At 65.5% G+C, this 56,685-nt stretch carries 51 protein-coding genes, 1 other RNA gene and 1 pseudogene (1 of these 53 only partly in view); 12 read left to right on the forward strand and 41 right to left on the reverse strand.

The window, feature by feature from the left end; translation table 11 throughout:
* The 20 genes and pseudogenes from KHY18_RS03175 to KHY18_RS03270 form a co-directional block, all read right to left on the reverse strand.
* Positions 1 to 727 (reverse strand): annotated as a pseudogene (locus KHY18_RS03175) (UDP-N-acetylmuramoyl-L-alanine--D-glutamate ligase); the annotation flags it as partial.
* The gene (mraY, locus tag KHY18_RS03180; protein ID WP_213294266.1) at positions 724 to 1,902 is read right to left on the reverse strand and encodes a phospho-N-acetylmuramoyl-pentapeptide-transferase; all 1,179 of its coding nucleotides are present in this window, start codon (positions 1,900 to 1,902) and stop codon (positions 724 to 726) included. The pseudogene KHY18_RS03175 and the gene mraY, both read right to left, overlap by 4 nt.
* On the reverse strand, positions 1,893 to 3,311 hold the full coding sequence (locus KHY18_RS03185) for a UDP-N-acetylmuramoyl-tripeptide--D-alanyl-D-alanine ligase (protein ID WP_213294267.1): 1,419 nt from the start codon (positions 3,309 to 3,311) through the stop codon (positions 1,893 to 1,895). The genes mraY and KHY18_RS03185 overlap by 10 nt, the downstream gene beginning before the upstream one ends.
* Entirely contained in the window at positions 3,308 to 4,810 is a 1,503-nt protein-coding gene (locus KHY18_RS03190; protein WP_213294268.1) for a UDP-N-acetylmuramoyl-L-alanyl-D-glutamate--2,6-diaminopimelate ligase, read from the reverse strand. Before KHY18_RS03190 ends, KHY18_RS03185 begins: the two co-directional genes overlap by 4 nt.
* On the reverse strand, positions 4,807 to 6,552 hold the full coding sequence (locus KHY18_RS03195; RefSeq protein WP_213294269.1) for a peptidoglycan D,D-transpeptidase FtsI family protein: 1,746 nt from the start codon (positions 6,550 to 6,552) through the stop codon (positions 4,807 to 4,809). The genes KHY18_RS03190 and KHY18_RS03195 overlap by 4 nt, the downstream gene beginning before the upstream one ends.
* Complete coding sequence (gene ftsL / locus KHY18_RS03200; protein ID WP_213294270.1) at positions 6,549 to 6,833, reverse strand: cell division protein FtsL; 285 nt, start codon at positions 6,831 to 6,833, stop codon at positions 6,549 to 6,551. Before ftsL ends, KHY18_RS03195 begins: the two co-directional genes overlap by 4 nt.
* Before the next feature lie 70 nt (positions 6,834 to 6,903).
* A complete protein-coding gene (gene rsmH, locus KHY18_RS03205) occupies positions 6,904 to 7,833 on the reverse strand; it encodes a 16S rRNA (cytosine(1402)-N(4))-methyltransferase RsmH (protein WP_213294272.1) in 930 nt (309 codons plus the stop codon).
* 14 nt (positions 7,834 to 7,847) lie between these two features.
* A complete protein-coding gene (mraZ, locus tag KHY18_RS03210) occupies positions 7,848 to 8,276 on the reverse strand; it encodes a division/cell wall cluster transcriptional repressor MraZ (protein WP_119558796.1) in 429 nt (142 codons plus the stop codon).
* 320 nt (positions 8,277 to 8,596) lie between these two features.
* Positions 8,597 to 9,910, reverse strand: coding sequence for an ATP-dependent protease ATPase subunit HslU (gene hslU, locus KHY18_RS03215; protein ID WP_249728882.1), 1,314 nt, complete (start codon positions 9,908 to 9,910; stop codon positions 8,597 to 8,599).
* A 58-nt stretch (positions 9,911 to 9,968) separates the two neighbouring features.
* Positions 9,969 to 10,514, reverse strand: coding sequence for an ATP-dependent protease subunit HslV (hslV, locus tag KHY18_RS03220; protein WP_213294274.1), 546 nt, complete (start codon positions 10,512 to 10,514; stop codon positions 9,969 to 9,971).
* A 58-nt stretch (positions 10,515 to 10,572) separates the two neighbouring features.
* Positions 10,573 to 12,291 (reverse strand): STAS domain-containing protein, encoded by a 1,719-nt coding sequence (locus KHY18_RS03225; RefSeq protein ID WP_213294278.1) that lies wholly within the window; start codon positions 12,289 to 12,291, stop codon positions 10,573 to 10,575.
* A gap of 49 nt (positions 12,292 to 12,340) precedes the next feature.
* A complete protein-coding gene (gene dksA, locus KHY18_RS03230) occupies positions 12,341 to 13,108 on the reverse strand; it encodes an RNA polymerase-binding protein DksA (RefSeq protein WP_349630239.1) in 768 nt (255 codons plus the stop codon).
* Positions 13,109 to 13,353: 245 nt separating this feature from the next.
* Entirely contained in the window at positions 13,354 to 14,478 is a 1,125-nt protein-coding gene (locus KHY18_RS03235; protein WP_213294281.1) for a CobW family GTP-binding protein, read from the reverse strand.
* 198 nt (positions 14,479 to 14,676) lie between these two features.
* Positions 14,677 to 15,699, reverse strand: coding sequence for an alpha/beta fold hydrolase (locus KHY18_RS03240; protein ID WP_213294282.1), 1,023 nt, complete (start codon positions 15,697 to 15,699; stop codon positions 14,677 to 14,679).
* 17 nt (positions 15,700 to 15,716) lie between these two features.
* Positions 15,717 to 16,697 carry a Bug family tripartite tricarboxylate transporter substrate binding protein gene (locus KHY18_RS03245; protein WP_213294283.1) on the reverse strand — a complete coding sequence of 327 codons (981 nt, stop codon included), beginning with the start codon at positions 16,695 to 16,697 and terminating at the stop codon, positions 15,717 to 15,719.
* A 78-nt stretch (positions 16,698 to 16,775) separates the two neighbouring features.
* Positions 16,776 to 17,813, reverse strand: coding sequence for a LacI family DNA-binding transcriptional regulator (locus tag KHY18_RS03250; protein WP_213294284.1), 1,038 nt, complete (start codon positions 17,811 to 17,813; stop codon positions 16,776 to 16,778).
* A 28-nt stretch (positions 17,814 to 17,841) separates the two neighbouring features.
* Positions 17,842 to 18,903, reverse strand: coding sequence for a tyrosine recombinase XerC (locus tag KHY18_RS03255; RefSeq protein WP_213294285.1), 1,062 nt, complete (start codon positions 18,901 to 18,903; stop codon positions 17,842 to 17,844).
* Positions 18,904 to 18,906: 3 nt separating this feature from the next.
* The gene (locus tag KHY18_RS03260; RefSeq protein ID WP_213294286.1) at positions 18,907 to 19,632 is read right to left on the reverse strand and encodes a DUF484 family protein; all 726 of its coding nucleotides are present in this window, start codon (positions 19,630 to 19,632) and stop codon (positions 18,907 to 18,909) included.
* Positions 19,629 to 20,501: a diaminopimelate epimerase gene (dapF, locus tag KHY18_RS03265; protein ID WP_213294288.1), complete on the reverse strand. Its 873-nt coding sequence runs from the start codon at positions 20,499 to 20,501 to the stop codon at positions 19,629 to 19,631. Before dapF ends, KHY18_RS03260 begins: the two co-directional genes overlap by 4 nt.
* Before the next feature lie 240 nt (positions 20,502 to 20,741).
* Positions 20,742 to 21,329 (reverse strand): BPSL1445 family SYLF domain-containing lipoprotein, encoded by a 588-nt coding sequence (locus tag KHY18_RS03270; protein ID WP_213294290.1) that lies wholly within the window; start codon positions 21,327 to 21,329, stop codon positions 20,742 to 20,744.
* Between the two features lie 340 nt (positions 21,330 to 21,669).
* On the opposite strand from KHY18_RS03270, the gene KHY18_RS03275 reads away from it, so the two are divergent.
* The 3 genes from KHY18_RS03275 to KHY18_RS03285 are packed head-to-tail and all read left to right on the forward strand — an operon-like array spanning position 21,670 to position 24,509.
* Positions 21,670 to 22,059 carry a DoxX family protein gene (locus KHY18_RS03275; RefSeq protein WP_213294293.1) on the forward strand — a complete coding sequence of 130 codons (390 nt, stop codon included), beginning with the start codon at positions 21,670 to 21,672 and terminating at the stop codon, positions 22,057 to 22,059.
* Between the two features lie 46 nt (positions 22,060 to 22,105).
* Positions 22,106 to 23,779 carry an MBL fold metallo-hydrolase gene (locus KHY18_RS03280; protein WP_213294295.1) on the forward strand — a complete coding sequence of 558 codons (1,674 nt, stop codon included), beginning with the start codon at positions 22,106 to 22,108 and terminating at the stop codon, positions 23,777 to 23,779.
* Positions 23,766 to 24,509, forward strand: coding sequence for an RNA pseudouridine synthase (locus KHY18_RS03285; protein ID WP_213294297.1), 744 nt, complete (start codon positions 23,766 to 23,768; stop codon positions 24,507 to 24,509). The genes KHY18_RS03280 and KHY18_RS03285 overlap by 14 nt, the downstream gene beginning before the upstream one ends.
* A 175-nt stretch (positions 24,510 to 24,684) precedes the next feature.
* On the opposite strand, the gene rnpB is transcribed toward KHY18_RS03285, so the two are convergent.
* An RNA gene (rnpB, locus tag KHY18_RS03290) (RNase P RNA component class A) lies at positions 24,685 to 25,015 on the reverse strand.
* Between the two features lie 131 nt (positions 25,016 to 25,146).
* Between rnpB and cysK the strand changes: the two genes are divergently transcribed.
* From cysK to KHY18_RS03310, 4 genes are all read left to right on the forward strand, one after another.
* Entirely contained in the window at positions 25,147 to 26,064 is a 918-nt protein-coding gene (gene cysK / locus KHY18_RS03295) for a cysteine synthase A (RefSeq protein WP_213294300.1), read from the forward strand.
* A gap of 166 nt (positions 26,065 to 26,230) precedes the next feature.
* Positions 26,231 to 28,072: an ABC transporter ATP-binding protein gene (locus KHY18_RS03300; RefSeq protein WP_213294303.1), complete on the forward strand. Its 1,842-nt coding sequence runs from the start codon at positions 26,231 to 26,233 to the stop codon at positions 28,070 to 28,072.
* Positions 28,073 to 28,184: 112 nt separating this feature from the next.
* Positions 28,185 to 29,972, forward strand: a complete 1,788-nt coding sequence (locus KHY18_RS03305) for an NAD(P)/FAD-dependent oxidoreductase (RefSeq protein ID WP_213294305.1) — start codon at positions 28,185 to 28,187, stop codon at positions 29,970 to 29,972.
* Positions 29,972 to 30,526, forward strand: coding sequence for a VUT family protein (locus tag KHY18_RS03310; RefSeq protein WP_213294307.1), 555 nt, complete (start codon positions 29,972 to 29,974; stop codon positions 30,524 to 30,526). Before KHY18_RS03305 ends, KHY18_RS03310 begins: the two co-directional genes overlap by 1 nt.
* A gap of 66 nt (positions 30,527 to 30,592) precedes the next feature.
* Here KHY18_RS03310 and htpX read toward each other — a convergent pair whose 3' ends face one another.
* From htpX to KHY18_RS03355, 9 genes are all read right to left on the reverse strand, one after another.
* Positions 30,593 to 31,462 carry a protease HtpX gene (gene htpX, locus KHY18_RS03315; RefSeq protein ID WP_213294309.1) on the reverse strand — a complete coding sequence of 290 codons (870 nt, stop codon included), beginning with the start codon at positions 31,460 to 31,462 and terminating at the stop codon, positions 30,593 to 30,595.
* Between the two features lie 5 nt (positions 31,463 to 31,467).
* Complete coding sequence (locus KHY18_RS03320; RefSeq protein ID WP_213294311.1) at positions 31,468 to 32,364, reverse strand: DUF3025 domain-containing protein; 897 nt, start codon at positions 32,362 to 32,364, stop codon at positions 31,468 to 31,470.
* Positions 32,361 to 33,188 (reverse strand): NYN domain-containing protein, encoded by an 828-nt coding sequence (locus tag KHY18_RS03325; RefSeq protein ID WP_213294314.1) that lies wholly within the window; start codon positions 33,186 to 33,188, stop codon positions 32,361 to 32,363. The genes KHY18_RS03320 and KHY18_RS03325 overlap by 4 nt, the downstream gene beginning before the upstream one ends.
* Before the next feature lie 429 nt (positions 33,189 to 33,617).
* Positions 33,618 to 34,661: a dihydroorotase gene (gene pyrC / locus KHY18_RS03330; protein ID WP_213294316.1), complete on the reverse strand. Its 1,044-nt coding sequence runs from the start codon at positions 34,659 to 34,661 to the stop codon at positions 33,618 to 33,620.
* Between the two features lie 57 nt (positions 34,662 to 34,718).
* Positions 34,719 to 35,456: an amino acid ABC transporter ATP-binding protein gene (locus KHY18_RS03335; protein WP_213294319.1), complete on the reverse strand. Its 738-nt coding sequence runs from the start codon at positions 35,454 to 35,456 to the stop codon at positions 34,719 to 34,721.
* Positions 35,457 to 35,561: 105 nt separating this feature from the next.
* Entirely contained in the window at positions 35,562 to 36,233 is a 672-nt protein-coding gene (locus tag KHY18_RS03340; RefSeq protein WP_213294321.1) for an amino acid ABC transporter permease, read from the reverse strand.
* 2 nt (positions 36,234 to 36,235) lie between these two features.
* Positions 36,236 to 36,991 (reverse strand): amino acid ABC transporter permease, encoded by a 756-nt coding sequence (locus KHY18_RS03345; protein ID WP_213294323.1) that lies wholly within the window; start codon positions 36,989 to 36,991, stop codon positions 36,236 to 36,238.
* Positions 36,992 to 37,115: 124 nt separating this feature from the next.
* On the reverse strand, positions 37,116 to 38,015 hold the full coding sequence (locus KHY18_RS03350) for an amino acid ABC transporter substrate-binding protein (RefSeq protein ID WP_213294325.1): 900 nt from the start codon (positions 38,013 to 38,015) through the stop codon (positions 37,116 to 37,118).
* A 230-nt stretch (positions 38,016 to 38,245) separates the two neighbouring features.
* On the reverse strand, positions 38,246 to 39,187 hold the full coding sequence (locus KHY18_RS03355) for a LysR substrate-binding domain-containing protein (protein ID WP_213294327.1): 942 nt from the start codon (positions 39,185 to 39,187) through the stop codon (positions 38,246 to 38,248).
* A gap of 188 nt (positions 39,188 to 39,375) precedes the next feature.
* On the opposite strand from KHY18_RS03355, the gene KHY18_RS03360 reads away from it, so the two are divergent.
* The 3 genes from KHY18_RS03360 to KHY18_RS03370 are packed head-to-tail and all read left to right on the forward strand — an operon-like array spanning position 39,376 to position 42,276.
* Positions 39,376 to 39,915 carry a TRAP transporter small permease gene (locus KHY18_RS03360; protein WP_213294328.1) on the forward strand — a complete coding sequence of 180 codons (540 nt, stop codon included), beginning with the start codon at positions 39,376 to 39,378 and terminating at the stop codon, positions 39,913 to 39,915.
* Positions 39,912 to 41,210: a TRAP transporter large permease gene (locus KHY18_RS03365; RefSeq protein ID WP_213294329.1), complete on the forward strand. Its 1,299-nt coding sequence runs from the start codon at positions 39,912 to 39,914 to the stop codon at positions 41,208 to 41,210. Before KHY18_RS03360 ends, KHY18_RS03365 begins: the two co-directional genes overlap by 4 nt.
* 31 nt (positions 41,211 to 41,241) lie before the next feature.
* Positions 41,242 to 42,276 (forward strand): DctP family TRAP transporter solute-binding subunit, encoded by a 1,035-nt coding sequence (locus tag KHY18_RS03370; RefSeq protein ID WP_213294330.1) that lies wholly within the window; start codon positions 41,242 to 41,244, stop codon positions 42,274 to 42,276.
* A 45-nt stretch (positions 42,277 to 42,321) separates the two neighbouring features.
* Here the strand turns inward: KHY18_RS03370 and KHY18_RS03375 are convergent, their stop codons facing one another.
* The gene (locus KHY18_RS03375) at positions 42,322 to 43,263 is read right to left on the reverse strand and encodes a 2-hydroxyacid dehydrogenase (RefSeq protein WP_213294332.1); all 942 of its coding nucleotides are present in this window, start codon (positions 43,261 to 43,263) and stop codon (positions 42,322 to 42,324) included.
* A 64-nt stretch (positions 43,264 to 43,327) separates the two neighbouring features.
* Positions 43,328 to 45,169, reverse strand: coding sequence for an ABCB family ABC transporter ATP-binding protein/permease (locus KHY18_RS03380; protein WP_213294333.1), 1,842 nt, complete (start codon positions 45,167 to 45,169; stop codon positions 43,328 to 43,330).
* A 38-nt stretch (positions 45,170 to 45,207) separates the two neighbouring features.
* Here KHY18_RS03380 and KHY18_RS03385 point away from each other — a divergent pair, with 38 nt between their 5' ends.
* Positions 45,208 to 45,681, forward strand: coding sequence for an acyl-CoA thioesterase (locus KHY18_RS03385; protein WP_213294334.1), 474 nt, complete (start codon positions 45,208 to 45,210; stop codon positions 45,679 to 45,681).
* A gap of 76 nt (positions 45,682 to 45,757) precedes the next feature.
* Here the strand turns inward: KHY18_RS03385 and galE are convergent, their stop codons facing one another.
* The 9 genes from galE to KHY18_RS03430 form a co-directional block, all read right to left on the reverse strand.
* Positions 45,758 to 46,765 (reverse strand): UDP-glucose 4-epimerase GalE, encoded by a 1,008-nt coding sequence (galE, locus tag KHY18_RS03390; protein WP_213294335.1) that lies wholly within the window; start codon positions 46,763 to 46,765, stop codon positions 45,758 to 45,760.
* Between the two features lie 468 nt (positions 46,766 to 47,233).
* Positions 47,234 to 47,812: a bactofilin family protein gene (locus KHY18_RS03395; RefSeq protein WP_213294447.1), complete on the reverse strand. Its 579-nt coding sequence runs from the start codon at positions 47,810 to 47,812 to the stop codon at positions 47,234 to 47,236.
* A 174-nt stretch (positions 47,813 to 47,986) separates the two neighbouring features.
* Complete coding sequence (locus tag KHY18_RS03400; RefSeq protein WP_213294337.1) at positions 47,987 to 48,772, reverse strand: enoyl-CoA hydratase; 786 nt, start codon at positions 48,770 to 48,772, stop codon at positions 47,987 to 47,989.
* A gap of 8 nt (positions 48,773 to 48,780) precedes the next feature.
* Positions 48,781 to 49,599: an acyl-CoA thioesterase gene (locus KHY18_RS03405; RefSeq protein WP_502768190.1), complete on the reverse strand. Its 819-nt coding sequence runs from the start codon at positions 49,597 to 49,599 to the stop codon at positions 48,781 to 48,783.
* A gap of 97 nt (positions 49,600 to 49,696) precedes the next feature.
* A complete protein-coding gene (locus KHY18_RS03410; protein WP_213294343.1) occupies positions 49,697 to 50,893 on the reverse strand; it encodes an acetyl-CoA C-acyltransferase in 1,197 nt (398 codons plus the stop codon).
* Between the two features lie 11 nt (positions 50,894 to 50,904).
* The gene (locus tag KHY18_RS03415) at positions 50,905 to 53,319 is read right to left on the reverse strand and encodes a 3-hydroxyacyl-CoA dehydrogenase/enoyl-CoA hydratase family protein (RefSeq protein WP_213294346.1); all 2,415 of its coding nucleotides are present in this window, start codon (positions 53,317 to 53,319) and stop codon (positions 50,905 to 50,907) included.
* A gap of 57 nt (positions 53,320 to 53,376) precedes the next feature.
* Positions 53,377 to 53,811 (reverse strand): DUF2147 domain-containing protein, encoded by a 435-nt coding sequence (locus KHY18_RS03420; protein ID WP_213294347.1) that lies wholly within the window; start codon positions 53,809 to 53,811, stop codon positions 53,377 to 53,379.
* A 43-nt stretch (positions 53,812 to 53,854) separates the two neighbouring features.
* Complete coding sequence (locus KHY18_RS03425) at positions 53,855 to 55,651, reverse strand: acyl-CoA dehydrogenase C-terminal domain-containing protein (protein ID WP_213294348.1); 1,797 nt, start codon at positions 55,649 to 55,651, stop codon at positions 53,855 to 53,857.
* A 50-nt stretch (positions 55,652 to 55,701) separates the two neighbouring features.
* A complete protein-coding gene (locus KHY18_RS03430) occupies positions 55,702 to 56,349 on the reverse strand; it encodes a TetR/AcrR family transcriptional regulator (RefSeq protein WP_213294349.1) in 648 nt (215 codons plus the stop codon).
* Positions 56,350 to 56,585: 236 nt separating this feature from the next.
* On the opposite strand from KHY18_RS03430, the gene KHY18_RS03435 reads away from it, so the two are divergent.
* A protein-coding gene (locus KHY18_RS03435) for a hypothetical protein (protein WP_213294350.1) crosses the window boundary here: on the forward strand, positions 56,586 to 56,685 show its 5' end (the start). 1,328 nt of this gene lie beyond the right edge of the window; only the first 100 of its 1,428 coding nucleotides appear in the window; the start codon lies at positions 56,586 to 56,588; the stop codon falls past the right edge of the window.

Genomic DNA, 56,685 nt, shown 5'->3' on the forward strand with positions numbered 1-56,685 from the left:
GGGACTGCAGCGCGAGCGCGAACAGATCGAGTTCACCGCCCTGGCGCAGGCCCTGGGCCGTGGCCGCGGCGAGCACGGGCGCGAGCTGCTCGGGGCTCAGGCCCGGAGAACGGTAGACGGCGGCGAAATTCTGGCCGTCGAGCAGCGATGCGTCGAACGCGCCGGCGACGAAACGCACCTGCGGCAGTTCCTGCGCGAGCACCGCCAGCTGCGGCGGCGCCTGGCGCGTATCGGCCACGGTCACTTGCGCGCCCAGGCGTGCGCACCAGCGCGCCATCGCCAGGCCCGAAGCGCCCAGGCCCAGCACCAGCAGTTGCTGGCCGGAAAGCGGCAATTCGTGTGCCTCCGAAGCCTCGGGCATCTGCGGCCAGGCCGCGGGCACGGGCGGCAATTCGGGTGCTGCTTCGGGCGCGGCCACGGCAAGCGCTTGGGCGTCGGCATCGGGTGCGGGCGCGGCCACCTGGGCAAAGATCTGCGCGACAAAGGCCGCGGCGTCTTCGGCCGCATGCAGGCTCGACAGCGGCGGCACGGGCGCGGGCGGGGCCAGCACCTCGGTGGCGGGCAGCGGCTGCGCCGATGCATCTGCCGCAGCCGCTTCGGTCAGCTCTGCTGGCTCGGCCAGCGCGTGGTCTTCCTGCACCAGCGGCAGCGCCTCTTCAGGCACGGCCACGGGCTCGACCGGCGCCAGGGCGTCGGTGGTCACAGGAGTGGAAGCGGGCGTATTCATCGCAGTTTCAGCGTCGACAGGCCGACCAGGCACAGCAGCATGGTGATGATCCAGAAACGCGTCACGACCTGCGTTTCCTTCCAGCCGCTCTTCTCGAAATGGTGGTGCAGCGGCGCCATCTTCAGCAGGCGCCGGCCCTGGCCGTAGCGTTTCTTGGTGTACTTGAACCAGACCACCTGCAGCATCACCGACACCGCTTCGGCGACGAAGATGCCGCCCATGATGGCCAGCACGATTTCCTGGCGCACGATCACCGCGATGGTGCCCAGCGCGCCGCCCAGCGCGAGCGCGCCCACGTCGCCCATGAACACCTGGGCCGGGTGGGCGTTGAACCACAGGAAAGCCAGGCCCGCGCCGGCCATGGCCGCGCAGAAGATCAGCAGTTCGCCCGAGCCCGGAATGTGCGGGAACAACAGGTACTTGGCGAAATTGACGCTGCCCGTGACATAGGCGAAAACGCCCAGCGCCGAGCCGACCATGATCACCGGCATGATCGCCAGGCCGTCGAGGCCGTCGGTCAGGTTGACCGCATTGCTCGCGCCGACGATCACCAGATAGGTCATGATCACGAAGCCCAGCACGCCCAGCGGGTAGCTGACTTCCTTGAAGAACGGCACGAGCAGGCCGGCCTTGGACGGCAGGTCCATGGAGAAGCCCGACTGCACCCAGCGGATGAACAGCTCGAACACCTGCACATTGCTGTTTTCGGAAATGCTGAACACCAGGTACAGCGCGGCCAGCAGGCCGATCACCGATTGCCAGAAATACTTCTCGCCCGAACGCATGCCTTCGGGGTCCTTGTTGACGACCTTGCGCCAGTCATCGACCCAGCCGATCGCGCCGAAACCCAGCGTCACCAGCAGCACGATCCAGACAAAGCGGTTCGACAGTTCGAACCACAGCAGCGTCGAAATGGCGATCGACAGCAGGATCAGCACGCCGCCCATGGTGGGCGTGCCGCTCTTGGCCAGATGGGTTTCCATGCCGTAGCCACGGATGGGCTGGCCGATCTTCAGCGAAGCCAGCAAGCGGATCACGCGCGGGCCGGCCGCCAGGCCGATGACCAGCGCGGTCAGCGCGGCCATCACGGCGCGCAGCGTCAGGTATTGAAAAACGCGCAGGAAACCGAACTCCGGCGACAGACCTTGCAACCATTGAAAAAGCATCAGCAGCATGCGGCCTCCGATGCTGCGCTGGGGTTTTTGTCCGCGCACGCCTGAACGGCCTGCACCACCTGTTCCATCTTCATGAACCGAGATCCCTTGATCAATAAACTGCCCACCGCGGGCAGCCCTTCGCGCACCGCTGCGAGCAGCGCTGCCATGTCTTCAAAATGTTGTGCCGCGCTGCCGCAGGCAGCGGCCGCGTGCGTGCTTTGCGCGCCCAGCGTCAACAAGCGTTCGATGCCGCGTTCGCGCGCATAGGCACCGGCTTCGGCGTGGAACTGCGGCCCCTGGTCGCCGACTTCGCCCATGTCGCCCATCACCAGCCAGCGCGGCGCGGGCAGTTCGGCGAGCACGTCGATCGCGGCGCGCATGGAATCGGGGTTGGCGTTGTAGCTGTCATCGATCACGGTGATGTCGCGGCCTGCAAGCTGCACGCTGAACGCGCGCGAACGGCCGGTCACGGGAACGAAGGCGCTCAGGCCCGCGGCGATCGCCGCCAGCGGCACGCCAGCAGCCAGCGCGCAGGCCGTGGCCGCGAGCGCATTGCGCACGTTGTGCCGGCCCGCGATCTGCAGCCGCGCGGCGAACGCGCCCGCGGGCGTGGCGATGCGCACCTGCCAGGCGCCCTGCTCCCAGGCGGCCTCCAGGGCATGAACCTGGGCGCCATGTTCCTGATCGCCGAACAGCAGGCATTGGCGCGACTGCGCCAGGCCTTGCCACACAGGCGTGAATTCTTCGCCGGCCGGGAACACCGCAATGCCGCCTTCAGGCAGCGCCGCGAGCACGCTGCCGTTCTCTTCGGCCACGGCCTGCACGGTGTGCATGAATTCGAGGTGCTCGCGCTGGGCGTTGTTGACCAGCGCCACGGTAGGCTGCGCGATCTTGGCGAGCCTGGCGATTTCGCCGGGATGGTTCATGCCCAGCTCGACCACGGCCAGACTGTGCTTGCCGTTCAGGCGCAGCAGCGTCAGCGGCACGCCGATCTCATTATTGAGATTTCCGCGCGTGGCCAGCGCGGCTTCGCCCGCCTGGGCCGACAGGATGGCCGCGATCATCTGCGTGACCGTGGTCTTGCCGTTGCTGCCGGTGACGGCGATCAGCGGCAGGGTGAATTGCGCGCGCCATTCGGCAGCGAGCACGCCCAGCGCGGCCAGGCTGTCATCGACTTCGATGCCGCACAGGCCGGCCTCGGCCAGACCGCGATGCGCCAGCGCCGCGGCCGCGCCGCCGGCCTGGGCCTGGGCCAGGAAATCATTGGCGTCGAAACGCTCGCCCTTGAGGGCCACGAACAGATCGCCGGGCTGCAGGCTGCGCGTATCGGTATGCACGCGCGCGAGCAAAGTCTGGCCGTCGCCGACGAGGCGGGCCTGGGGGATCTGGGACTGGATCAGGGCCAGCGCTTGGTTCAGGGTCATCATGACCGTTTCATTCCTTCTCGGGCCGCGAGCGCCGCACGCGCCTGGGCCATGTCGGAGAACGCGCGCTTGACGCCCGCGGTCTCCTGGTATTCCTCGTGTCCTTTGCCGGCGATCAGCACCACGTCCTTGGCGCCGGCTTGCGCCAGCACGTAGGCAATGGCCGACGCACGATCGGCTTCCGAATGCAGATTGGCCGACGGCGCCATGCCGCCCAGGATCTGGGCAATGATCGCGTCGGGGTCTTCGCCGCGCGGATTGTCGCTGGTCACGACCACGCCGTCGGCGTGGCGCTGCGCCATTTCACCCATCAGCGGGCGCTTGCCCGCATCGCGGTTGCCGCCGCAGCCGAACACGCACCACAGCCGGCCGCCGCGCTGGCGCGCCGCGGGCCGCAAGGCCTTGAGCGCCTGTTCGAGCGCGTCGGGCGTGTGCGCGTAGTCGACCGCGACCAGCGGCTGGCCGCTCTTGGCGATCTGCTGCATGCGCCCGGGCACGGGCTCGAGCTGGTCGCAGGCGACGACCGCCTGGTCCAGGCTCAGGCCCAGCGCGCGCAGCGCGGCGAGCACGCCCAGCAGATTGGCGACGTTGTACTGGCCGACCAGGCGCGTCTGCAGCACATGGCTGTGCGCGTCGTCCTCGATCACCGTGAACTGCAGGCCGTCGCGGCCCAGGCTGATGTCCTTGGCCTGCAAACGCGCCGGGCCCTGCGTGGAAACGCTCCACACATCGAGATCGCGCGCCTGCAGGCTCGCCCACAGGCGCGCGCCATGCACGTCGTCGACGTTGATGACCGCGGCCTCCAGACCCGGCCAGTCGAACAACGCCTTCTTGGCCTGCCAGTAGGCATCCATGTTCAGGTGGTAGTCGAGGTGGTCCTGGGTGAAATTGGTGAAGATCGCCACGCGGATGCGCGTGCCCGCGAGCCGGTGCTCGGCCAGGCCTATCGACGAAGCTTCCATCGCGCAGGCGGCAACGCCTGCGTCCACATACTCGCGCAGCACGCGCTGCAGGCGCACGGGGTCGGGCGTGGTCAAGCCGGTGTCTTCGAGCCGCGGCGGAACGCCCACGCCCAACGTGCCGACCATGGCGCAGCCCTGGCGGCCGTCGAACGCGCGCTGGGCCAGTGCATGCGCGAGCCACCAGGCGGTCGTGGTCTTGCCGTTGGTACCGGTCACGGCCAGCACCTGCAACTGCTCGCTGGGACGGTCGTACCAGAGCGCGGCAATCTCGCCGCTCGCGGCCTTGAGGCCGGGCAGCGCGGCGATGCGCGCATCGTCGAATGCAAAGGCTTCGACGCCTTGCGCCTCGACCAGGCAGGCCGCGGCGCCGCGCGTGAGCGCCTGCGCCACATGCGCGCGGCCGTCGGTGGCCGCGCCGGGCCAGGCGATGAAGGCATCGCCCTTGGCCACCTGGCGGCTGTCGGTCTGCAGCCGGCCCGTGATTTGGCCGCGCAGCCATTGCACAGCCTCGGGCGCCGAAGTCAGGTGCACCATGCTCATAGCGACTCCTCCACGGGATTGGCGACGATCTGCGGCACCACAGCCACATCGGGCTGCACGCCCATCAGCCGCAGCGTCTGCTGCACGACTTCACTGAACACGGGCGCGGCGACCGTGCCGCCGTAGAAGCTGCCGGCGCTGGGTTCGTCGACCATCACCGCGACGATCACGCGCGGCTTGTCGACAGGCGCCAGGCCCGTGAACCAGGCGCGGTACTTGCCCGCGGCATAGTTCTTGCCGATCTGCTTGCGCGCCGTGCCCGACTTGCCGCCCACGGAATAGCCCACGGTCTGGGCCTTCTGGCCGGTACCGCCGGGGCCGGCCGCGAGCGCGAGCATCTGGCGCACCTGGTTGGCCGTGCGCTCGGAAAAGATGGGCACGCCCACAGGCGGTTCGTCGCGCTTGAGCATGGTCGCGGGAATCACGCGGCCGTCGTTGGCGAACACCGTGTACGAGCGCGTCATCTGCAGCAGGCTCGCCGACAGGCCGTAGCCGTACGACATCGTTGCCTGCTCCACGGGCCGCCAGGTCTTGTACGGGCGCAGGCGCCCGCTGGCCGCGCCGGGGAAGGAGATCTGCGGCTTCTGGCCGAAGCCCACGGCCGAGAAGCCTTCCCACATCTGCTGGGCGGTGAGGCTCTGCGAAATCTTGGTCGTGCCGACGTTGCTCGACTTCTGGATCACACCGGCGACCGTCAGCAGGCCGTAGTTGTGCGTGTCGGAAATCGTCGAGCCGGTCACATTGATGCGACCGGGCGTGGTATCGATGGGCGTTTCGGGCTTGAACTTGCCGGTCTCGAGCGCAATGCCGATGGTGATCGGCTTCATCGTCGAGCCGGGCTCGAACACGTCGGTGATCGCGCGGTTGCGCAGCTGCTCGCCGGTCAGGTTCTTGCGCTTGTCGGGTACATAGCTCGGGTAGTTGGCCAGCGCCAGCAGCTCGCCGGTGCGCGCGTCCATGACCACCACGCTGCCGGCCTTGGCCTTGAACTTCTCGACCTGATCACGCAGCTTCTGGTAGGCAAAATACTGCACCTTGCTGTCGATCGACAGCTGGATGTCCTGGCCGTCCATGGGCGGCACTTCCTCGCCCACGCCTTCGACGACCCGGCCCATGCGGTCCTTGATCACGCGGCGCGAACCGGCCTTGCCGCCGAGTTCCTTGTTGAACGCCAGCTCCATGCCTTCCTGGCCCTGGTCCTCGACGTTGGTGAAGCCGACGACGTGGGCCGCGGGTTCGCCTTCGGGATACTGGCGCTTGTATTCCTTGCGCTGGTAGATGCCCTTGATGGCCAGCGCCTTGATCTGCTCGCCTATGTCCCAGTCGAGCTGGCGCTGTATCCAGACAAAGGTCTTGTCCTCGTCGGCGAGCTTGGCATCGAGCGCGGCCGGCGTCATCTCCAGCAGCTTGGCGAGCTGCTTGAGCTTGCCCTGGACTTCGGGATCTTCCTTCTCGACGTCTTCGGGAATCGCCCAGATGCTGGCCGCGGGCACGCTGGACGCGAGGATCAGGCCGTTGCGGTCGAGAATGCGGCCGCGGTTGGCCGGCAGCTCCAGCGTGCGCGCGAAGCGCACTTCACCCTGGCGCTGGAAAAAAGCGTTGCCGAACACCTGCACATAGGCGGCGCGCGCGCCCAGACCGACAAAGCCCAGCGCCAGCATGGCGACAATCATCTTGCTGCGCCACAGCGGCGTCTTGCTCGCGAGCAAGGGGCTGGAGGTATAGAGCACGCTGCGCGTCATGGCGCGGTCCCCGAACGGGCGTTGTCCTGCACGTACTGCGTGATCGCAGGCGTGGCGGAATGCATCTTCAACTGGTCGCGCGCCAGCACTTCGATGCGCTGGGGCGTGGCCTGCGCGCGCTTTTCGACTTCCAGGCGCTGATTTTCGGTCACGAGCCGGCGCGACTCATTGATCGAGCGGTCGAGCTCGGTGAACAGCCGGCGCGACTCGTACTGCGAGTGCACCAGGAAGATCGCGCTGGCCATGACGCTCAGCAAAAGCACCAGGTTCAGGCGCAGCATGGCCGGCCTTTCTGCGCGCGCGCGGCCCGGCGGCCCGGCGCACCGGTATGGCCAAGACGCAGGATCGATGTCACGCTGCTACCTCAGTGCGTTGGGCGACGCGCATCACGGCCGAGCGCGAGCGCGGATTGCCCGCGACTTCGGCGGCGCTGGGCTTGATGCGGTCCAGGCCGACCAGGCGCATGGGCGTCGGCGGCGCGAACGGCGCGCGGCGATCGAAGACTTCCTTCGAATGCTTGGCGATGAACTGCTTGACGATGCGGTCTTCGAGCGAATGGAAGCTGATCACCACCAGCCGGCCGCCAGGCGCGAGCACGCGCAGGCTGGCCTCTAGCGCTTGTTCAAGTTCCTGCAGCTCAGCATTGATGAAAATCCGAAGAGCCTGAAATGTGCGGGTGGCGGGGTTCTGGCCCGCCTCACGCGTGCGGACGGCGCCAGCCACGAGCTCGGTAAGCTCGCCGGTGGTTGCGATAGGGCCTTTTTCCTCGCGCCGCGCAACAATCGCCTTTGCAATAGGCCCAGCAAACCGTTCTTCGCCATAGTCACGTATCACCTCCGCAATCTGCTGCATTTCCGCGTCCGCGAGCCATTCGGCCACGCTCTGGCCACGTGTGGTGTCCATGCGCATGTCGAGCGGCGCGTCGAAGCGGAAGCTGAAGCCGCGCTCGGGCGTGTCGATCTGGGGCGAGCTCACGCCCAGGTCCATCAGCACGCCTTGCACGCTGGCGGTGGGCAGATCAGCCAGATGGCTGAAGCCCTCATGTTGAATGGAAAAACGCGCATCGGTGATGCGCGCAGCTTCCTGGATGGCCTCGGGGTCCTTGTCGAAGGCCCTGAGTCTGCCGTCCGGCCCCAGGCGCTCAAGAATGCGCCGCGAGTGGCCGCCTCGGCCAAAAGTGCCATCGACAAACTCGCCCGCGGGCGCCTCGCCTGCCGCGCCCAGCAGGGCATCTACCGCTTCATCGAGCAGTACCGTAATGTGTTGGAGGGGCTGGTTCAATCGCACGCCCTTTTTTAGAAAGCAAAATCCTGGAAAACGTCGGGCATCTGGGCCTGCATGGCCTGTGCCTCCTGGGCGTCATAAGTGGCTTTGTCCCAAAGCTCGAAGTGGTTGCCCATTCCCAACAGCACGGCGTCCCGCGTCAGGCCGACGGCCTGGCGCAGTTCGGGCGAGATCAGCACGCGGCCGGTCCCATCCATGTCGACGTCCATGGCGTTGCCCAGGAAGATCCGCTTCCACCATTGCGCGGACATCGGCAACTGGGCGATGCGGTCGCGAAACAGCAGCCATTGCGGCCGGGGGAACAGCATGAGACAGCCATGCGGGTGTTTGGTGATCGTGACCTGTCCTTCGGCCATCTCGTTCAAGGCGTCACGATGCCGGGTCGGCACGGAAAGCCGACCCTTCGCGTCGAGACTGAGCGAAGAGGCCCCTTGAAACATGAATTGCCCTTGGACTGGCGATTGCCATTCACCGCTGAAAACTGCCAGGAACGGCAAGTTTCACCACTTAATTGCACTTTTTTCCACTGTAGCAGCAAATCATGAACAGGCCACAGGGGGTGTGACAATTATTTGCAATGAAATCAAGGACTTAGAACGCAATCCAAAGCCGCTTTTAGGCAAAAACTCCTTGCCCCATAAGCACTTACTCAATTCACTGCATGTGAAACCTGAGCCGACCCCGGCGTGCAGATGCACACACGAAGTGCGGTCAGGCGTATACAAGCGTTAACGCGACGGCGCTTTTCGCGCAGCAAACGTCACAAAATGAAACGAGACAGATCTTCGTCCTGGCTCAGGGTCTGCAGGCGCGCATCGACATAGGCGGCGTCGATGGTGATGGTCTTGCCCGTGAGCTGGGCCGCGTCGAAACTGATCTCGTCGAGCAGCCGCTCCATGACCGTGGACAGCCGGCGCGCGCCGATGTTCTCGGTGCTCTCGTTGACATGGAACGCGGTGTGCGCGAGCCGCGTGATGCCGTCGGGCGTGAACTCCAGCGTCACGCCTTCGGTGGCCAGCAGCGCCTGGTACTGCTTGACCAGCGACGCATGGGTCTGCGTCAGAATGGCCTCGAAATCCTGCACCGACAGCGATTCGAGCTCGACGCGAATGGGGAAACGCCCCTGCAGCTCGGGGATCAGGTCGCTGGGCTTGGACAGGTGGAACGCGCCAGAAGCGATGAACAGGATGTGGTCGGTCTTGACCATGCCGTACTTGGTCGACACGGTCGTGCCTTCGACCAGCGGCAGCAGATCGCGCTGCACGCCCTGGCGCGAAACGTCCGAGCCGCTGGTTTCCTGGCGCGTCGCGACCTTGTCGATCTCGTCGATGAAGACAATGCCGTTCTGCTCGGCGTTGGCGATCGCCCGGGTCTTGATGTCTTCCTCGTTGACCATCTTGCCGGCCTCTTCGTCGATCAGCAGCTTGAGGGCTTCGCCGATCTTGATCTTGCGTGTGTGGCGCCGCTCCTGGCCCATCTGGCTGAACATGCCGCGCAGCTGCTCGGCCATCTCTTCCATGCCCTGCGGGCCCATGATCTCGAACTGCGGACGCGACTCGGCGAGGTCGATCTCGATTTCCTTGTCGTCGAGCTGGCCTTCGCGCAGCTTCTTGCGAAACACCTGGCGCGCGGTGCTGTCGGTCGGCGCATCGTTGGTGCGCGCCTGGGGCAGCAGCACATCGAGGATGCGGTCTTCGGCCGCGTCTTCGGCACGCGCGCGCAGCTTGCGGATTTCCCATTCACGCGTCTGCTTCACGGCGATTTCGGCGAGGTCGCGAATGATCGCGTCCACGTCCTTGCCGACATAGCCGACTTCGGTGAACTTGGTCGCTTCGACCTTGATGAACGGCGCATCGGCCAGGCGCGCCAGGCGGCGCGCGATTTCGGTCTTGCCGACGCCGGTCGGGCCGATCATCAGAATGTTCTTGGGCGTGATTTCCTGGCGCAGGTCGCCTTCGACCTGCTGGCGGCGCCAGCGGTTGCGCAGCGCGATCGCCACGGCGCGCTTGGCGCCCTGCTGACCGACGATGTGGTTGTCGAGTTCGGAAACGATTTCCTGGGGGGTCATTGACATGGTGTTCTCGGTTCAATCGGCCTGCGGCGCGACATTGCCAGCGCGGCAGGCAAGCAGATCAAAGGGTTTCAATCGTGTGGTGCATGTTCGTGTAGATGCACAGCTCACCCGCGATCTCGAGCGACTTCTTGACGATCTCGGCCGCGCCCAGGTCGGTATTGGTCAGCAGCGCCTTGGCTGCCGAATGCGCATAGGCGCCGCCCGATCCGATCGCCACAATGCCTTGCTCGGGCTCGAGCACGTCGCCATTGCCGGTGATGATCAGCGAGGCGTTCTTGTCGGCCACGGCCAGCATGGCTTCGAGGCGGCGCAGCACGCGGTCGGTGCGCCAGTCCTTGGTGAGTTCGATGGCCGCGCGCGTCAGGTTGCCCTGGTGCTTCTCGAGCTTGGCCTCGAAACGCTCGAACAGCGTGAAGGCATCGGCCGTAGCGCCCGCAAAGCCCGCAAGCACCGTGCCGTGGTAAAGCCGGCGCACTTTGCGCGCCGTGCCCTTGACAACGATATTGCCCAGGGTGACCTGGCCGTCGCCGCCGATGGCGACCTGAATGCCGTCCGCCGTCTGGCGACGGACGCTGATGATGGTGGTGCCGTGATACTGTTCCATAGCGTTGCCAGTTGGGGGTGGATGCGCGGATTGCAAGCCCGGCCGGGCGCCGCGGCGCTCAATCGGTACGCGTATGCAGCTGGGCGTGGTCGCTGACGCCAATCATTCCGAAGAACACCGCCACCAATTGGTGCATGCGTTCGAAATGCAGTTCAATTCCCTGCGCCTGCATACGGGCCGACCAGTTGAGCACCGAGCCCGCCGCCGCGAAGTCGAGGCGTATCAGCTCGGAGCAATCGACCACCAGCGGGCGATCCGGCCGCGCCTGATCCTCGAGCGCCACCAGCCAGGGCGTGGCATCGCTTTCGATGCAGCCCACCAGTCCGCCGCTGATCGGGCCCTGGACGACAGGCTCGGCGGCCTCGGGGACTTCCTCGGGCGCGTCGAGGTAGCTGCTGCGCGGCTGGGTCCAGGACGGCGGCGAGACTTCGTAGGTGACGCAGTAGTCGAGCGCGACCTGCTCGAAGCTGTCGTGCTCGTCCATCAGCCGCAGCGCGGCCATGCGCAGGCGCCAGCCATCTTCGCAAGCGGTGCGCTCGCCAGTCACGGTCAAGGCCTGCAGGCGCTGGGCCAGCACCGGCGCATCGAGAAAGATGATTTGCCCCGGCGTCTGCGCCCACTCGTTGATCAGGCGCTCGAACGGCGCCAGCGCATCGGCATCGATGCGCTCGAGCGCGTTCCAGACGAGGGTCCAGGGTGCGGCCGCCGCGGCCTTGGCGCGTTGCAGCGCCGCGACCGATTGCCGGGTGAGTTGCGCGGGCGCGGTCCAGCGCCAGGCGCGCGCACCCGACTCGGCGGCGGCCGCCGCGGCGCCGGGCTCCACCCAGCCGCGCTGCGCCGACAGCGCAAACCACAGCGGCGCCGAGCGCCCGAAGCGCGCGGCGAAATCGATGGCCAGCACTTCGAAGCGGTCGGCCATTCCGGCAGCGCGGTAGAGATCGAACAGCGCCTGCCACACGGGCATCTGCAGTTCGGGCTGCGGCGCGCGCTGCGCCAGCAAGGCCAGCAGCGCGGCTTCGGCGCCCGTGGCATCGCCATTGGCAAACGCAATCGCCGCTTCTTCGAAGCCGGGATCATGCACAAACACCGGCATCGGTTCGCTGGCGGCGGGCCGCAAGGCGCGCGCCTGGGCGCTCCAATCGGGGGCGTCGCGCGGTTCGGTCACGGGAAAATTCGTCGTGAACACCGGCCGCTCGGACTCCGCGGCCGCGGCCACGGGACGCGCGGGCTCCTGCGCCGGCCAATCCAGTGGCGCGGTCAGCGCGAACCCTGGCTGTGCGTTGGCGCCCGCATCGAAAATGCCCGTGTCGGACGCATCGGCGGACGTGGACACATGCACGGAATCGGGTTGGGGGAAAGACGAAAGCAGATACATGGGCATCGTCGATGCATCGGCCGGCTGCTTGTTGCGCCACCACTGCTGGGACATCTGCTCCTCGATGGCATCGATCTTTCGGAGCATGCCCGCACGCGTGTCGGGCAAAGCCGCGCTGCTATGCACGCCGGTCGACGCGCCCGCGCTGTCGCCCAGGACGTCGACGTCGCTCGCGGACTGCGCCTCCTGCTGGCGCAATTTGCGCAGCTGATCGAACTCACGCTGGCGCACGAAATCATTGCGACGCTTGCGTTCCAGCGTCTGCCGCAGCGCCTGCTTGTCGGCCTGGGCCAGCGGCACATCGGCCTGCGCATCCAGCTCCGACCAATGGACAGAGGGATTGCGCACAAAGCGCACTACCTTGGAAAAAAGGCCACCTGGCTTGCTGTCGTCCGTACTCATAGAGGGTCAGCGTAGCGCAAGTGGCCTGGAATGGGGAAACGAAAGTCCCTCAGTCCCCGAACATTTTCTGTTTCAGCTCGCGACGCTGTTGCGCTTCGAGCGACAGCGTGGCCGTGGGACGGGCCAGCAGGCGGCCGACGCCGATGGGCTCGCCGGTCTCGTCGCAGTAGCCGTAATCGCCGGCATCGATGCGGGTGATCGATTGTTCGATCTTCTTGAGCAGCTTGCGTTCGCGGTCACGCGTGCGCAGTTCGAGCGCATGCTCTTCCTCGATCGTCGCGCGGTCGGCTGGATCGGGGACGACGACGGTGTCTTCACGCAGGTTTTCCGCGGTCTCACCGGCGTTGTTGTGCATGTCCTGCTTGAGCAACACCAGCTTATGGCGGAAAAACGCCATCTGCTTGTCGTTCATGTACTCGTCTTCGGGCATGGCCAGGACTTCGGCGTCGGTCAGCTCTTCCGCAGATTTGGTCTTCCAGTTGTTTGCCAATTGAGGATCTTTCTTTGCAGCAATCAATGAAGGCGCTTGCATGGTTGTGGGCATGGTGTTGATGTAGCTGGCTTTGGCGGCATCGAAAGCTGCGGCCGGGGCCATCGAGGGTACGGTCAATTGGGTCAACCGAGCGGATGGGCGGGTGCTGCGGGCGAGGCCGCCGCCGCCAGCTGCAACAGGGGCAGCGGGCGCGGAATGGGCCACGACTTTGGGCTCGGGCACCTTCACGACCTGGGTAGCGGTCTTGGCAGATACTTTCGCTGCAGCTTTTTTGGCGGCAGCGGGTTTGGCTACTGCGTTCACTTTGCGGGTTTCAGCATTCACTTCCAGTCTCCTCTCGGTACGCCCAGCCCCTGGCAGGGGAACAAGTCCCAGGGGGGACTCGCCATCCGGGTTCTCTTTAGGGGCGCGATTGTATCGACCACAAGCGAAAGCCAACGCAGCGTTGCGAATATCCCACATACGGGTATTCCACAGAACGCATGCATTTGCTCTCAAATCCCGTCAAAAAAAGGCATTTTCCTACAAGATAATTACTTCAGGCAAGCCAAAAACAAGCGTTTTTTGCGTCAGACCAGGCACTGATCCAGGCCCGAACGCAGGATGTCTTGCGGCAGGTCAATGCCGATGAAAACCATCTTGCTCTGGCGCTTTTCGGCATCGTCCCAGGCCGGGCCCAGGTCGCTGCCCATCAGCTGGTGCACGCCCTGGAAAATCACCTTGCGCTCCGTGCCCTGCATGTTCAGCACGCCCTTGTAGCGCAGCATCTTGGGGCCGTAGATGTTGACGATGGCGCCGAGGAAATCCTCGAGCTTGGCCGGATCGAACGCGCGGTCCGCACGGTAGACGAAGCTCTTCACGTCGTCATCGTGGTGATGGTGGTGCACGTGGTTGCAGGCTTCGCCCGGCGCATGGTCGTGGCCCGCGTGGGCGTCATGGCCGTGGTCGTCGTGCGCGCAATGGCCGTGGTCGTGGTCGCAGTCGTCGTGACCCGCATGCGCGTGGTCGTGCCCATGATCGTGCGCGTGGCCCTCGTCTTCCTTGAGGAAGTCGGGGTCGATGTCGAGCTTGGCATTGAGGTTGAAGCCGCGCAGGTCGAGCACCTGGCTCAGCGGCACGGCGCCGAAATGCACGGCCTGGATGGGCGCACGCGGGTTCATGTGCTTGAGGCGGTGGATCAGCGCCTGCTGCTCTTCGTCGCTGACCAGGTCGGTCTTGGACAGGAAGATTTGGTCGGCAAAGCCCACCTGGCGGCGCGCCTCCTGGCGCGTGTCGAGCTGCTGGCCCGCATGCTTGGCGTCGACCAGCGTGATGATGGAATCGATCAGGTACGACTCGGCGACTTCGTCGTCCATGAAGAAAGTCTGCGCCACGGGACCGGGGTCGGCGACGCCCGTGGTCTCGATGATGATGCGGTCGAACTCGACCAGGCCCTTGCGGCGCTTGGCGGCCAGCAGTTGCAGTGTTTCGCGCAGGTCTTCACGGATGGTGCAGCAGATGCAGCCGTTGCTCATCTGCACGATCTGTTCCTTGGACTCCGTCTTGAGGATGTCGGAATCGATGTTTTCTTCACCGAATTCGTTTTCGATCACGGCGATCTTCTGGCCATGGGCTTCGCTGAGCACGCGCTTGAGCAGCGTGGTCTTGCCCGAGCCCAGGAAGCCCGTGAGGATGGTGACAGGAATGAGAGACATGGAATCGCCTAGAAAGTAAATGCTCAACGCGCGCCGGACACAGGCGCCTGCGCACCCCAGCGGGCCGCAGGCCCTGCCTGAAACAGGGAATGTGGGGAGTTTAGCGGCGGATTCAAGAGGCATTGATGCCCCGCTGCGCGCGAGCGCATGCCGGAGGCGGCCGCGACCGCGCCCGACAAGACTTCCTGGCGACAGGTTCTAAGTCCTGTGATCCAGCAACTCGCGCAGTGCATCGCTCCAAAGCGCATGCGCGGGCCCGGTGGCGGTGTGCCCATACGGCGTGTCCATCTCCACATAGCGCAGCTTAGCGCCCGGCACGACCAGGTCGGAGGCATGCTCCTCGTTGGGCGGGAACAGCGTGTCCGTCGAGGCAATGACGTGCAGCACATCGGCCCGGATTTCGTGCAGGCGCGCGCGCACGTCGAAAGCCAGCCCCGCCTTGAGCAACACCACCAGCGAGCCCGGATCGAAGTCGCGCGCCCAGCCATCGGCCATCGCGGCGATGCGCTGGGCGCGCGCCGCCGCATCCAGCCCCTGGTCCTGGAGCACCGCGTCCATTCCGTAGGTCATCAGCGTCTTCACGCGCAGCGCATGCAGCGTGGCACGCATCTGTCCGCGCCCGGGATAGGCAGCGGCGCGCCAGGCGGGGTCGGCGCCCAGCTGCGCCTGCAGCACGCCGAGGTCGGTGTACTCGTTGCGCGGAAAAAATGGCGCCGAGGCGATGACGCCGATGGCGTCGACCATGTCGGCATGGTCCACCGCCCACTGCAGCGCCTGAAAGCCGCCATACGAAGGCCCTACGACGGCGCGCAGGTGCCGCACTCCCAGGCGCTCGAGCAGCCGGCGTTGCACGCCCACGATGTCGGTGAAGGTGATGTCGGGAAAATCGTGGCCGTACGGCCTGCCGCTGCGCGGGTCCGTGCTGGCCGGGCCCGTGGTTCCGTAGCTGGAGCCCAGGATGTTCGAGCAGACAATGAAGAAGCGCTCGGTATCGAGCGGTTTTCCCGGACCGATCAACGGCGCCCACGACCCTTCGGCCACGCCCGCGCCGTGCGCGAGCATCTGATGGCTGGCGGTATAGCCATGCGTGACGAGAATGGCATTGCGCCCGTCTGCGGCCAGCCGGCCATGCGTCGCGTAGGCCACCGTGACCTCTGGAAGTAGGTATCCACTGCCCAGCGCAAAGGGGCCAATGGAGATGCGCGCGTCGGATTCATTCACAGGATGGATCATTGTTGTTATTCAGCGCTGACGTTGGAGTCGCGAATGATGCGCAGCATTCTTGCCGTGTCGTTGCGCACAAAGGCATCGAATTCGGCCGGCGCCATGCTTGCCACCACCCAGCCGTCGGCTTCCAGCGCGGCGCGGATCTCGGGGCGCTGCAGCGCAGTCTGGACCACGGCGCGCAGTTTCTCCACCACCGGCGCCGGCGTTCCCCTGGGAACCGCGACCCCGCCCCAGGACATTGCCACCACATCGCTGTAGCCCGCCTCGACGAACGTCGGAACGTTCGGATAAGCGGGATTCCTTTGCGCGCTGGACACGGCCAGGGCCTTGAGCTTGCCGGTCTTGATGTAGGGCAAGGCGGCATCCTGATTGATCGCCATCAGCGGCGTCACGCCGGCCAGAACGTCCTGCAAGGCCGGCGCGCCGCCCTTGTAGGCGACATGCGTGAAACGGATATTGGCGGCGTGCTGGAACATCTCCATCGTGAGATGGCCCGAAGTGCCCACGCCACCGCTGGCGAAGTTGATGGCCCCCGGCTCGGCCTTGGCACGTGCGACCAGCTGCGCGAGACTGTCCGCAGGAAACTCGGGGCGCGCGACCAGCACGTTGGGCCCGAAAGCCAAAGGCGCCACCTGGATGAAGTCTTTCAGGAAATCATATTTGAGCTTGTAGAGGCCGGCGCCTATCGAGTTGAAGACGCCGCTGAGCAGCAGCGTGTAGCCGTCGGGCGCGGCGCTCGCCACCACGCTCGTGCCCAGCGTGCTGCCCGCGCCGGCGCGGTTTTCGACCACCAGGGGCTGGCCCAGGGCCTTGAGAAAGTCGGGCGCCAGCATGCGGCCCAGGCGGTCCGAGGCCCCACCCGCGGCAGCCGGCACGATGAGTTTCACGGGCCTTGCGGGCCAGGCGGCGGGCTGACTGTGGCCCAGCGTTGGCAAGGCGGCCAGGCCGGCGCCCAGCGCGGCCATGAAGGCGCGGCGATCTTGAGGCTGCATGTTTGTCTCCTGTTTTAATGAATGGTACCGGTACCATACTGGAAGCAAACAAAAAATCCCGTAGGGGTTTTTACGGGATCAGGTCGTGCCCCGGGTGATGATGGAAAAGCCGGTGTTCTCGACCACGGCCGCGCGGGGCTGGCCGTCGAGGCGCGCCAAAACGCACTGCGCGGCGCGCTGCCCCATCGCGGCGCCATGCAGCCGTACCGAGGAAAGCGCGGGTTCCAGATCGGCAGCGAACGGCAGGTCGCCCACGCCCAATATCGCCAGATCGTGCGGCACGCTGAGCCGGCGCTGCTGCGCTTCGATCAGCACGCCCATGGCCAGCATGTCGGAACTGCAAAACACGCTGTCGACGCCCCCGCCCGCAGCCAGGAACTGCGCCAGCCCCTCGCGCCCGCTGCGCAAGGTGGCGGGCGCCTTGACCATGTGCACCTTGGGCGCGGGCAGGCCCAGCTCCTGCGCCGCGGCAAGAAAGCCCTGCCGGCGCTGCAGCGAGCGCGTGTCGTCGGCGCTCAACAACGCAATATGGCGGCGCCCGCGTTCGTGGAAATAGCGCGCCGCAGCGCGCGCCATGTCCTCATGCGAAAAGCCGACAAGCATATCCACGGGATCGGGCGCGAAGTCCCAGGTTTCGACCACCGGCACGCCGCTGGCGCGCAGCCTTTGCCTGCGGTCTTCGCCCGTCAGCAGACCGGTCAACACAAATGCCGCGGGTCGCCGGCCGAGAAAAGTCTCGAGCACCGAATCGAGGCGCTCATTGTTGTAGCCGGTCTGGCCCAGCAGCATCTGGTAGCCATGCGCATCCAGCGTCTCTTCGAGCGCCTGCAGCAGTGGATGCAGCGTCAATGTCGAAATGGCCGGGACCAGCGCCGCGACCAGACGGCTGTTGCCCGAGGAAAGGGCGCCGGCGATCAGATTGGGCACATAGCCGCTGGCCTGCACCGCCTGCTGCACGCGTTCGCGCACCGACTCGGACACCAGTCCGGGATTGCTGAGCGCGCGCGAGACGGTGATGGCCGCGACGCCCGCGAGCTGCGCGACATCCCTGATGGTGACCTGTCCGGTGCTGCGGCGGCGGGATCGCAGGGAAGAGCCGGAGTCGTCGGAAACCATGGGCGAATTCTAGTACGGCGGCGCGCCTTCAGCGCTTGCGGCGCGCGCGCGGATGGGCGTTCTCGTAGGCCTGGGCAAGGTGCTGGAAGTCGAGCCGCGTATAGATCTGCGTGGTCGCGATGCTCGCATGGCCCAGCAGTTCCTGCACGGCGCGCAGATCGCCGCTCGACTGCAGCAGATGGCTCGCGAACGAATGCCGCAGCACATGCGGATGCACCGACGTGGTCAGGCCCGCCTGGCGCGCGCGTTCACGCAGCCGCACCCAGACCGACTGCGCGGTGAGCCGCGCGCCGCGCCGGCCTATGAACAACGCGGGCTCCGGCGTCGCCGGCGCAGCGAAGGGCTGGGCGCGCAGCGCGAGCCAGGCCTGCAGCGCCTGCAAGGCCGCGCTGCCCACGGGAACGATACGCCGCTTGCTGCCCTTGCCGAGCACATGCGCTTCGCCGGCCGCGAAGTCTATCCAGCCGCGCGCCAGCCGTTCGGTGTCAGGGCCGGGGGCAACGTCGAGGCCTACGAGTTCCGCGACGCGCAGGCCGCTGCTGTAAAGTAGCTCGGCCATAGCGGCATCACGCGCTTCGATCCAGGGATCGAAATGGCCCCCACGCTCCACCGCTTCGCGGGTCGCTGCCCCCCGAGGGAGCCGCGCGCCGGCTTGGGGCGGCCCGGCGCCGGCGCCGGCATTTACATAATTCATCAGCTGCAATGCATCCTCGACACCCAGCGCCTTGGGCAGCGGCTTGGGCGCACGCGGCGCGCGCACGCCGTCGACGGGATTCATGGGCACCAGGCCCTGGCGTGCAGCCCACTGGAAAAAGCCGCGCCAGCCCGAAAGAATCAGCGCAATGCCGCGCGCGCTGCGCCCGCCGCTGTGCATCTGCGCCGCGAAACGGCGGATATGCGGCACCTGCAGCGCCAGCAGTTCGACCTGGGCCGCCTGCGCGAAGACGACCAGTTTTTGCAGGTCAAGCGTGTAAAGCGAGAGCGTGCGCGCGGCCAGGCGCTTCTCGACACGCGCATGCGCGAGGTAGTCGAGCGCGACCGCAGGCAGCGCCGGGGCCGGCTCGGCGGCCTGCGCCGCCGCGCGGTCCATGGCTCAGACCGAAGCCAGCGTGCGCGTGACCGGACGCATGCGCGCCAGCGCCGCACTCGCCTGCTCGGCAATGCGCATCAGGAACTCGGTGCCCATGGTGGCGTCGAAACGCAGCGGGTCGGGCGAGCCCAGCACCAGCATGCCGAACGCCGGCGACGGCGAACTCAGCGGGCCGGCGCGCAGCGGCAGCAAGGCCAGCGACTGCACGGAGTCGACGCGCGTGAGCCAGCCCACGGGCTCGAAGCCCAGGTTGGGGCCGCAGAACGGCAGCGTCAGCGACGAGGCGAAGGCCTTCACATCGCTGCTCACGCCCATGGTGAACAGCGCGCCCGAAAACGGCGCCGCCACATCCCACACGCGGATCGCGGCTTCGGGCACGTCGAACACCTGGCGCAGGCCTTCGGTGATCGCATGCGGCAGATCGCGCGTCTCGACCACGGCCGCGAGATCGCAGCTCCAGCGGTGGATCTTCTGCGCGATGGTCGCGTTCTCGCTGCTGTTGCGCATCATCTCCATGATGCGCTGCTCCAGGCCCTTGATCTTGTCGCGCAGCATCTCGGCCTGGCGCTCCTGCAGGCTCACCGCGCGGTGGCCATGCACGCTGGTCAGGCGCACGCCCGTCAACACTTCGGCATGGCGTTCAAAGAAGTCAGGAACCTGGGTCAGGTACGAGGCGATGCTGTCTTCGCTGGTGGACAAGGCGTGGTCGATGCTGGTGCTGTCGTTCATGGTGCTTCGGGAAGTTCGATCTGTCCGTCAAAAACAAAGGTCGCGGGGCCGGTCATGAAGACGCTGTCGTCGTCGCCACCCGCCCACGCAATGCTCAGCAGGCCGCCGCGCGTATGCACCTGGACCTGGGTGTCGAGCAAGCCCTGGCGTATGCCCGCGACGACAGCGGCGCAGGCGCCGGTGCCGCAGGCCAGGGTTTCGCCCGCGCCGCGCTCGTAGACGCGCAGCCGCACTTCGCTGCGGCTCACGCGCTGCAGGAAGCCGGCGTTGACGCGCTGGGGAAAGCGCGGGTGCTGTTCGATCTGCGGGCCCAGCTGCGCCACGGGCGCGGTGTCGACATTGTCGACCCACAGCACAGCGTGCGGGTTGCCCATGGAGACAGGCGTGATCCATTGGGTCGAAGCGCCCGCGTCCAGCGCCAGCGGCCAGGTCTGGGCCTGGCCGGCCGCGCGGGGCTCGAGGCCGGCGGCATCGAAAGGCACTTTTTCAGCGCGCAGCTCGGGCCGGCCCATGTCGACGCGCACGCGGCCGTCGTCAGCCAGCTCGGGCGCGATCACGCCGGACAGCGTCTGCACGCGTATCACTTTTTTATCGGTCAGGCCGCGGTCGTGCACATAGCGCGCGAAGCAGCGCGCGCCATTGCCGCACTGCTCCACTTCGCCGCCATCGGCGTTGTGGATCACGTACTCGAAATCAATGCCTTCGGCCGGCGCGGGCCGTACGCTGAGGATTTGATCGGCACCGACACCAAAGTGGCGGTCGGCCAGAAAACGGTACTGGGCAGGCGACAGGCCTTGCGGGCCCTGCGTTTCGTCGAGCACGACAAAGTCGTTGCCCGCGCCCTGCATCTTGGTGAAGCGGATTTGCATGGTGGCCGATTATCCGCCAGTCGCGTGCCACACCCATGACACGAGCCCCGATGGCCAAGAAGGGCTGCATTACTCCTGCCCACAGCAGTCAAAAGTTGACGGCTTATCCTTGATACTGGCGCAGCCCAGCATGGAGACAGCGAGCAAGGGCCGCCCCGCAGCGAGGCTGTCGTCCCTGGCCGGGCGCCCCCCTCCACCGAAGGATGAGAGGGGGAAGCGGCGTCAGCCGCTCAGGGGGTGTTACAAGTTAATCTTGTGAATGCGTGCGCCTTGCAGCGACACCCCGGCTTCGAGGCCGGCATTGGTCATCACAAAGCTCGACACCGGCGCCTGGGCGGTGTTCGTGTCGATCACGCCATTGGCACCCACGCGGCCCACGGCCACGGTGGCGTCTACGCCTGCCGACCAGCCATTGCCGTTGACGAACTTGTCGAGCGCCTCCTGGGTGTTGAAGATGTAGACAACGGCCTTGGACTGACCGCCGGCCTGCCAGCCGATCGAGGCGGCGGTGGTGCTGTAGTAGCCCAGCGTGCGGCTACCCGAGCGCAAGGCGCCACGGCCATGCTCGGCACCGACCACGAAGCTGCCGCCGACCACGGTCGGGAAGACCAGCACGGCCTTGGAGCGGGCGACCAACTCGCGCGAGCCCGAGACGGTGGCGTAGAGACGGGTCAAGGTGGCATCGACTTGGGCATCGATCGAACTGCCGGTGGCGCGCGGCGAAGCCTGCACGTCGGAGGGGCTGGTGGTGGTGCAGCCGACCATGGCCAAGCCGCCGGCGGCGACGGTTGCAGCGATCAACAAAGAGCGAACGGACTGGGACATCATGGAAATTCCTCCTGGTGAAAACAGTGCCTGCGGACAAGAATGTCGCAAGCGGTTGTGATGGCCGGTTTTGCACCGGCCTGAAGTCATCCTAGATGTGTTCACGCCATTTGTTTCATCGCGCATGCAGCTCAGCCTCCCGGCCTACAAGCACTGCGCCATTAATCTTCTGCGGCCATGCGTTGCTGACCTTCACACAACGCCCAGGCTTGGTGCAGTTGGGGATTGGCGCGCATGCAACAGTGGCGCGCGCCTTCTTGTGGCACAACTGCGAAGATCGCTTTCTTGCGGCGACGGCCGATCGACGGCCCGCCATCCGATCCATCTTTCCTTGAGTCAAACCATGAATTTCTGGTCCCATCTGCACCATCCCCGCGCCGCCATGGTGCTGCTGCGCATCACGCTCGCGCTGCTGCTGCTGTTCCACGGATGGGCAAAGATCACGCATGGCATCGGTGGCATCGAGAAAATGGTCACGGGCCACGGCCTGCCTTCATGGCTGGCCTATGGCGTCTATCTCGGCGAGGTGGTCGCACCGGTATTACTGCTGATCGGCCTGTGGGTCGTGCCCGCGGCGCTGATCGTCGTCGGCAACATGATCGTCGCACTGCTGCTGGTGCATACCGGGCAATTCCTGTCGATAGGCAACTCGGGCGGCTGGGCCCTCGAATTGCAGGCCTTCTTCATCGTCACGGCCCTGGTGGTGGCGCTCGGCTACTCCAAAGGCAAATAGGCGCACGAACAGCGCTGCGCCCTGCTCTCTTCCTGAACCCACGCCCATGACCCGTCCCAGCCAGCTCCTGCGCGACCAGCGCGCCCCCGCCGATCCCCGCCCCGCGGCCACCGTGCTGTTGCTGCGCGACCGAAGTGACGGCGCGGGCTTTGAAGTGCTCATGACGCGGCGCTCGCCCACGGCCAGCTTTCTGCCCGGCGCCTATGTATTCCCCGGCGGCGGCATCGACGCGCTCGATGCGCTGTCGCATGCGGCGGCCGCGCGCCGCACGGGGCAAAGCGATGCCCACCTGACGCAGGCGATCGCCGCGATCCGCGAAAGCTTCGAGGAGCTGGGCGTACTGCTGGCGCGCCATGCCGACGGCCGCATGGCCGACAGCAGCGACATCGCCACGTTCGACCGCGCCGCGCCGTTTGTCGCGCAATGCACGGCACGCGGTCTGACGCTGGCCGCCGACGAGCTGTACGCGCTCGCCCACTGGACCGCGGACCGCACCCAACCCAAGCGTTTCGCCACGCAGTTCCTCGTCGCGCGCATGCCCGAAGGCCAGACGCCCGTGGCCGACGAGAGCGAGCAATTCGAGCCCCAGTGGATCACGCCGGCCGTGGCCCTGCAGCGCTTTGCCGAAGGCGTGTTTCCCATCATCTTCCCGACCATCAAGACGCTGGAGAAACTGGCCCACTTCGGCTCGACCGACGCGGTGTTCGCGGCCCTGGCCCACGAACAGGTGCTATGGGATTGCTGCCCGCGCACCGGCCTGATCGGTGGCCAGGAGCGGCGCCACATGGAAGACGAGTCGGCCTATGGCGAACTCGCGCTGGTGAGCCCCGACGGCCAGGTCTTCCACCCGCTCGACTGGCAGACCACGCAGCCCGTGGCGCTGCGGCGCAATGTGCAGCGTCTCACGGCGCCCAACGCCGGCGTGATGACCGGGCCGGGCACCAACAGCTATCTGGTCGGTGACACGCTGACCGGCTTCATCGCCATCGATCCGGGCCCGAGCGACCCAGGGCATGTGCGCCGGCTGTTCGACGCCGCGGGCGGCGACATCCGGCATATCGTCTGCACCCATTCGCACGCCGACCATTCGCCAGGAGCCGCGCTGCTGCAGGCGCTGCTGGCCGACGCCGGCCGTCCCGTCGCGGCGATCCGCGGCCTGCCGTCGGCACCGACCGCGCGCGCCACAAGCCGCTTCACGCCCGACCAGCCGCTGGTCGACGGCGAACGCCTGGTGCTCAGCGGCGCCGGCCCCGACGGCCCGGTGAGCCATACGCTGCAGGCGATTTTCACGCCCGGCCATGCGGCCAACCATGTCTGCTTTCTGCTCGAGGAAGATGCGCTGCTGTTCAGCGGCGACCATATCCTCAACGGCAGCACCACGGTGATCGACCCGCCCGACGGCAACATGGCCGACTACCTCGACGCGCTCGCGCGGCTCGACACGCTGTGCGCGCTGCAAGGCGTCGAATTCATCCTGCCCGCGCATGGCTATGTGCTCGGCGACGCGCGCCGCGTGATCGCCCGGCTGCAGGCCCATCGGCTCGCGCGCGAAGCCAAGGTGCTGCGCGCCATGCACGCCGCGCCCGACGGCACGCCCCAGGATTGGGTGCGCCTGGCCTATGACGATGCGCCCCCGGCACTGTGGCCGATTGCAGAAAGATCCCTTTTGGCCCATGTGGAACGCATTCGTGCCTTAGGCTTGCGGCATGTCTCAAACTGAATCCGTCCGCCTGTCCAAGCGACTGGCGGAACAACAAAATTGCTCGCGCCGCGAAGCCGAGCTGTATATCGAAGCCGGCCATGTGCAGGTCGACGGCCAGGTCGTGCTCGTTCCGGGCACCCATATCGGTCCGGACCAGCAGATCCGGCTCGCGCCCGGCGCCAAGGCCGAAGCCATTCCGCCCGTGACCCTGCTGCTGCACAAGCCCGCGGGCTATACCCAGGGTGAAGCCTATGGCCGCGTGCCCAGCGCACGCAGCCTGCTGACCGAAAAGAACCTCGCCGAATACGACGCGCCCGCGCCGGTGCGCGTTCTTTCACGCCATTTCGACGACCAGCTCGCGTTCCTGCCCATCCCGGTGCCCGGCAGCGGACTGGTGATCTACACCCAGGACCCGCGCATCGCGCGCAAGCTGCAGGAAGACGCCTATGCGCTGGAGCAGGAACTCGTGGTCGGGGTCAAGGGCCAGATCGACGAAGGCGGGCTGCAGCGCCTGTGCCACGGCCTGATCTCCGACCGCCAGCCGCTGCCGCCGGCCAAGGTCAGCTGGCAGAACGAAACCCATCTGCGCTTCGCGATCAAGGGCTTCTGGCCCGACAAGATCGACGAAATGTGCGCCCAAGTGGGCCTGCAGGTGATCAGCATGCGCCGCCTGCGCGTGGGCCGGGTGTCGATGGCCAAGCTGCCCGAAGGCCAGTGGCGATATCTCTTGCCCTGGGAAAAATTCTGAGCCTGTCGAGGAACCGTTCGCCCTGAGCGCGGTAAGCAAGCAGAGTTCTCGCAATGCATTGACAAGAAACAGCGGGCCTTCCCCACGTTCGTCCTGAGCTTGTCGAAGGATGAACGTCCCGCCCTGGAAAAAGAAAAAGCGCCTGACCGAAAGCCAGGCGCTTTTTGCATGAAAAGTGTGAAGTCCACCGATAAGCCGGATTCTGTGCACCGCCGGCTCTCTTGCGAAAACCGGCTGCGTGACCGCCATTACTCTTGGCTGGTGGTCGCCCAACCAGCTCGATGCTACCTACCCGCACACTCCGGGGGCCCCGTCAACGTGTGCCTACTTGGTATTGCTGCGCGTAGAGATTGCCCGTTTCACCCGCACTGAAGCGGCTCGTCTCTGTTGCTCTGATCCTCACCTCACGGTGGACAGCCGTTAGCTGCTACGCTGCCCTATGCAGTCCGGACGTTCCTCCAGTGCGGCCTTTCGGCACTAGCACCAGCGGCGGTCTGGTGAACTTCACGCCGCGATTATCGCCCAGTCCCAATGCCCCGCACCCGACGCCTGTGTTCAGGGCATAAGAATATGACCAGAACGCAGATCAACTGCGCCAGAATGTGCGATCTACACAAGCCATCGCCAAGGAGATGCCATGAAAGTCGACAGCATTCTGCAAACCATCGGTAACACCCCCCACGTGCGCGTGAACCGCCTGTTTGGCGCGGCCGCCCAGGTGTGGATCAAGTCCGAACGCAGCAATCCCGGTGGCTCGATCAAGGACCGCATCGCGCTGGCGATGATCGAGGACGCAGAGAAATCCGGCCGCCTGCAGCCCGGCGGCACGATCATCGAACCCACCAGCGGCAACACCGGCGTGGGCCTGGCGCTGGTCGCGGCCGTCAAGGGCTACAAGCTGGTGCTGGTCATGCCCGACAGCATGTCCATCGAGCGCCGCCGCCTGATGCTCGCCTATGGCGCGAGCTTCGACCTGACGCCCAAGGAAAAAGGCATGAAGGGCGCGATCGCGCGCGCCGAGGAACTCGCCGCGCAGACGCCGGGCTCCTGGATTCCCCAGCAGTTCGAGAACCCGGCCAACGTCGAAGTGCACGAGCGCACGACCGCTCAGGAAATCATCGCCGACTTCCCCGACGGCCTCGATGTGCTGATCACCGGCGTGGGCACGGGCGGCCACCTGACCGGCGTCGCGCGCCAGCTCAAGGCCAAGTTCCCCAACCTCAAGGTGTTCGCGGTCGAACCCGCGGCTTCGCCCGTGATCTCGGGCGGCGCTCCCGCGCCCCACCCCATCCAGGGCATTGGCGCGGGCTTCATTCCCAAGAACCTCGACGTGAGCCTGCTCGACGGCGTGATCCAGGTCGAAGCCGAACCCGCACGCGAATACGCGCGCCGCGCGGCGCGCGAGGAAGGCACGCTGGTCGGCATCTCGTCGGGCGCGACGCTCGCCGCCATCGCCCAGAAGCTGCCCGAACTGCCGGCCGGCAGCCGCGTGCTCGGCTTCTCCTACGACACCGGCGAACGCTACCTGTCGGTCGACGGCTTCCTGCCGACCTGACCTCCGGCGCGCGCGCCGCAACAAGGACACCGCGCGGGCGGTGTCCTATTTTTTTGTCTTTTGTGCGGCGTCATGACCAACACCTGCGCTGCGCAGGGAATAGCCGACAAGCGCGCCACAAACCAGCCCCACGGCCTAACATCACTGGTCAACAAAGGGACTGAACTTGTACGGATTCTTCGAAAAACGCATTCCCCCCTACCCCGCGACCGAGCCCGCGGCCCTGCCGCGCGGTTTCCTGGCGTTCGTCTGGGCCTGCACCCAGGGCCTGCGCGGCTATGTGCTGGGCATGGCGCTGCTCGCTGCGGTAACGGCCGCCTATGAAGCCTGGCTGTTCGCGGTCATGGGCCGCGTGGTCGACTGGCTCACGCGCGTCGAGCCCGCCAATCTGCTCGCCGAACAGGGCGACGCACTGTGGGGCCTGGTGGCGATCATGGTGCTGAGCATTGGGCTGATCGCGCTGCAGACCATGGTCAAGCACCAGGTGCTGGCGATCAACTTCCCGCTGCGCCTGCGCTGGAACTTCCACCGGCTGATGCTGGGCCAGAGCATGGCGTTCTACGCCGACGAGTTCGCGGGCCGCATCACCACCAAGATCATGCAGACCGCGCTGGCCGTGCGCGACATGATCTTCACGACCACCGACATCGTCGTCGGCATGACGGTCTATCTCGTGACCATGATGGTGCTGGCCGCGGGCTTCGACACCTGGCTGCTGGTGCCGCTGCTGCTGTGGACCGCCGCCTATATAGCCGCCTGCTGCTATTTCGTGCCGCGGCTGGGCGCCGTGGGCAAGGCCCAGGCCGACGCGCGCTCGCAGATGACAGGCCGCATCACCGACGCCTATACCAACATCGCCACCGTCAAGCTGTTCGCCCACACGCGCCGCGAAGCCGAATTCGCGCGCTCGGCGATGGAAGCCTTCCGCCTCACGGGCAATGCGCAGATGCGGCTCGTGAGCCAGTTCGAAATCGTCAACCATGTGCTGATCGTGCTGCTGATTCTTGGCAGCAGCGGCCTGGCGCTGTGGCTCTGGATGCAGGGCCAGGTGGGCGCGGGCGCGGTCGCGGCCGTGACCGCGATGGCGCTGCGCATCTCGGGCCATGCGCGCTGGGTGATGTGGGAAATGACCAGCCTGTTCGAAAGCGTGGGCACCATCCAGGACGGCATCAACACGCTGACCCATCCGCCGACCGTGCGCGACATCGAAGGCGCGCGGCCATTGCAGGTCACGCGCGGCGAAGTCGTGTTCGACGACGTGTCGTTCGGCTACCGCGACGGCAAGGCCGTGATGGAACACCTGAACCTCACGATTCGCCCCGGCGAACGCATAGGCCTGATCGGCCGTTCGGGCGCGGGCAAGTCGACGCTGGTCAATCTGCTGCTGCGCTTTCACGACCTGCGTTCGGGCCGCATCCTGATCGACGGCCACGACATCTCCCAGGTCACGCAGGACAGCCTGCGCCAGGCGATCGGCATGGTCACGCAGGACACCTCGCTGCTGCACCGCTCGATGCGCGACAACATCCTGTACGGCCGGCCCGACGCCAGCGAAGCCGACCTGCAGGCCGCGATCGCGCGCGCAGAGGCCGCCGACTTCATCGCCCAGCTCAATGACCGCCACGGCCACCAGGGCCTCGACGCCCAGGTCGGCGAACGCGGCGTCAAACTCTCGGGCGGCCAGCGCCAGCGCGTGGCGATCGCGCGCGTGATGCTCAAGAACGCTCCCATCCTGCTGCTCGACGAAGCGACCAGCGCGCTCGACTCCGAAGTCGAGGCCGCGATCCAGGAAAGCCTTTACAAGGTCATGGAAGGCAAAACCGTGATCGCCATCGCCCACCGGTTGTCGACGATTGCCGCGATGGACCGGCTGATCGTCATGGACAAGGGCCGCATCGTGGAAGAAGGCACGCACCAGCAGCTGCTGCAACTCGGCGGCGTCTACGCGCGGCTGTGGGCCCACCAGAGCGGCGGCTTCCTGGGCGAGCCCATCGACGGCCCTTTGTGACCACGCGCCCTGGCGGGCCTAATCCGATCGCCAGCCAGGGTCGCCGCCCGCGCGAATTCAGCAATTCGCGCATTTGCCTTACCATCGCCGGCTTGCTTGATAGACCCGAGCCATGATACGTATTGCAGAACTCAAACTCCCACTGTCGGCGATCACTTTCGATCCCGAGAACCACACTGAATTCCACCCCGAGGCCAAACTGCGCACGCTCGCGGCGCAGCTGCTCGGGCTGGCGCCGGCCGATATCGGCCAGTTGCAGGTGTTCAAGCGCAGCTTCGACGCGCGCAAGGCCGACCTGCAGGCGGTCTATATCGTCGACCTCGAACTCGCCGATCCCGCAGAAGAACCGGAGTTGCTCGCCGAGTTCGAGCAACACCCGCATGTGAACCCCACGCCCGACATGGCCTGGAAGCCCGCGGGCCAGGCCCCGGCCGATCTCGCCCAACGCCCGGTCGTCGTCGGCTTCGGCCCCTGCGGCATCTTTGCCGCGCTGGCGCTGGCGCAGATGGGCTTCAAGCCCATCGTGCTCGAACGCGGCAAGGAAGTGCGCGAGCGCACGCAGGACACCTGGGGCCTGTGGCGCAAGCGCACGCTCACTCCCGAGTCGAACGTGCAGTTCGGCGAAGGCGGCGCGGGCACGTTCTCCGACGGCAAGCTCTACAGCCAGATCAAGGACCCGCGCCACCTGGGCCGCAAGGTCATGCAGGAATTCGTCGATGCCGGCGCGCCGCCCGAAATCCTCTACGCGGCCCACCCGCATATCGGCACCTTCAAGCTGGTCAAGGTGGTCGAGAACATCCGCGCGCAGATCATCGCGCTGGGCGGTGAAGTGCGTTTCGGCCAGCGCGTCGAAGACGTGCTGTTCGACAACGAAGACAGCCACGACGACGCAGACATGCGCCGTCAGCGCCGCGTGCGCGGCCTCATCGTGCGCGATCTCGCCACCGACACTTGCAGCGAACTCGCGGCCTCCCAGGTCGTGATCGCGCTGGGCCACAGCGCGCGCGACACTTTCGCCAGGCTCTATGAGCGCGGCGTGAGCATGGAAGCCAAGCCGTTCTCCATCGGCTTTCGCATCGAGCACCCGCAAAGCGTGATCGACCGCGCGCGCTGGGGCCGGCACGCGGGCCACCCGCTGCTGGGCGCGGCCGACTACAAGCTGGTGCACCACGCAGCCAACGGCCGCGCGGTCTACAGCTTCTGCATGTGCCCCGGCGGCACCGTCGTCGCCGCGACCAGCGAGCCCGAACGCGTGGTGACCAACGGCATGAGCCAGTACTCGCGCAACGAACGCAACGCCAACGCGGGCATGGTCGTGGCCATCGACCCGCCCGACTATCCGCGCACCGCAGAAGCCTTTGCCGCGGCCTTCGACGGCCGGACCTATGGCGTGGAAAACCTCGCCGCAGGCGAATTCCACCCGCTGTCGGGCATCGCCCTCCAGCGCCAGCTCGAATCGCGCGCCTATGTGCTGGGCGGCAGCAACTACGACGCGCCCGCGCAGCGCGTCGAAGATTTTCTCGCGGGTCGGCCGTCGACGGCGCTGGGCGAAGTCGAGCCTTCGTACAAGCCCGGCGTCCATCTGATCGACCTGCAGGCCGCGCTGCCCGCCTATGCGATCGAAGCCATGCGCGAAGCCCTGCCCGCGTTCGGCAAGAAGATCCGCGGCTACGACATGCCCGACGCGCTGCTCACGGGCGTCGAAACGCGTACTTCGTCGCCGCTCAAGATGGGCCGCGACGACAGCTACCAGAGCCTCAACACGCGCGGCCTCTACCCGGCCGGCGAAGGCGCGAGCTATGCGGGTGGCATCCTGTCGGCCGGCGTCGACGGCATCCGTGTCGCCGAGGCCGTGGCGCGCCAGATACTGGGTCTACCGCTGCCCGCCAGCCGCCGCTGATGACCTCCGCCATCGCTTTCACCGCGCCCACCCGGCGCGCGCTGGTGCTGGCCGCGCTGGCCATGGCGGTCGTGGTGTTGGCCTCCAACATCCTGGTGCAGTACGCGATCAACGACTGGCTGACCTGGGGCGCGATCACCTACCCGTTCGCGTTTCTCGTCAGCGAACTCGCCAACCGCGCCCATGGCCCGGCGCATGCAAGGCGCATCGCCTATGTGGGCTTTGCGGTCGCGGTCATGGCCTCGCTGCTGCTCGCGCCGGCGCGCATTGCGCTCGCCTCGGGCCTGGCGTTTGCGTGCTCGCAACTGCTGGACATCCATGTCTTTCACCGCCTGCGCAACGGCCGCTGGTGGCGCGCGCCGCTGATCGCGACGCTGCTGGCCGCGCTGCTCGACACGGCCGTGTTCTGGAGCATCGCTTTCGCGGGCGAAGACCTGCCCTGGGTCACCTGGGCGATAGGCGATCTGGGCGTGAAGCTGGCGATGGGCGTTTTGCTGCTGCTGCCGTTCCGGTTGTGGATAGGGCGCAGGGCCAACGGACGAAGCCGTTCTTGAAACAAAAAAGCCCGCGTCTTCCAACGCGGGCTTCGATCTGTCGCCAGGGGCCTGAGGCCCCCTCACTCAACCGCGCTGCAGCGCGGCGATGCGCTCTTCCATCGGTGGATGGGTGGAGAACAGCTTGCCGATATTGCCCGTGATGCCCATCGCGGCCACGCTCTTGGGCAGTTCGCCCGGGTGCATGCCGCCCAGACGGGCCAGGGCGTTGATCATGGGCTGCTTGCGGCCCATCAGCTGGGCGGCGCCGGCGTCGGCGCGGAATTCGCGCTGTCGGCTGAACCAGGCGACTATCATTGCCGCGACAAAGCCCAGCAGGATGTCCATCACGATGGTGGTCACGTAGTAACCGATGCCCGGGCCCGAGCTTTCGGAATCGTTCTTGCGCAGAAAGCTGTCAACCGCATAGCCGACCACGCGCGACAGGAACACGACGAAGGTGTTCATCACGCCCTGGATCAGCGTCATGGTGACCATGTCGCCGTTGGCGATGTGGGCGACTTCGTGGCCGATCACGGCCTCGACTTCCTCGCGCGTCATGCCCGACAGCAGGCCTGTTGACACCGCGACCAGCGCCGAGTTCTTGAACGCGCCGGTGGCGAACGCATTGGGCTCGCCTTCGTAGATGCCGACCTCGGGCATGCCGATGCCGGCCTTGTCGGCAAAGCCGCGCACGGTGTTGACGATCCAGGCCTCATCGGCGTTGCGCGGCTCGTTGATCACATGCACGCCCGACGACCACTTGGCCAGTGGCTTGCTGATCAGCAGCGAAATGATCGCGCCGCCAAAACCCATGATGAAGGCAAAGCCCAGCAGCGCGGTGAGGTTCAGTCCGTTGGACGTGAGAAAGCGGTTGACGCCCAGCAGGCTGGCGACGATGCCCAATACGGCCACGACGGCAATATTGGTCAATAGAAAAAGGGCAATTCGTTTCATGGGGATTAATTCTCCATAAGGAGGGAAAGCGGCGCGTTCGCCACATCACCCCATCTGGGGGCGTGGGACGCAGGGTTCAAGTCACGCAGCGCGCCGTCTTTCTGTTGTATGGGCTTATGAAGCCGGGCGCTGCGAAACACAAAAGGATCATCATAAAAGCAAACCTGTTCATTGCCCTTCCACCAGCCGGGCACGCCCAGCACCGGCAAAGGACTAAACGGCTTTTGCGCCAGCCATTGCGCGCTGCATTGGCGCGCCAGCGCCGCATCGACATCGGCCGGCAAGGTCTCGGGCGCGAGGCACAGCACATGGGCGGTGATCGACTTGCGCGGCTGCACCAGCTTCTCGAGCAATGCATGGCCCAGCGGCAGCAGCCTGGCCTGCTGCCACAGATCGCGGCCATGCACGCCCAGCTGCAGCCAGTCGCGCGCGCTCAAGGCCTGCTGCAGCGCGGGCGGCGCCAGCAGCAGCGCGCCGTTCTCGTCGAGCAGCGTGGCCGCATCGCGCACCGGCCCGCGCACCGCGCCCACGCCGGCCTGGGCGATCTGCTGCGCCTGCACCGCATTGAGCTGGCGCTTGAGCTGCGGGTAATGCAGCCACACCATGGCGTTGAAGAAATCGTGCAGATTGCAGCGCGTGGGCACGGCGTGCTCGCGGTGAATGAACGCTTCGTAGGCCATGCCCGGCGGCAGCTGCGCCTGCGGCACGAAACGCCAGCCCGCGAGTTCGGTGAGACGGCCTTGCGCCTGCAGCGCCGCAAGGCCCGCATTGATCGCGTCGGGCACGGTCGCGCCGTTGGCGATGCGCTGCCAGATCGGTTCGGCGACGCCGCGCAGGCCTTGCAGCCAGGGCGCGGACCAGTCCACCTGGGACCAGTCGGTATCGGCGGTCAGGGGATTCACTGCGCGCGTGCTTGTCGTTTGTCGCGCACCGCGACGCGCGAGGTGCCTTCGTCGCGCATCTCGAACGCCTGGGTAGCGGCCAGCAGCTTGGTGAGCGAGGCATAGCCGTAGTTGCGCGCATCGAACGAAGCCTTGTTGCCGATCTGCGTGCCCACGGCGCCGACGCGCGCCCAGCCCTGCTCGTCCTGCGTGGCATTGACGGCGTCGCGCAGCAGGCCCAGCAGCTGGCGGTCCTGGCGCAGCTGCTGCGAAGGCACGCGCAGCGTGGCCGGGCGCGCATTGGCCGTGCCCTCGCCCGGAACGATCAGCGGCGGAATCGCGGGCACGACCGCTTGCGCGATGGCCTCGGCCAGCTCTTCGGCCGGGCCGTGTTCGGCCGGCACCTGGCCCAGGGCTTCCAGATAAAGAAAGCGCGAACAGGCGTTCACAAACGGCAAGGGCGTCTGCTGCGCACCGAAGCCATAGACCGCCGCACCCTTGGCGCGCAGGTGCATGACCAGCGGCGTGAAATCGGCGTCCGACGACACGATGCCGAATGCGTCGGGCTGCTCGGTATAGAGCAGCTCCATCGCATCGACGGTCATCGCCATGTCGGTCGCGTTCTTGCGCTTGGAATAGTCGAACTGCTGCATGGGCCGCAGCGCGAACTCGAGCAGCCGCGCCTGCCAGCCCTGCAGTGCAGGCTTGGTCCAGTTGCCATAGGCGCGGCGGATGTTGATCACGCCCAGCGTCGACAGCTCGGTCAGGATTTCATCGAGCTTCTCGGCGGGCGCGTTGTCGGCGTCGATCAGCAGGGCAATGCGCAGGGGGGACTCAGCGAGCATGGGCACTCCTCGGTGGGGCATACAGGATGCAGCCTACACCATCGCATGCGATGTGCCATGTACAGGCAATTTCTTTCCCAATGGATACGGCAGCTGCGACTTTGTTTTCCGAGGCCGGGTCTCGGCCCGGCAGCCGACTTCATTTTCTTGTACGCACAAGAAAACGAAGCAAAAGAAAGCGCCCCTGCTGTCTGCGACCCTGCGCTGCGCTCCGGGCAACCTGCCGTGCTCGGGGCTGGGCTGCACCGCAGAACTCGCTACGCGGCTACGCCGCTTCGCTCGAACAACTGCGGTGAGTCAGATTACGAAGTCGGTGTGTCCTTCGGCACACCGACCAGCCCAGCCCCTGCGCGCGCCAGGCGCAGCCAGAAGGGGGAACACCTTGGTAGCGCTGTGACGAAACGGGAGTTCGTCAGTTGGTTTCAGTACTTAAATCATTTTCCAGGGCAGGGCCTCGCCCGAGCGCAGCGGCTTGAGCTGGGCTTCGCCGAATGCAAAGCTTTCGGGCGGAGTCCAGGATTCGCGGCGCAGCGTGATGGTGTCGGTGTTGCGCGGCAAGGCGTAGAAGTCGGGGCCGTTGAAGCTGGCGAAGGCTTCGAGCTTGTCGAGCGCGCGCGCGTTATCGAAGGCCTCGGCATACATTTCGATCGCCGCGTGCGCGCTGTAGCAGCCCGCGCAGCCGGTCGCGTGTTCCTTGAGGTGGGCCGCGTGCGGCGCGCTGTCGGTGCCCAGGAAGAACTTGGCATTGCCGCTGGTGGCGGCTTCGACCAGCGCCAGGCGGTGGGTCTCGCGCTTGAGCACGGGCAGGCAGTAGTAGTGCGGGCGAATGCCGCCGGTGAAGATCGCGTTGCGGTTGAACAGCAGATGCTGGGGCGTGATGGTCGCGCCCACGAAACGGTCGCTTTCGGTCACGTACTGCGCGGCTTCGCGCGTGGTGATGTGCTCGAAGACGATCTTCAGCTCGGGGAAATCGCGGCGCAGCGGAATCAGTTGCTGGTCGATGAACGCCGCCTCGCGATCGAACAGATCGATCTCGCTGCCCGTGACTTCACCGTGCACCAGCAGCAGCAGGCCCGCGCGCTGCATGGCTTCGAGCGTCGCATAGGTCTTGCGCATGTCGGTCACGCCCGCATCGCTGTTGGTCGTCGCACCGGCGGGGTACAGCTTGAGTGCCACCACGCCAGCGGCCTTGGCGCGCACGATTTCTTCGGCCGGAATGTTGTCCGTGAGGTACAGCGTCATCAGCGGCTCGAAAGCCTGGCCTGGGGGCACGGCCGCGAGAATGCGCTCGCGGTAGGCCAGGGCCTGCTCGGCCGTCGTGACCGGCGGCTTGAGGTTGGGCATGATGATCGCCCGGCCGAACTGGGCGGCCGTGTGCGGCACGACGGTGCGCAGGGCTTCGCCGTCGCGCACATGCAAGTGCCAGTCGTCGGGGCGGGTGATGGTGAGGGTGTCGAGTGGGGCGGTGGTCATGGAGCGGTATTGTCCCATGACCACAAAGCACGCCCCAAGCGACTTTTTGACCGGAGCCTAGTGCTGCAGAATCTTGTTCAGGAATTCCTTGGTGCGTGGTTGACGCGCCTCGGGATTCTTGAAGAATTCATCGCTGGAGCAGTCCTCGAGGATCTTGCCGCCCACGTCCATGAAGATCACGCGGCTCGCGACCTTGCGCGCAAAGCCCATTTCGTGCGTCACGCACATCATGGTCATGCCTTCGTTCGCCAGGCCCACCATCACGTCGAGCACTTCGCCGACCATTTCGGGGTCGAGCGCCGAAGTGGGTTCGTCGAACAGCATCACAATGGGGTCCATCGACAGCGCGCGCGCAATCGCCACGCGCTGCTGCTGGCCGCCCGAAAGCTGGCCCGGGAACTTGTCCTTGTGCGCCGTCAGGCCCACGCGGTCGAGCATCTTCAGGCCGCGCTGACGCGCTTCGTCGGCGCTGCGCCCCAGCACCTTGACCTGGGCGATGGTCAGATTTTCCGTCACCGACAGGTGGGGAAACAGTTCGAAGTGCTGGAACACCATGCCCACGCGGCTGCGCAGCTTGGGCAGGTTGGTCTTGGCGTCGTGCACGGCCGTGCCATCGACGAAGATCTCGCCCTTCTGGAAAGGCTCGAGCGCGTTGATGGTCTTGATCAGCGTGGACTTGCCCGAGCCCGAAGGCCCGCAAACCACCACCACTTCACCCTTGTTGATGTTGGTCGAGCAGTCGGTCAGCACCTGAAAGCTGCCATACCACTTGGAGACGTTCTTCATTTCAATCATTTGGTGCTCTCCGTATCCGTATTCAGTTATCCATCCCGGCTGCGCCACTGGCGCGATCCAGGTGCGGGACGGCCCCCAAGGGTCGCCCCGCAACGCCTCGGCGGGTTATCTAATAATTGCGATGCGCTTGTGCAGACGCTTGACCAGATAGGACAGCGCATAGCACAGCACGAAATAGGCGACTGCCGCAGCCAGGTAGGCTTCGATCGGTCGGCCGTAGTTCTTGCCCGCGACTTCAAAGCCCTTGAGCATGTCGTAGGCGCCAATCGCATAGACCAGCGACGTATCCTGGAACAGGATGATGGTCTGCGTCAGCAGCACCGGCAGCATGTTGCGGAACGCCTGCGGCAGCACCACCAGGCGCATGTTCTGGCCGTAGGTCATGCCCAGCGCCTGGCCCGCATTCACCTGACCGCGCGCGATCGACTGAATGCCGGCGCGCATGATCTCGCTGAAGTAGGCGGCCTCGAAGGCGATGAAGGTGATGATGGCCGACAGTTCCGCGCCGATGGGGCGGCCGATGATGGCCGGCATCAGCAGGAAGAACCACAGAATAACCATCACCAGCGGAATCGAGCGCATGCCGTTGACGTAGATCGTCGCCGGCACCACGAGCCACTTCTTGCCCGAAAGACGCATCAGCGCCAGCACCGTGCCGAACAGCACGCCGCCCACGGTGGCGATCGCCGTCAGCATCAAGCTGAAATACAGACCCTTGAGCACGAAATTGCTCACGAGGTCCCAGTTGTAGAAACCAAAGTCGATGTGCAGATCCATGATCAATGACCTCCTGCACTCGAAGCGGCAACCATTCCTGGCACCTGGGCGCGCTTTTCAATCCAGGCCATGATCCGGTTGATCGCGAACGCCGAGATCACGTACAGGCCGGTCACGGCCAAATAGACTTCGACGCCGCGGCCGGTCTCTTCCTGGGCCTGCATGGCAAACATGGTCAACTCCGTCACCGACACGGCAAAGGCCACCGACGAGTTCTTGAAGATGTTCATCGTCTCACTGGTCAGCGGCGGAATGATGATGCGCAGCCCCATCGGCAGCAGCACATAGCGGTAGGTCTGCCAGGTCGTGAAACCCACGGCCATGCCCGCATAGCGCTGGCCACGCGGCAGCGACTGCAGCCCCGAGCGCACCTGCTCGGCGATACGCGACGAGGTGAAGATACCCAGCGCCAGCACCACCAGCACGAAGCCCGGCACGGACTTCATCGCCGGCACGAAGGCGGGCACCACGTGATACCAGAGAAAAATCTGGACCAGCAGCGGAATATTGCGAAACAGCTCCACCCAGGCGTTGCCGAAACGCACCAGCCACGGACTGTTGGGCAGCGTGCGCAGCACCCCGATCACGCCGCCCACCACCAACGCTATCAATAGCGCGAGCAGCGATACGGACACCGTCCAACCCCAGGCCGACAACATCCAATCCATATAGGTGATGTCGCCGCCCTTGCCGAAGCACCCCTGCACCGCGACGCGGTCCAGCGTGTCCTCGCAGAACACCTGCCAATCCCAAGCCATAGGATTTCCTTTATTGCCTCAAACCTCTGGTGACAACAGTGCGCAACGCGACTGTTTCACCACACAAAAAACCCCCTCCGAGACCAGCCAGAAGGGGGTTTTCATCCCGGACACCAAGCAGAATTTACTTGTTGAAAGCTTCCTTGGGCTTGTTGTTGGGGTTCTTCCAGGCGTTCTTGGTCGCGTCAGACAGCGGCAGGCCGACCTTCTGGTTTGCAGGAGGGATAGGCTGCATGAACCACTTGTCATAGAGCTTTTCCAGGCTGCCATCGGCAACTTGGCGCTGGATGCTGGTGTCGACGGCCTTCAGGAAAGCGGTGTCGTTCTTGCGCAGCATGCAGGCAATCGGCTCGACCGACAGCACTTCGCCGACGATCTTGAAGTCGGCGGGGTTCTTCGACTTCGAGATGTTGCCGGCCAGGATGGAGCCGTCCATCACGAATGCGTCGGCACGGCCCGTTTCGAGCAGCAGGAAGCTGTCGGCGTGGTCCTTGCCCATGACTTCCTTGAAGTCGATGCCTTGAGCGCGCTCGTTCTTGCGCAGGATCTGCACCGAAGTGGTGCCCGTGGTCGTGGCCACCGACTTGCCGTTCAGATCCTTGATGCCATTGATGCCCGAATTGGCCTTCACGGCGATGCGCACTTCTTCCATGTACGTGGTCATGGCGAAGTCGACATCCTTCTGGCGGTTGGTGTCGTTGGTCGTCGAGCCGCATTCCAGGTCAACGGTGCCGTTGGTCACCAGGGGGATGCGGTTCTGCGAAGTCACGGGCTGGTACTTGATTTCCAGCTTGGTCAGGCCGAGTTGCTTTTGCAGGTCGCGAGCAACACGGTCGGCCATTTCGGTATGGAAACCGACGTATTTGCCGTCGCCCAGCGTATAGGCCAGTGCGCCAGAAGATTCGCGCACGCCCAGCGTGATCGAACCCGAGGATTTGATCTTCGCCAGGGTGTCATTGGTCTGAGCCATGACCGTGCCCGCGAGCAAACCCATGACGGCAACTGCCAACAAATGTTTCTTCATACCTTCTCCTCTGATGACTGCGGATAAAAAAGCAACGCCGGAATGCGCGTGGGCTTGTTTCAATAATTCACTTTAGAGGCATTTTGCTACTGTCACAAGAAACCAATAGCTATAACCACAAGGAACCATGTCAAACAAGGCGTAAACGCCTTCCTCTCAAGGGTAAACACCTAGCAATAACCGGGCCCACGCTCCATGCTACCGTCGGCGCGCAGGATCAATGCCGCTGCTTACCCTAGCTCCAGGGTATTGCCATGCTCGAGCAAAAACGTCCAGAGATTCTGCGCCACGCCCTTGGGAGCGTCCTTGGCCGTGGGTTTCTCGCGGTAGGCGCGCACGTCCATGGGCATGCGGAAGGACTCTACGCCCTGCGGCTCGGCGCTGACAAGGCGTCCGGACTGCAATTCGTTGCGCACCGCGCTGTAGGGCAAAAATGCGACACCATGGCCTTCGAGCGCCATGGCCTTGAGGCCTTCGGCCATGTCGGTCTCATAGACCCGCTCCAGATGGATGGCTTCGCCCGCCTGCTTGAGGATCAGCTCGGTCACCTGCCCGAGATAGGCGCCCGAGGCATAGCCCAGATACGGCAGGGGCTGGGACTGGGTTCCGGGCAGCACGTGCAGCGGCCGGCCCTGGGCATCGGGCTTGACGTAGGGCGCGAGAATTTCACGCCCCAGGCTGACCATTTCGTAGCGATCGGGGTCGAGCTGGAACGGCTGCGACGGATGGTGGTAGGCGATCAACAGATCGCAGCCGCCTTCGACCAGCCGCATCACTGCGTCGTGCACATTGAGCGCGAACAGCCGGCTGCGGAACGGCCCGAACAGCCCATGCAGGTTCGACACCCAGGCAGGGAAAAAGGTGAAAGCCAAGGTGTGCGGCACCGCGAAGCCGATCATGCCCTTGCCCGCACTGACGTGCGCGCGCAACATGCTGCGCGTGCTTTGCAGCGACTGCAGCATCTCGAGCGCCTGCTCGTACATGGTCTTGCCCGCGGGCGTGAGCCGCGTCGGGTAGGAGCTGCGATCGACCAGGTCGGTCCCGGCCCACGCTTCCAGCGCCTGGATGCGGCGGGAAAACGCGGGCTGGGTCACATGCCGCAGTTGCGCAGAGCGGCTGAAACTGCGGGTTTCAGCCAAGCTCACAAAATCTTCTAGCCATTTGGTTTCCATCTCGCCATTATCCGCGCGCCAAGGCCTCAAGCCTCGGGCCAACCCGCATGGTCAGCGCCCCGAGCGAGCCAGATAATGATTTGCCCTCCCCACCCGGCGGGCGCGCGTCAGGTCCCCAGGTACACGACACCTTCGGGCAAGGCGAACGTCTTTTCCCGTTTCACGCGTTTTCCTGACTGCCCGCGCTCATGCCCTCTGATCAATCGCCTACCGACCACGACGCGTCGGCCCCTCCCCGCTCCCTGCGCATCGAAGACTGGCTCACCGTGATCATCATGGCCGCACTGGCACTGATCACTTTCGCCAACGTGCTGGTGCGCTATCTCACCAACTCCTCCTTTGCCTGGACCGAAGAAATCTCGGTCTTCCTGATGATCCTGCTGGCCATGGTCGCGGGCTCGGCGGCCGTGGCGCGCGACCAGCACATCCGCATCGAATACTTTTCCCACGGCGGCTCGGTGCAGCGCCGCCGCCGCCTGGCGCGCCTGGGCGCGGCGCTGGTCGCGCTGCTGTTCACGCTGATCGCCGTGCTGAGCGTGCGCGTGGTCTGGGACGACTTCCGCTTCGACGAAACTTCGCCCGGCATAGGCGTACCGCAATGGTGGTACTCGATGTGGCTGCCAGTGTTCTCCGCGCTGATCGTGGTGCGCGCGCTCGGCCTCTATCGCCGCCAGGGCCTGCAAGCCGCGGCCGAAGACGCAACCACCGCCACAGGTCCCCAGCCATGATCGCCACACTGCTGTTCGTGGCCTTCGTGCTGCTGATGAGCGCGGGCGTGCCTATCGGCGCCGCGCTGGGCCTGGCGGGCGCGGCCTGCATCGCGCTGGCCAATTCCGACGCCCAGTGGTTCGGCCTGCTGGCCGTGCCGCAGAACTTCTACGCGGGCCTGGGCAAGTACCCGCTGCTGGCGATTCCCATGTTCGTTCTCGTGGGCTCGATCTTCGACCGCTCGGGCGTGGCGCTGCGCTTGGTGAACTTCGCGATCGCCATCGTCGGCCGCGGCCCGGGCATGCTGCCGCTGGTGGCGATCGCCGTGGCGATGTTCCTGGGCGGCATTTCGGGCTCGGGCCCGGCCAATGCCGCGGCCGTGGGCGGCGTGATGATCGCCGCGATGAGCCGCGCGGGCTACCCCGGCTCGTTCTCGGCCAGCGTGGTCGGCGCTGCCGCCGCCACCGACATCCTGATTCCGCCTTCGGTCGCGTTCATCATCTATTCGGTGCTCGTTCCCGGCGCCTCGGTGCCCGCGCTGTTCGCGGCCGGCATGATTCCCGGCGTGCTGGCCGGCATCGCGCTGATCGTTCCCGCCGTCTGGCTGTCGCGCCGCCACAAGATGGGCGCGCTCGAAGCCACGCTGCCACGCCCCGAGTTCTGGAAAAGCCTGCGCGAAGCCGCCTGGGGCCTGGCCGCACCGGTGCTGATCCTGGGCGGCATGCGCGCCGGCTGGTTCACGCCCACCGAAGCCGCCGTGGTCGCGGTGTTCTACGGCTTGTTCGTGGGCATGGTGATTCACCGCACAATCTCGGTGCGCGACCTGTTCCCTATCCTGCGCGAAGCCGGTGAACTGTCGGCCGTGATCCTGCTGGTGGTCTCGCTGGCCGGCATCTTCGCGTTCTCGCTGTCGACGCTGGGCGTGATCGATCCGGTCGCCAGCGCCATCGTCAACTCGGGCCTGGGCGAATACGGCGTGCTCGCGCTGCTGATCCTGCTGCTGATCACCGTGGGCATGTTCCTCGACGGCATCTCGGTGTTCCTGATCTTCGTGCCGCTGCTGCTGCCCATCATGCAGCACTACCAATGGGACCCCGTCTGGTTCGGCGTGATCCTGACGCTCAAGGTCGCGCTGGGCCAGTTCACGCCGCCGCTGGCCGTGAACCTGATGGTTTCGTGCCGCATCGCGGGCGTGCGCATGGAGTCCACCGTGCGCTGGGTCGGCCCCATGCTGCTCGCGATGTTCGCCGTGATGCTGCTGGTCATTGCCTTCCCGCAACTCGCGCTGTGGCTGCCCCACAAGCTGGGCTACTGAATTCCCGATAACAACCACTAGGAGACAAAGAATGAAACTGCGCAGCTTTCTGACCACCGCGGTCGCCGCGGCCGCGGCACTGGCCTTCACCGCTCCGGCGGCACTGGCCCAGAACTACAAGAGCGAGTACCGCATGTCGCTGGTGCTGGGCCCGCCATCGCCCTGGGGCCAGGCCGGTGAAATCTGGGGCAAGCTGGTCAAGGAGCGCACCCAGGGGCGCATCAACATCAAGCTCTATCCCGGCGTGTCGCTGATCCAGGGCGACCAGACGCGCGAATTCAGCGCGCTGCGCCAGGGCGTGATCGACATGGCCGTGGGCTCGACCATCAACTGGTCGCCCCAGGTCAAGTCGCTGAACCTGTTCTCGCTGCCGTTCCTGATGCCCGACTACGCGGCCGTGGACGCACTGACGCAGGGCGAAGTCGGCCAGGAAATCTTCAAGAACCTCGAGAAGGCCGGCGTCGTGCCGCTGGCCTGGGGCGAGAACGGCTACCGCGAAGTCAGCAACTCCAAGCGCGCGATCCGCAAACCCGAAGACCTCAAGGGCCTGAAGATCCGCGTCGTCGGCTCGCCCATCTTCTCGGACATGTTCAGCGCGCTGGGCGCCAACCCCACGCAGATGAGCTGGGCCGACGCCCAGCCCGCGCTGGCGAGCGGCGCCGTGGACGGCCAGGAAAATCCGCTGTTCATGTTCACCGTGCTGAAGATGCACACCGTGGGCCAGAAATACGTGACCACCTGGGGCTACATGGCCGATCCGCTGGTGTTCGTCGTCAACAAGGACATCTGGGCGTCGTGGACGCCGGCCGACCAGGCCATCGTGCGCCAGGCCGCGCTTGATGCCGGCAAGCAGGAAATCGCGATCGCACGCAAGGGCCTGGTCGAAGCCGACAAGCCCGTGCTCAAGGAAATCGCCGGCATGGGCGTGACCGTGACCCAACTGAGTCCCGCCGAGCGCGAAGCTTTCGTCAAGACCACGCGCCCGGTCTATGACAAGTGGAAGGGCCAGATCGGCAACGACCTGGTGGGCAAGGCAGAGAAGGCAATCGCTGCGCGCAAGCAGTGAGAACGCTCTGAGCGACTGCGGGCGGCGCGTGGCGCCGCCCTCCTCTCATACTGGCGAAACCAGCGGCCGTCCTTCCAGATGGCAACGCAGATTCGCCACAAATCGGTCGATGGACGCCTGCACCGCTTCGGGCGACCAGCCGCCCACGTGGGGCGTAAGCACCACGGCGTCCAGATCGAGCAGCTCGGTCGGCGGCAGCGGTTCGCTCTCATAGACATCGAGACCCGCGCCCGCGATGCGGCCCGCGCGTACCGCCTCGGCCAGCGCCGCGGTATCGACCACGCTGCCGCGCGCGATATTCACCAGATGGCCGTTCGGGCCCAGCGCATCGAGCACCTGGGCGTTGACCAGGTGGCGCGTGCCAGCGCCGCCGGGGGTCGCGACCAGCAACACATCGGACCATTGCGCCAGCGCCAGCAGATCCGCGAAATAGCGATGGGCCACGCCTTCGCGCGGACTGCGGTTGTGATAGCCGACTTCCATGTCGAAGCCCTGCGCGCGCTGTGCAATGCGCGCGCCTATCGTGCCCAGACCGACAATGCCCAGGCGCTTGTGCGAGAGCTGCGGCGGCAGCGACAGCGCCGTGCGCCAGACGCCTTCGCGCGTCAGCCGGTCCAGGCGCACGATGCCGCGCAGCGATGCCAGCATCAGGCCCATCGCATGGTCGGCAACGCATTCGTCGTTGGTGCCCGCGCCATTGGCGACCGCAATGCCCTGCGCATGGGCATGCGCGACATCGATGTTTTCGTAGCCCACGCCCAGCGCGCTGACCAGCGTCAATCCGGGCATGGCCTGCATGTGGGCCGCGCTCAGGCCTGTCGAGCCCAGCGTCAGCACGGCCTGCACGCGCTCGCCGACCGCGGCGATGCTCGCGTCCCATTGCGCGACATCGGGCTGGTGAACCAGCTCCAGCGTGGGAAACGCCCGGGTCAACAATTCCAGGTGCGCAGGGGAAAGATGGTTCAGTGCAAGCAGTACAGGTTTCATGACACTCGGCTGGGCAAAAAATGGATTGTCCATCCTCAAGATGCAGAGGGCGACATTTGTGGCATCAGGCCAACGCCGACGCAGCGTCCTCGCCCAGCGACTGGCTCTGCTGCAGCGCCCACATCTGTGCGTAACGACCTCCCAATGCCAGCAGTTGCGCATGGGTGCCGCGCTCGAGAATCTGGCCGGCGTCGAGCACCAGGATTTCGTGCGCATCGACCACGGTCGACAGCCGGTGGGCGATCAGCAACGTGGTCTTGTTGCGCGCCGCGCTCTGCAGCTCGGCCTGGATGGCGCGTTCGTTGGCGGAGTCCAGCGCCGACGTGGCTTCATCGAAGATCAGGATGGGAGGGTTCTTGAGCAAGGTGCGCGCAATCGCCACGCGCTGCTTCTCGCCGCCCGACAGCTTGAGCCCGCGCTCACCCACGCGCGTCGCATAGCCTTCGGGCGTGCTGGCGATGAAATCGTGAATGCGCGCGGCGCGCGCCGCCGCCACCACTTCGTCGTGGCTGGCGCCGGGGCGGCCATAGGCGATGTTGTATTCGACGCTGTCGTTGAACAGCACCGTGTCCTGGGGAACGATGCCTATCGCCTGGCGCACGCTGGACTGGGTCAGGCCGCGGATGTCCTCGCCGGCGATCGTCACCCGGCCCTGCTGCACGTCATAGAAGCGGAACAGCAGCCGCGCCAGCGTCGACTTGCCCGAGCCTGAAGGGCCGACCACGGCCACGGTCTTGCCCGCGGGAATCTCGAAGCTCACGCCGCGCAGGATGGGCCGCGCCGGGTCATAGGCGAAATGCACATCTTCGAGGCGCACCGCGGGGTGCTCGACCGACTGCAGCGGCTTGGCATCGGGCGCGTCGGCGACTTCGCGCTCGCGGTCCATGAGCACGAACATGCGATCCAGGTCGACCAGGCTCTGCTTGATCTCGCGGTAGATCACGCCGAGGAAATTCAGCGGAATGTACAACTGGATCATGAACGCGTTGACCATGACCAGATCGCCCAGCGTCAGCCGACCGTCGACCACGCCCTGCGTGGCGCGCCAGAGGATAGCCACCAGCGCCGAGGCAATGATGATCTGCTGGCCCGCGTTGAGCAAGCTCAGCGTGGTCTGGCTCTTGAGGCGCACGCGGCGCAGTTCCTCGAGGTTCTCGTCGTAGCGGCGCGCCTCGAACGCTTCGTTGTTGAAGTACTTGACGGTCTCGTAGTTCAGCAGCGAATCGACGGCCTTGGTGTGGGCCGCCGATTCCTGGGCATTGGCCTCGCGGCGAAAGCGCGTGCGCCAGCCAGTCACCTGCACCGTGAAGACGATGTACAGCGCGAGCGCGGCCAGCGTGATGACCGCGAACCAGACATCGAAGCGCAGCGCCAGGATGGTCAGCACCAGCGTCATTTCGATCAGCGTGGGCAGGATGCTGTAGAGCGAATACGAGATCAGCGACTCGGTGCTGCGCACGCCGCGCTCGATGTCGCGCGTCATGCCGCCGGTCTGGCGTTCGAGGTGAAAGCGCAGGCTCAGCGCATGCAGATGCTCGAAGGTCGTGAGCGCAATGCTGCGCGCCGCGCCCTGCGTGGCCTTGGCGAACACCAGGTCGCGCAGCTCGGTGAACAGCGACGTCGAAAAGCGCAGCGCGCCATAGGCCAGCAACATGGCCGCGGGCACGACCAGCACCGCGGCAGCATCACCGGGCTTGAGCGTCAGCGCATCGACCAGCTCCTTGAGCAGCACCGGCACGCCCACGTTCGCGACCTTGGCCGCGACCATGAACAGCAGCGCCGCGAGCACGCGCCACTTGTATTCCCACAGATAAGGCAGCAGACGCTTGAGCGTCCCCCAGTCGGCACCTGAAGCTGGGGAAGCGGGTACGGGTAAATCCCGAGGAGATTCGGCAGATCGGCGCATCGTGGACAATTCCTGTTGTTATATTCCCGATTGTGCCAATGCCTCCGCGTCCAGACCTTCCTCCCCACCCATTGCCCGCAGACAAAGATCTCGTGCTCAAGGTGATTCCCATGCCGGCCGATGTCAACGCCAATGGCGACATCTTCGGCGGCTGGGTCATGGCGCAGGTCGATCTCGCGGGTTCGGTGCTGCCTTCGCGCATAGGACAGCGCTTGGTCACCGTCGCGGTCAACGAATTCATCTTCAAGCAGCCGGTGCGCGTCGGCGACATCCTGTCGTTCTATTCGAGCGTGCGGCGCGTGGGCCGTACCTCGGTCACCGTGGATGTCGAAGTCTATGCCGAGCGTTTCCACGACCAGGGGCGCTTTGTCAAAGTGACCGAAGCGCTGCTGACCTATGTCGCCATCGACAGCGAAGGCAAGCCCCAGGCCCTGCCGGAAAACGCGCAGATCGCGGCCTGGCGCCAGGCGATACAGCGCAACGCCGACAGCGCGCTCGCGTCCAAGGCCTAAACACGCACGGCCGGCGCGCCTTGAAAATCAAGAAACATGGCGGACAAAAGCGGTATTTACCGCTTTGCGCAGACGCTCACGCATACCCCTGTGGGTTATTCATCTGCCAGCGCCAATGATCACGGCACATTTCAGCAAGGCCGCGTTCAGCCGTCCAGCTGAGTTTTTCTTTCGCCTGCGCCGTGCTCGCATAGCAAGCGGCAATATCACCTGGGCGGCGCGGAGAAATCTTATGGAGAATGGGGCTACCGCTCGCTGCTTCAAAAGCCTTGAGCACGTCCATGACGCTGTAGCCCACGCCGGTGCCCAGGTTGACAGCAAAGCACTGCGGTTGATCCAAGCTTTCAAGCGCCTTGAGGTGGCCCTGCGCCAGATCGACCACATGAATGTAGTCGCGAACCCCGGTTCCATCCGCAGTGTCATAGTCATCGCCCAGCACGCTGAGGTATTCGCGTCGACCCACGGCGACCTGTGCCAGATAGGGCATCAGATTGTTGGGCGTACCTTGGGGATCTTCACCTATCAGTCCGCTGGAATGCGCGCCCACGGGGTTGAAGTAGCGCAGGATGCCAATGCGCCACGCGGGCTCGGCGCGGTACAGGTCACGCAGAATGTCTTCCACCATCAACTTGGTACGGCCGTAGGGGTTGGTCGCCGAGAGAGGATGGCTTTCGGTCAGCGGCAGCTGTTGCGGCTCGCCATAGACCGTGGCCGATGAGCTGAAAACCAGCGTCTTCACGCCGGTGGCTTGCATGGCGCGCAGCAGAGAAAGCGTGCCTACCACGTTGTTCTCGTAGTAATCGAGCGGTTTCTCTACCGATTCACCGACCGCCTTCAAACCTGCGAAATGGATGACGGCATCGCAGGAATATTTTCTGATGGTTTCTTCCAGCGCCGCTTGATCACGGACATCGCCCTTGACTGCAGGGAATGATTTCCCTGCGATCTGCGCGACCCTTTGCAAGGCGGCCGGATAACTATTGGAATAGTTATCAAAAACAACAATATCGTGCCCCGCATTGAGCAATTCAACGCAAGTATGGGAACCGATATAACCGGCACCTCCGGTGATCAAAATATTCATGCGGCTTTCTACTCAAAAACTACCGGGGCTGCACGGAAAGACAATAGAAACTGCCGACGCAAGCCAGCAAATTCGAATTCTGCAAACCGGCTGACGCAGGAAAAGCGTGCAAAGACCGCCTTGAGGGCAAAATTTTCAGAAGCTGCGCGGCAACCAGCATGTCATCGATCGACATGCGTGCGAAACCGCGTAGAACCACATGATTTTAACATTTGCATCAACGCTTCTCAGCGCCACAACTGCCCACGCCAAAATGGAAGTCGGGCAAGGGTGCGGCTGAAAAGGACTGATTTTTGCAATGTTGCAGCAGGACCGCGCTTTATCGAGCCCCTGCTGGCGCGGACGGTGACAACCGGGACAGCAGCTGCACGCGTGCCCCGCCCCCACGCCAGCGGCAGCAATCTGCGTTTCTGCGGAAGACGCCGCCCACGGGTTCGCGGGATAGACTGCCGCAGCAGTCCGCCAGCGTCAGGCGACCACGCTACCCACGATATCGCGCGCCACGCTGGTGCTCGAAGCGCTGCTGCTGGGTGCCAAGGCCGGAGTCTTGACGGCCGAGCCCGAGCCGGCTTCGATCTGGCCGGTGAGTTCACCGCCCTCTTCGATCACCACTTTGCCGTAGCGGATCTTGCCGCTGACCTTGCCCGTGCCATAGATGACGAGCTTTTGGCGCACGATCAGCGTGCCGTCGAACACGCCGCGGATTTCGGCGACGTCGATCTCAGCCGTGCCATGGAAAGCGCCCTGCTCGGCGATTTCGATCACGCGCGAATCCATGGTGGCTTCCACCGTGCCTTCGACCACCAGCGTGTCGCAGTCGGTGATTTCGACGCCCTTGAGCTTGATGTTGGGGCCGACGATCAGCCGGCTGCCGCCTTGGCTTTGTGCCACCGCAGCGGCGGAGGCGGGTGCTGCGCTCGTGCTGGCTTGACCGACCGCCTGGCTGGCGCCAAAGCTGCTGCCGGTCGATGCCACTCCAGTAGCGGGACTGCGGGGGGTGAAGCTGTCGTTCTCACGCTTGCCAAAAAACGGGTTCTGCACGGCCATGGTCTCTCCTTGGAAAGCGTCCATGCTAGAGCCCGATCTTGGCAATAATTCCCTTTATCTCGCAATAAAAGTAACCAATCCATTCGATTGATGCATATGCTTGCAAGCGTTTCTTGATTACACAGCTATCGCGGCTTGACTGGCGTGTCTAGGCCGGGGAAATCCCAAGTGCCATCAAACGCGACTGAAGTCGGGGTGGCGCTTTTCCATGAATGCCGACACCGCTTCACGCGCTGCGGGCTCGTGCAACATGCGGCCGAAGCTCTGGCCTTCTTCGGCCATGCGCGTGCGCACCAGGGCCGCCTGGCCGGCCTTCATCAGGCGCTTGGACTCGACCAGCGCCGTGAGCGGCTTGGCCGCGAGCTTGCGCGCCTGGCGCTGGGCCAGGGCATTGCATTCGCTGGGCGGCACCACGCGGTTGACCAGGCCGACTTCGAGCGCGGCTTCGGCCAGGAACGGTTCGCCCAGCAGCAAGGCCTCGGCCGCGCGGTGGTAGCCCATGAGCTGGGGCAGCAGCAGGCTGGAGCTGAACTCGGGGCACAGGCCCAGGTTCACGAACGGCAGCGAGAACGCCGCGTTGTCGCCTGCATAGACCAGGTCGCAATGCAGCAGCATGGTGGTGCCTATGCCCACGGCCGGGCCGCAGACCGCGGCGATCACGGGCTTGGGGAAGTCGGCGAGGTTGTGCATGAAGCGCATCACCGGGGTGTCGCCGGCCACGCTGTTGGTGGAGGCATTGAGGAAGTCGCCCAGGTCGTTGCCGGCGCTGAAGATCGCCAGGTCGCCCTGGAACACCAGCACGCGCACCGCGGCGTCGTCACGCGCTGCGGCCAGTGCGTCGGCCATCGCGCCATACATCGCCGAAGTGATCGAGTTCTTTTTCGCGGCGCGGTTGAACGTGAGCGTGCAGACACCGTCTTCGGTGTGCACAAGAATATCGGAGGGGGTGGTAACCGTCATGGTGTGGATCATTCCTTGAAATAGACAATCTGGTGGCTGGTCGCGAGCAGGTAGCCGGCCTCGTTCCACAGTTGGGCCGTTTGGTCGAAAAAGCCGTTGCGAAATTCCTGGCCGCGGGCCTGGCCCAGCACATAGCCTGTTCCCGTGGTCTGCAGCTGGGCCTGGCTGGCGTGGAAGTAGACCGTGATAGACACCGTGCCTGCGGGCACCTGGCGCGCGCGCCGCAACCAGACGCGCGGGAAGAATACATCGGCCAGCGCGGCCAGCGCGCAAAAATCGAGCGGCCGCGGCGGATCGTCGCGCATCCACAGCTGCGACAGACTCGGAGCCTGCGCGCCATCCCAGTCCCTGGGCAGTCCGCCCTGCACCGGCCGCATCTCGTAGCGTGACAGCCATTCGACACCAAAGCCCGGCGCGATGCGCTGCAGTTCGCCGGGCGCGGCCACCTCGGGCATGGGTTCGTCGGAAATGCTCCAGGTTTCGCGCCGCACCGCCGTCACCACGGTGGCCGTGGTCGTGACCACGAGTTCGCCTTCGGCATCGGTCTGCAGCACCGACAGCGTCCAGTGCTGGGTCGAACGGTTGGTGCGCACCGGCGTGACCTGCAGCGTGAACGCACCGGCCGTGAGCGCGCCCGCGTAGTTCACCGTCAGCGACAGCGGCTCGCCCAGCCGCTGCGGGTGGTCCATCACGGCCTTCACCAGCGTCGCGGCGGTGATGCCGCCGAACGGCCCCACCATGTTCCAGTAGTCAGGGCTGGTCTGCCCTTCGAGCTGCCCCGGGGACACCGGCTGCAGTTGCAATGCCAAATCGAGAGGATGGTTCATGGTCATGGGGCCAGTGTCGATGAACGCAGTGGTGGATGCGGTCGTTTTGGTGACTTGGCGCCTGGGCCCTTCGGCAGGCCCAGGGCGCACGGGCGGATCAAACTCTTTCGAAAATACCCGCCGCCCCCTGCCCCATGCCCACGCACATCGTCACCATGCCGTACTTGAGCTTGTTGCGGCGCAGCGCGTGCACCACCGTGGCCGCGCGGATTGCACCGGTCGCGCCCAGCGGGTGGCCCAGCGCGATCGCGCCGCCCATGGGATTGACCTTGGACGGGTCCAGGCCCAACGTGTTGATCACCGCCAGCGACTGCGCGGCAAAGGCTTCGTTGAGCTCGAACCAGTCGATGTCCTGCTGGTTCAGGCCCGAGTAGCGCAGCGCCGCGGGAATCGCCTCGATAGGGCCTATGCCCATGATCGCCGGCGGCACGCCCTTGCTCGCAAAGCTCACGAAGCGCGCCAGCGGCGTCAGGCCGTAGCGTTTGATCGCCGACTCGCTGGCCAGGATCAGCGCGCCCGCGCCGTCGCTGGTCTGCGAGCTGTTGCCGGCCGTGACCGAGCCGCGCGCGGCAAACACCGTGCGCAGCTTGGCCAGGCCTTCGAGGCTGGTGTCGGGGCGTGCGCCTTCGTCGAGCGACACGGTGCGCGTGTTGAGCGCGATTTCGCCCGTCGCCAGGTTCAGCGCGCGGTCGGTGACTTCGATGGGCGTGATCTCGTCGGCAAACGCGCCCGCGGCCTGGGCCGCGAGCGCCTTCTGGTGCGAGGCCAGCGCGAACGCGTCCTGGGCTTCGCGGCTGACCTTCCACTGCTGGGCGACCTTCTCGGCCGTCAGGCCCATGCCGTAGGCAATGCCCACGTCGCCGTCGCGATCGAAGATGCTGGGCGACAGGCTGGGCGCATTGCCCATCATCGGCACCATGCTCATGCTTTCGACGCCCGCGGCAATCATCACGTCGGCTTCGCCCACGCGGATGCGGTCGGCGGCCATCTGCACCGCCGACAGGCCCGAAGCGCAGAAGCGGTTGACGGTGATGCCGCCCACGCTGGTCGGCAGGCCCGCGAGCACGGCCGCGATGCGCGCCACGTTCAGGCCCTGCTGGGCTTCGGGAATCGCGCAGCCGCAGATGATGTCTTCGATGCTCGCCGGGTCCAGCCCCGGCACCTGGGCCAGCGCGCTCTTGAGCGTGGTGGCCAGCAGGTCGTCGGGCCGGTAGTTGCGGAAAAAGCCCTTGTGCGAGCGGCCGATGGGCGTGCGCGTCGCGGCGACGATATAGGCGTCCTGGATCTGTTTCATGTTCTGTTCCTTCAGTTCCGCAGCGGCTTGCCGGTCGACAGCATCCCGAGGATGCGCTCCTGGCTCTTGGGGTGGGCGATGAGGCCGCAGAACGCCTTGCGCTCCAGCTGCATCAGATATTCCTCGCTGACCAGCGTGCCCGCGTCGACATCGCCGCCGCAGACCACTTCTGCGATCAGCGTCGCGATGTACTGGTCGTGGTCGCTGATGAAGCCGCCGTCGCGCATGTTGACCAGCGAGCCGCGAATCGTCGCGATGCCGCTGCGCCCGGCCACCGGGAACAGCCGCTTGTGCGGCGCGCGCCAGCCGCCCGCGGCCAGGGCCCGGGCTTCGTTGAGCGCGACGAACAGCACTTCGTCCTTGTGCGCGACGATCAGATCGCTGTCGAGCAGATAGCCCAGCTGGCGCGATTCGAGCGCGCTCGTTCCCACCTTGGCCATGGCCGCGGCGGTGAAGCCTTCGGTCAGGAACGGCAGCAGGTCCTTGCCCGTCGAGGTCGCCGCATTCTCGGCCGCACGCCGCGCGATATACGTCAGGCCGCCCGCGCCCGGCACCAGGCCCACGCCGACTTCGACCAGGCCGATATAGCTTTCCATGTGCGCCACGCGGCGCGCGCAGTGCACGGCCAGCTCGCAGCCGCCGCCCAGTGCCATGCCGTGGATGCCCGCGACCACGGGCACCTGGGCATAACGCAGGCGCAGCATCAGCTGCTGCAGTTCTTGTTCAATGCTTTCGACGGCGTCTGCGCCGCCGACCACAAAGGCCGGCATCGTCGCCTGCAGGTCGGCGCCCACGCTGAACGGCGCGTCGCCCGACCAGATGACCATGCCTGCGTACTCGGCCTCGGCCAGTTCCAGCGCTTCCATCAGCCCTTCCATCACGGCCGGGCTGATCGCATGCATCTTGTTCTTGATGCTGGCAATCAGCACGCGGCCTTCGCCTTCGACGGCATCGAGGGTCCAGACGCGCAGCGCATCGGTTTCGCTGAGCGTCGTGCCCGCGGTCTCGAAGCCCTCGCCGGCCTCGCCCAGCAGGCGCTCGGGAAACAGCTGGCGCGCATAGACCGGCAGCGCGCGGCGGGCGACAAAGGTCTTTTTCGCCGGGCTCCACGAGCCTTCGGCGGTGTGCACGCCGCCGGCTTCGGCCACCGGGCCTTCGAACACCCAGGCCGGCAGCGGCGCGCGGCTCAGCGCCTTGCCCGCGTCGATGTCTTCCTGGACCATCTTCGCGACTTCGAGCCAGCCGGCTTCCTGCCACAGCTCGAACGGCCCCTGGCGCATGCCGAAGCCCCAGCGCATCGCCTGGTCCACATCGCGCGCGCTTTCGGCAATGCTTTCGAGGTGCACGGCGGCGTAATGGAAGCTGTTGCGCAGAATGGCCCAGAGAAACTGGCCGGGCGCGCCTTCGGCATTGCGCAGCAGTTGCAGGCGCTGGGCCGCAGGTTTTTTGAGCATGCGCGCATAGACCTCGTCGGCCTTCTGGCCACCGGGCACATAGTCCTCGCTTTCGAGCTCGAAGCGCAGGATGTCGCGGCCGACTTTCTTGTAAAAGCCCGCGCCCGACTTCTGGCCCAGCTGGCCCAGTTCCAGCAGTTTCTTGAGCACCGGCGGCGTCGCATAGCTGTCGTAGAACGGGTCGGTGTCGGCGCTGAGGTTGTCCTGCAGCGTCCTGACCACATGGGCCATGGTGTCCAGGCCCACGACGTCGGCCGTGCGGAACGTGCCGCTGGACGCGCGGCCCAGCTTCTTGCCCGTGAGGTCGTCGACCACGTCATAGGTCAGGCCGTAGTTCTCGACTTCCTTCATCGTCGCGAGCATGCCCGCAATGCCTATGCGGTTGGCGATGAAGTTGGGCGTGTCCTTGGCGCGCACCACGCCCTTGCCCAGCGTGCTGGTCACGAAAGCTTCGAGCTGGTCGACCACATGGGCGTCGGTGCCCGGCGTGGCGATCAGCTCCACCAGTTGCATGTAGCGCGGCGGGTTGAAGAAATGGATGCCGCAAAAGCGCGCGCGCATGGCCTCGGGCAGGGCTTCGCTCAACTGCGTGATCGATAGACCAGAGGTGTTGCTGGCGACGATCGCGTGCTTGGCGACGAACGGCGCGATCTTGTGATACAGGTCGGTCTTCCAGTCCATGCGCTCGGCGATGGCCTCGATGATCAGGTCGCAGCCCTTGAGCAGCTTCATGTGCTCTTCGTAGTTCGCGGGCTGAATCAGGTCGGCGTCGTCCGCCACCCCCAGCGGCGAAGGTTTGAGCTTCTTCAGGTTGGCGATGGCCTTTTCGGCGATGCCGTTCTTCGAGCCGTCCTTTGCAGGCAGGTCGAACAGAATGACCGGCACCTTGACGTTGACCAGATGGGCGGCGATCTGCGCGCCCATCACTCCGGCGCCGAGCACGGCGACTTTCTTCACAGGAAATCGTGACATCTTGGGTTCCATGTAATGCGCCCGCCCGCGGCGCAGGCGGGGCCTGAAGCTGAAGACTTACTGCACGCGCACCCAGGTTTGCGTGCGGCCGAACGGCCCTATAGAGCCGCGCACATCGAGCTTGCTGCCGCTGTCGGTGGGCGTGAGGCGCAGCGTGTACGACTTGCCGGATTCGGGGTCGAGGATCTTGCCGTCTTCCCACACTTCCTTGCCTTCGGCCTTCTTCGCGCCGCGGATGATTTCCAGGCCGACCATGGGCTGGTCCTTGCGTTCGTCGGTGCAGGCCGTGCACAGTGCCGCGGGATCGGCGCCCTTGCGCAGCAGCTTCTCGACGCGCCCGCTGAGCACGCCGCCCTGCTCGGTGATGCGGATCTCCGACTTGGGCTCGCCGGTCTTGTCGTCGACACTTTTCCACAGGCCCACGGGCGTCATCTGCGCCCACGCGGGCGCGGTGATTGCCATGCAGACCATGGCGGCAAAAGCTTTGAACATAAGCACCTCCTGGAAGAAAAAGGCAAAGGTTCGTCGGCCCACCTCAGGCCAGCGCCGCGTCGGTGTCCATCAGCACGCGGCTGCCGGCGCGCGCGGTGCGCATCAGCGTCGCGGTCTCGGGGAACAGCTTGGCGAAGTAGAAACGCGCGGTCTGCAGCTTGGCCACATAAAACGGGTCGGAGTTGCCCTTGGCAATTTCGCGCAGCGCCACCTGGGCCATGCGCGCGAACAGGTAGCCGAACACCAGATGGCCGGCGACGCGCAGGTAATCGACCGAAGCCGCGCCGACTTCGTCGGGGTTCTGCATGCCCTTGAAGCCGATCTCGGTGGTGAACTTGGTCATCTGCTCGCCCAGCACCGCGATCGGATTGATGAATTCGGCCATCTTCTCGTTGACGCCCTCTTCCTCGACCAGTCGGCCCACGAGCTTGCCGAATTTTTTCAGCGTCGCGCCCTGGTTGCCCAGCACCTTGCGGCCCAGCAGGTCCAGCGCCTGGATGCCGTTCGTGCCTTCATAGATCATGTTGATGCGCGCGTCGCGCACGAACTGCTCCATGCCCCATTCCTTGATGAAGCCGTGGCCGCCATAGACCTGCTGGCTCATCGTGGTCGCGGTCCAGCCGTTGTCGGTGATGAACGCCTTGACGATGGGCGTGAGCAGCGCGACCAGCTCGGCGCTGTCCTTGCGCACTTTCTCGTCGGGGTGGTGCAGCTCCTTGTCGATCAGCACCGAGCAGAATGTGGACAGCGCGCGCCCGCCTTCGGCATAGGCCTTGGCCGTGAGCAGCATGCGGCGCACATCGGGGTGGACGATGATGGGGTCGGCCGGCTTGTCCTTGGCCTTGGTGCCCGACAGGCTGCGCATCTGCAGCCTGTCCTTGGCATAGGCCAGCGCGTTCTGGAACGCCACTTCGGTCAGGCCCAGCGACTGGTTGCCCACGCCCAGGCGCGCGGCGTTCATCATCACGAACATCGCCGCCAGGCCCTTGTTGGGCTGGCCGACCATGGTGCCGACGGCGCCGTCGAGGTTCAGCTGGGCCGTGGCATTGCCATGGATGCCCATCTTGTGCTCCAGCCCGCCGCAGAAGATCGGATTGCGCTCGCCCAGGCTGCCATCGGCATTGACCAGGAACTTGGGCACGACGAACAGGCTGATGCCCTTGGAGCCCACGGGCGCATCGGGTAGGCGCGCGAGCACCAGATGCACGATGTTGCTGGTGAAATCATGCTCGCCCGCGCTGATGAAGATCTTGTTGCCCGTGAGCTTGTAGCTGCCGTCGGGCAGGGGTTCGGCCTTGGTGCGCAGCAGGCCCAGGTCGGTGCCGCAATGCGCTTCGGTCAGGCACATGGAGCCGGTCCACTCGCCGCTGGTCAGCTTGGGCAGGTACAGCTGCTTTTGCGCGTCCGTGCCATGCGCGTGCAAGGCTTCATAGGCGCCATGCGACAGGCCCGGGTACATGGTCCAGGCCTGGTTGGCGCTGTTGAGCATTTCGTACAGGCACTGGTTGACGACGAACGGCAGGCCCTGGCCGCCGTAATCGGGATCGCAGCTCAGCGACGCCCAGCCGCCTTCCACATATTGGGCATAGGCCTGCTTGAAGCCCTTGGGCGTGGTGACTTCATGGGTGTCACGGTTGAGCGTGCAGCCTTCCTCATCGCCGCTGATGTTCAGCGGAAAGATCACATCGCTGGCGAACTTGCCCGCCTCTTCGAGCACCGCATTGACGGTCTCGGCATCGACCTCGGCATGCCGTGGCATGGCCTTGAACTCCTGCGTGACCTCGAACACTTCGTGCAACAGGAACTGCATGTCACGCAGAGGCGGTTGGTAGCTGGGCATGTGTCGTCTCCTTTTATCGATGGTGATGTGATCGGTCGGTGGCGCGTGTCTCAGCGGCTGAAGCGCGCCAGAATGTTCTCGAAGCCCTGATGCGCGCGCTGCAGCGCGCCCTGCGCGCGCAGGAAGCGGGCTTCGTAATGCAACGCCAGAATGAGCCCATGGACTTCAAAAAGCAATTGGGCTTCATCCGCATCTGCGCGTAAGTCGCCATGCTCCCGGCATTGCACGATGGTGCGGCGCATCGCCGCATGCCAGGTGTGGACGGAGTCGGCGAGCGCATCGCGCACGGGGCCGCTGCGGTCGTCGAATTCGACCGCGCCGCTGATATAGATGCAGCCGGAGTCAAGCTCGACCGAGGTGCGCTTCATCCACAGGTCGAACAGCGCGCGCAGCCGCGGCAGGCCGCGCGGCGCCTGCATCGCGGGGTAGAACACTTCCTGCTCGAAGCGCACGTGGTACTCGCGGACCACGGAAATCTGCAGTTCCTCGCGCGAGCCGAAGTGGGCAAAGACGCCCGACTTGCTCATTCCCGTGGCCGCGGCCAGCGCGCCTATCGACAGGCCTTCAAGCCCGGCCTGCGACGCCAGATGCAGGGCCGCATCCAGGATATGGGCCTTGGTCTGCTGGCCCTTGTGCAGCCCGCGGACTTCGCTGCGCGCGCTGGGAGAAGGGTCCGACAGGGTGGAAGAAGAAGGCATGGCAAGGAAATAAAACGAACGTTCGTTCTATTTTGCACCACAATGCCGCGACCTCAATATGCCACAGGGGTAAGTACCTAGCCATCAAGGCCTCCCCTCCCTGCCGCAGCCCTTGCCCGGTCCGGCGATGTCGACCGCGGCGGCAAGGGCAAAGCCGGTGCCGCGGCCCACGCACATGCTGAAATATTTTTCAACACCATCCGGTGCGCCGCCCCAAGGGGCTTGAAAGGAGTTCCATGATTCGCCATTTTCCTCTCGCCACCCTGACCCTGGCGCTGGGCCTGAGCGCCAGCGCATGGGCCCAATGGAGTACCGACCCGCAGAAAAACACGCCGG

It is taken from the genome of Acidovorax sp. CCYZU-2555, assembly GCF_018413525.1.
GTDB lineage: Bacteria > Pseudomonadota > Gammaproteobacteria > Burkholderiales > Burkholderiaceae_C > Comamonas.

Bases quoted from the DNA above. Each gene is read 5' to 3' on its own strand.
- KHY18_RS03365 (WP_213294329.1), top strand. From the start codon at position 39,912: ATGATCGCCACACTGCTGTTCGTGGCCTTCGTGCTGCTGATGAGCGCG.
- KHY18_RS03415 (WP_213294346.1), bottom strand. From the start codon at position 53,319: ATGTCACGATTTCCTGTGAAGAAAGTCGCCGTGCTCGGCGCCGGAGTG.
- KHY18_RS03410 (WP_213294343.1), bottom strand. From the start codon at position 50,893: ATGAAACAGATCCAGGACGCCTATATCGTCGCCGCGACGCGCACGCCC.
- dapF (WP_213294288.1), bottom strand. From the start codon at position 20,501: ATGCAAATCCGCTTCACCAAGATGCAGGGCGCGGGCAACGACTTTGTC.
- KHY18_RS03250 (WP_213294284.1), bottom strand. From the start codon at position 17,813: ATGGTTTCCGACGACTCCGGCTCTTCCCTGCGATCCCGCCGCCGCAGC.
- KHY18_RS03325 (WP_213294314.1), bottom strand. From the start codon at position 33,188: ATGCTCGCTGAGTCCCCCCTGCGCATTGCCCTGCTGATCGACGCCGAC.
- hslU (WP_249728882.1), bottom strand. From the start codon at position 9,910: ATGTCAATGACCCCCCAGGAAATCGTTTCCGAACTCGACAACCACATC.
- KHY18_RS03425 (WP_213294348.1), bottom strand. From the start codon at position 55,651: ATGCCCAGCTACCAACCGCCTCTGCGTGACATGCAGTTCCTGTTGCAC.
- KHY18_RS03190 (WP_213294268.1), bottom strand. From the start codon at position 4,810: ATGAGCATGGTGCACCTGACTTCGGCGCCCGAGGCTGTGCAATGGCTG.
- KHY18_RS03235 (WP_213294281.1), bottom strand. From the start codon at position 14,478: ATGTCTCTCATTCCTGTCACCATCCTCACGGGCTTCCTGGGCTCGGGC.
- KHY18_RS03380 (WP_213294333.1), bottom strand. From the start codon at position 45,169: ATGCGCCGATCTGCCGAATCTCCTCGGGATTTACCCGTACCCGCTTCC.
- ftsL (WP_213294270.1), bottom strand. From the start codon at position 6,833: ATGCTGCGCCTGAACCTGGTGCTTTTGCTGAGCGTCATGGCCAGCGCG.
- KHY18_RS03275 (WP_213294293.1), top strand. From the start codon at position 21,670: ATGAATTTCTGGTCCCATCTGCACCATCCCCGCGCCGCCATGGTGCTG.
- KHY18_RS03370 (WP_213294330.1), top strand. From the start codon at position 41,242: ATGAAACTGCGCAGCTTTCTGACCACCGCGGTCGCCGCGGCCGCGGCA.
- KHY18_RS03260 (WP_213294286.1), bottom strand. From the start codon at position 19,632: ATGAACGACAGCACCAGCATCGACCACGCCTTGTCCACCAGCGAAGAC.
- KHY18_RS03395 (WP_213294447.1), bottom strand. From the start codon at position 47,812: ATGGCCGTGCAGAACCCGTTTTTTGGCAAGCGTGAGAACGACAGCTTC.
- KHY18_RS03400 (WP_213294337.1), bottom strand. From the start codon at position 48,772: ATGACGGTTACCACCCCCTCCGATATTCTTGTGCACACCGAAGACGGT.
- KHY18_RS03375 (WP_213294332.1), bottom strand. From the start codon at position 43,263: ATGAAACCTGTACTGCTTGCACTGAACCATCTTTCCCCTGCGCACCTG.
- KHY18_RS03280 (WP_213294295.1), top strand. From the start codon at position 22,106: ATGACCCGTCCCAGCCAGCTCCTGCGCGACCAGCGCGCCCCCGCCGAT.
- KHY18_RS03430 (WP_213294349.1), bottom strand. From the start codon at position 56,349: ATGCCTTCTTCTTCCACCCTGTCGGACCCTTCTCCCAGCGCGCGCAGC.
- mraY (WP_213294266.1), bottom strand. From the start codon at position 1,902: ATGCTGCTGATGCTTTTTCAATGGTTGCAAGGTCTGTCGCCGGAGTTC.
- KHY18_RS03385 (WP_213294334.1), top strand. From the start codon at position 45,208: ATGCCTCCGCGTCCAGACCTTCCTCCCCACCCATTGCCCGCAGACAAA.
- KHY18_RS03185 (WP_213294267.1), bottom strand. From the start codon at position 3,311: ATGATGACCCTGAACCAAGCGCTGGCCCTGATCCAGTCCCAGATCCCC.
- KHY18_RS03225 (WP_213294278.1), bottom strand. From the start codon at position 12,291: ATGAGTACGGACGACAGCAAGCCAGGTGGCCTTTTTTCCAAGGTAGTG.
- hslV (WP_213294274.1), bottom strand. From the start codon at position 10,514: ATGGAACAGTATCACGGCACCACCATCATCAGCGTCCGTCGCCAGACG.
- KHY18_RS03420 (WP_213294347.1), bottom strand. From the start codon at position 53,811: ATGTTCAAAGCTTTTGCCGCCATGGTCTGCATGGCAATCACCGCGCCC.
- KHY18_RS03360 (WP_213294328.1), top strand. From the start codon at position 39,376: ATGCCCTCTGATCAATCGCCTACCGACCACGACGCGTCGGCCCCTCCC.
- KHY18_RS03195 (WP_213294269.1), bottom strand. From the start codon at position 6,552: ATGACGCGCAGCGTGCTCTATACCTCCAGCCCCTTGCTCGCGAGCAAG.
- KHY18_RS03285 (WP_213294297.1), top strand. From the start codon at position 23,766: ATGTCTCAAACTGAATCCGTCCGCCTGTCCAAGCGACTGGCGGAACAA.
- KHY18_RS03355 (WP_213294327.1), bottom strand. From the start codon at position 39,187: ATGGAAACCAAATGGCTAGAAGATTTTGTGAGCTTGGCTGAAACCCGC.
- KHY18_RS03270 (WP_213294290.1), bottom strand. From the start codon at position 21,329: ATGATGTCCCAGTCCGTTCGCTCTTTGTTGATCGCTGCAACCGTCGCC.
- KHY18_RS03245 (WP_213294283.1), bottom strand. From the start codon at position 16,697: ATGCAGCCTCAAGATCGCCGCGCCTTCATGGCCGCGCTGGGCGCCGGC.
- cysK (WP_213294300.1), top strand. From the start codon at position 25,147: ATGAAAGTCGACAGCATTCTGCAAACCATCGGTAACACCCCCCACGTG.
- KHY18_RS03405 (WP_502768190.1), bottom strand. From the start codon at position 49,599: ATGAACCATCCTCTCGATTTGGCATTGCAACTGCAGCCGGTGTCCCCG.
- KHY18_RS03345 (WP_213294323.1), bottom strand. From the start codon at position 36,991: ATGGCTTGGGATTGGCAGGTGTTCTGCGAGGACACGCTGGACCGCGTC.
- KHY18_RS03350 (WP_213294325.1), bottom strand. From the start codon at position 38,015: ATGAAGAAACATTTGTTGGCAGTTGCCGTCATGGGTTTGCTCGCGGGC.
- KHY18_RS03335 (WP_213294319.1), bottom strand. From the start codon at position 35,456: ATGATTGAAATGAAGAACGTCTCCAAGTGGTATGGCAGCTTTCAGGTG.
- KHY18_RS03305 (WP_213294305.1), top strand. From the start codon at position 28,185: ATGATACGTATTGCAGAACTCAAACTCCCACTGTCGGCGATCACTTTC.
- KHY18_RS03255 (WP_213294285.1), bottom strand. From the start codon at position 18,903: ATGGACCGCGCGGCGGCGCAGGCCGCCGAGCCGGCCCCGGCGCTGCCT.
- htpX (WP_213294309.1), bottom strand. From the start codon at position 31,462: ATGAAACGAATTGCCCTTTTTCTATTGACCAATATTGCCGTCGTGGCC.
- pyrC (WP_213294316.1), bottom strand. From the start codon at position 34,661: ATGACCACCGCCCCACTCGACACCCTCACCATCACCCGCCCCGACGAC.
- KHY18_RS03310 (WP_213294307.1), top strand. From the start codon at position 29,972: ATGACCTCCGCCATCGCTTTCACCGCGCCCACCCGGCGCGCGCTGGTG.
- galE (WP_213294335.1), bottom strand. From the start codon at position 46,765: ATGAATATTTTGATCACCGGAGGTGCCGGTTATATCGGTTCCCATACT.
- KHY18_RS03340 (WP_213294321.1), bottom strand. From the start codon at position 36,233: ATGGATCTGCACATCGACTTTGGTTTCTACAACTGGGACCTCGTGAGC.
- mraZ (WP_119558796.1), bottom strand. From the start codon at position 8,276: ATGTTTCAAGGGGCCTCTTCGCTCAGTCTCGACGCGAAGGGTCGGCTT.